The sequence below is a fragment of the Leclercia sp. GLN_9 genome (assembly GCF_043105735.1).
GTDB classification, from domain to species: Bacteria; Pseudomonadota; Gammaproteobacteria; order Enterobacterales; family Enterobacteriaceae; genus Enterobacter; species Enterobacter adecarboxylatus.
In genome coordinates this window covers 1-57,014 of record NZ_JBICLV010000010.1, presented here as the reverse complement: position 1 = coordinate 57,014, position 57,014 = coordinate 1, and the positions used below count along the sequence as shown (strand labels likewise).

Below are 57,014 nucleotides of genomic sequence, written 5' to 3'. Positions count from 1 at the left end.
TGCGACGCACCATATTCCTGAGATCATTGAGATCACCGAACAGCTGATCGCCAAAGGTCACGCCTATGTGGCAGATAACGGCGACGTGATGTTCGATGTACCGACCGATCCGCATTATGGTCAGCTCTCCCGTCAGGACCTGGATCAGCTGCAAGCCGGTGCTCGCGTGGATGTGGTTGACGTGAAGCGTAACCCAATGGACTTCGTACTGTGGAAGATGTCCAAAGAGGGTGAGCCAAGCTGGCCGTCGCCGTGGGGCGCGGGCCGTCCGGGCTGGCACATCGAATGTTCGGCCATGAACTGCAAACAGCTGGGTAATCATTTCGATATTCACGGCGGCGGTTCAGACCTGATGTTCCCACACCATGAGAACGAAATTGCCCAGTCCACCTGCGCGCACGACGGCGAGTATGTGAACTACTGGATGCACTCCGGGATGGTGATGATTGACCGCGAGAAGATGTCCAAATCGCTGGGCAACTTCTTCACCGTGCGCGACGTGCTGAAGTATTACGATGCCGAAACCATTCGCTACTTCCTGATGTCCGGCCACTATCGTAGCCAGCTGAACTACAGCGAAGAGAACCTCAAGCAGGCGCGTTCCGCCCTGGAGCGTCTGTATACCGCGCTTCGCGGGACCGACACCTCCGTACCTGCAGCCGGTGGCGAGGCGTTCGAAGCCCGTTTTGTCGAGGCGATGAACGACGACTTCAACACCCCGGAAGCATACTCGGCGCTGTTTGATATGGCCCGTGAAGTCAACCGCCTGAAAGGGGAAGATGCGCATGCCGCTAACGCCCTGGCCTCCCATATGCGTAAGCTGGCTGGCGTGCTGGGTCTGCTGGAGCAGGCACCGGAAGTGTTCCTGCAGAGCGGTGCCCAGGCCGATGACGGCGAAGTCGCGGAGATCGAAGCGCTGATTAAAGCCCGACTGGAAGCACGTCAGGCGAAAGACTGGGCCGCAGCCGATGCCGCGCGTAACCGTCTTACCGAGATGGGTATCATTCTGGAAGATGGCCCGCAAGGGACCACCTGGCGCCGTAAGTAAGTCTGTAACGCCCGGCGGCGCTTCGCTTGCCGGGCCGACAAATGCAAGAAGACAGGCCGGGTCAGGCGTAGCCGCCACCCGGCTTTTTTAACGCCGTTTCCACCACAACATCCCCATTACGATCGCCCCCGGTAACCACACCCACAGCAGCTCCGAGAGAATCACCTGATGCCCGTACGGCGTGGTGTAGCGCGACAGCGCAAAGGGCGCGACCTTGATCACCTGCCAGGGGGCGAAGAAACGTTCATCCGACCAGGGCCACAGCCAGCCAACCCCTTTCCCGCCCGTCGTCACCGAGTCCAGCAGGCTGTGTGACAGCAGCGATACCGTTAAAAACAGCCAACAGCGCATCAGGCTGGCCCTGAACCAGCGTCGGCCGATTAACACGCAGAGCAGGGGCACCACAAAGGCGAACAGAAGGGAGTGGGTAAAGCCGCGATGACCAAAAATATTGCCGTAGGCGACGCCAAACTTAAACGACAGCACGTCGGCATCCGGCAGCATGGCGAGGACAACCCCGGCGAACAGCAGGCGAGGGGGAATAACCCGGGTGCCCAGCCCCAGTCCGAGGCAAATCGGCACAGCGGCGTGGGTAATGATCGTTGGCATAAAAATTATCCATGGCAAAGCATGGAAATATAGCAGAGCGCGGCGGAAGTCAGGCCCGGGCGTAAATCTGAATCAGGCCGATTCCCTTGCGATTAATTGCCCCGACAGGGTAATGCGCTGGGTTTGCAGTTCAGGCTCTTTCAGCTTGCGGATCATCAGCCCCGCCGCCTGGCGGCCCGTCTCTTCGCTGGCGGAGGAGACATAGGTAAAGGACGGGGAGGTGAGATTGACGTGCAGCATATCCTCAAACCCCACCAGCGCCACCTGCTGGGTGAGAAACACATCTTTTCCTACCGTGCGGCCTACATGATGAATACCGGAGATAGAGCCGATCATCGCATCCGGCGAGTGGCAGAGCAGGGCGGTGATGGTGTTGTTTTTCTCCAGCAACTGACGGGTGGCGAAACTCACCGCCTGGGTGTCGTCGCTGCAGGCCGGGGCAGATTCGTCGCGGAACACCAGCCCGTTTTGCGTCATCGCGCTGCGAAAACCCAGCAGGCGCTGCTCGCGGATAAGATCCCCTTCCCGGCCGCCGATATAGGCGATATTGCGATGGCCGCGCTCAATCAGGTAGCGGGTCGCCAGATGCGCTGCCTGGCGATTATCGCGCATCACCAGATTGCAGGTTTCATCCAGTAGCGACTGCGACACCGCAACCAGCGGCAGCGGACACTGACGGATCAACGTCGGCAGGGTGGCATGTCGCGTGTTGGACGCCAGGTAGATCACCCCGGCGACACCCTGCTGCTTAAAGGAGAGCAGGCAGCGCTCGAGATGTTCGCCATCATTCAGCGGCTGGCCGAGAAAAACCATAAAACCCTGCTTCTCCAGCTCCTGAACGATGCTCGCCATCACTTTGATGGAAAAACTGTCGCTGAAATCGCGCAGGATCAGACCGATAAGATTCGAGGTGTTGGCGCGGAGGTTGGCGGCGGCCACGTTATGGACGTAGCCCAGGGCGGTGATGGCGGCGTGAACTTTTTCAATCGTCGCCTCGGAGATCTTTCCTTTCTGACGCAGAACCAGCGAGACGGTGGAGACCGAAACGCCTGCCTCTCTGGCGACATCAATGATGCTGACCTTCTTCACATCTTCTCCCTGAAATGCCTGATAAGACAACGTCTCCCGTAAGAGTACAGGAGACGTGTCGGTCAGGCAGCTTATTATTTACCGATCATGGTGGACATCGTCTGGGCGATAAACTGCGCCCGGGCGCCAAAGATAACCTGGATGCCAGAGTCACCGACGAAGACCACGCCGCGTGCGCCGAGGCCATTCAGACCGTCTTTATCCACCATCTCGCTCTTCGCCACTTCCAGACGCAGACGGGTGATGCAGGAGCCGACAGAGTCGATGTTCTGCGCACCGCCCAGCAGGCCGATAATTTCGGTGGCGATTTCGTTGTCGGTCTTATCATCCGCGTTAGCCGTCACTTCGGTGCGGCCCGGCGTTTTCACGTCGAAACGACGGATCACAAAGCGGAAGGTGAAGTAGTAAATCAGCGCCATCGGAATACCGATGATAATGGCGTTGAGGAAGTTGGTCTGGTAGCCGTTAAACGACGGCAGGATCCCGAACGACAGGTAGTCGATAAAGCCGGCAGAGAAGGATTTAGCGATATGCGCATGCATCAGGTACATGGTCATGTAGGCCAGGCCCGCCATGATGGCGTTAAAGACATAAAGGATCGGTGCCACGAAGATAAAGGTGAACTCTACCGGCTCGGTGATCCCGGTCAGGAAGCAGGTCAGTGCCGCAGAGAACAGGATACCGGCAGCGATCTTTTTATTTTTGGTGTGCGCTTCGTGGTACATCGCCAGACAGGCGGCAGGCAGCGCGAACAGCATCAGCGGGAATTCACCCTGCATGAACTTACCGGCGTTCTGGTAGGTATCGCTGCTGAAGGATTTGGTGCCTTCTTCCAGCATTTTGAACCAGATAGTCTGGTCGCCGTGGATCACCTGGCCTGCCTGTGTGGTGTAATCCCCGAACGAATACCAGAAAGAGGGGTACCAGATGTGGTGCAGACCCAGCGGGATCAGCGCGCGTTCCACCAGACCAAAGATAAAGGTCGATGCCGCCTGGTTATCCCCGTTCACCACCACCGACAGGGCGTCGATACCGGCCTGGATATGTTGCCAGATATAAGGCAGCAGCAGGCCCATCACAAAGGACAGGAACGCCGTGGCAATGGCGACAAAACGCTTACCGGAGAAGAAGCCGAGGAACTCTGGCAACTGCATGGTGTGGAAGCGGTTGTAACACCAGGCGGCGAGAATACCGCACAGCAGGCCGCCAAAGACGCCCATCTGCAGTGTCGGGATGCCCACCACCATGGCGTATTTACCGCCCTGGGAGGCCATCTCCGGCGTAATGCCGAGCACGGTGCCGATGGTGATATTGGTGACAAATACCGCCACCGCCGCTGACAGCGCCGCGATACCGGATTCAGATGCCAGCCCCACGGCCGAGCCGATGGCAAACAGCATCGGCAGGTTATCAAAGATAACGCCGCCCGCATTCATCATCAGCGGCAGGTGGAACTTATCCCCGAAGGCCAACAGCAGGCCCGCAGCAGGAAGCAGTGAGATTGGCAGCATTAAGGCGCGACCAATCATCGATAATTTCGACAGCGATTTAACAAACCCTGATATCAGACTCATGCTGATTTCCCCCGAGTGCGCTCTGTGAGCGCTTGTTATAGTGAGTAGAACGTTTTAGTAGAACGTTCTACTTATCGTGAGGAAAGCCTGAATTTCGCGCAACTGAATTTTCACATTTCAACAGATGAAATAGTGATTATTTGAAGTCGATCGATAATTAACCGTGATGGTCGTGGGGGATTGTTGAGGGAAGCTGCCGGGTGGCGGCTGGCGCCTTGCCCGGCATGGCGTTTGACTCCTCTCCGTTTGGGGGAGAGGAGGGGTAAGCGCACTCAGGCAGTAATGGTGACGCTCTGGCCTTCAAAACTCACGGTCTGCCCGGCAACAATCTTGCAACGTTTGCGGGTTTCAACCTTACCGTCAACCTTCACCAGACCATCAGCAATGACGATTTTGGCCTGGGCACCGCTTTCGCTCCAGCCTTCGAGCTTCAGCAGATCGCACAGCTCAACGTGCGGATGTTTTCCTAATGAAAAAGTGGCCATCTTACGCTTCCTCTACGTCGTGATACTCTTCGCATGCCTGCAAAGTATTCTGAATCAGTGTTGCTACGGTCATCGGGCCTACGCCACCCGGTACCGGCGTGATGTAAGAGGCGCGGGCGGCAGCATCTTCGTAAACCACATCCCCCACCACTTTGCCGCTTTCCAGACGGTTAATCCCTACGTCGACGACAATAGCGCCTTCTTTGATCCACTCGCCCGGAATAAAGCCCGGCTTACCCACGGCGACGATCAGCAGGTCGGCATTTTCGACGTGCTGACGCAGATTTTTGGTAAAGCGATGGGTGACGGTGGTGGTGCAGCCAGCCAGCAGCAGCTCCATGCTCATCGGACGGCCCACGATATTGGACGCGCCAATCACCACGGCGTTCAGGCCGTAGGTGTCGATGTTATAACGCTCCAGCAGCGTGACGATGCCGCGCGGGGTACACGGACGCAGGCGCGGCGCACGCTGGCACAGACGGCCAACGTTGTACGGGTGGAAGCCGTCCACATCTTTGTCAGGCGCGATACGTTCGAGCACCTTCACGTTGTCGATGCCCGCAGGCAGCGGCAGCTGTACCAGAATGCCGTCGATCTCGTTATCGGCGTTCAGGGTATCAATCAGCTCAAGCAGCTCTGCTTCGGATGTGGTTTCTGGCAGATCGTAGGAGCGGGAGAGAAAGCCCACCTCTTCGCACGCTTTGCGTTTGCTGCCGACATAAATTTGCGATGCCGGGTTGCTGCCGACCAGCACAACGGCCAGCCCGGGGGCGCGTTTTCCAGCGGCCCGACGAGCTGCCACTTTTTCCGCAACCTCAGAGCGCACCTGCTGCGCAATCGTTTTACCGTCAATAATCTTTGCTGCCATCAGAGAGAAGATTCCATCTGTAAGGAGTGAAAGGGGGGATGAGCATATTTTGTCAGAAGCGCGCGCTGCTGTCAGTCACACTTTGCGGATTTTCCTGTTAAGCGGCGTTGTTGTCGGGCATAGGTATGAACTGCAAGGGGATTGTACTAAAATCCATTGACTCATCGGTCATTGACCGTATAATTCCACGCGCTTCACCACTGCGAAGACATTCTTCTCTGTGCGCCCTTAGCTCAGTTGGATAGAGCAACGGCCTTCTAAGCCGTAGGTCAAAGGTTCGAATCCTTTAGGGCGTGCCATTCGCATCATAACGTCGCATTTCTCCGTCTCTTCGTGTTTCTTATTAGAACCAGATTGAAATCATGTCCGGTATTGCGCATTACCATTTACACGAGCAGAGCGTTCACACGCAGCAACTGGCCACGCTATCGGCTCAGGCGCCCGCTGCCGGAATGACGCAGACCAGCGTACCCGCCTCCTTTCAGCAGGTAACACTCTCTTCCCAGCCGATCATCGCCCAGCCTGCGGCAAGCACATCGCAACCCGCTGACCACCGTCAGACATCGGTTACCGCCACACCCGCCTCGTTTGAGCAACTGGGGCAGTACGCCAGCCTGCAGGGCTGGAGTGAAAATCAACTGGCGCTCATGAACCGCTTGCCCCAGTACCGAAACAGCCACACCGGGCCTGCATGGTCGCCCGTCGGGGGCGTTCGCGGCATCCGCAATAACAACCCCGGCAATCTGGAAGCCAGTTGGGCCTTTACCTGGCAGGGGCAGAACGGCACCGACGGGCGCTTCGCTACCTTCGCCTCTCCTGAGCATGGGATCCGCGCTCTGGGCGTAAACCTGCTCGCCTACCAGCGGCGTGGACTGGATACCATCAGCAAAATTATCTCCCGCTGGGCACCGCCGCAGGATAATAACAATACCACCGCCTATATACAGAACGTCAGCCAGGCGCTCGGCGTAACACCGACGACCCGGCTGGATGTCGCCTCGCCTGACGTCTTAACCGCCCTGAGCAAGGCCATTATTCATCAGGAAAATGGGAACGTGCCGTTTTCCGATGAGACGATCGCAAGCGGCATCGCCTCGGCGCTGGGAATGGCGGCGCTGTCGGAAAGCCCGACGCCGGTTTTGAAAGCGACAGATGGAGAACTTGCGAGTAAGGGCAATAACCCGATGGATAAGCTTACTGGCCGGTAACGGCTAGCAAAACCCCCGGCATAAATCGCTGTGCTAAAGGCATACATGATCGGCCTGGGCTATTGACTCCCCCTTCAGACAGACATTCAGGGGCAAGCTTTCCCGAAGACGATCACGCTATCGACCCGCCACAAATCTCTATTCCCGCCACACCTCACAGCGGCGTGTTAACCAACCGCACCTCTCCGAACCTCTCTTCCACGACAGGATAACCCCGAGCCATTACCGGGATGTTTTTGAACCGCTTTTTTACTTTGTGACCCTGTTTACACTTGATTACAGAAGGATAATGAGTATAGTTCTCATTCTCTTTAGTGTTTGTGGGCGCGTAGGGACTTTCCCGCATCAACAGTGAGTGCAGATCTCACACGGAACACTGAGTGTTAACGGTGGACGCTGCACAGGCCTGATGGCCCGAAATCACACTTCTAATCGCAATGTATATGCGACGCAGACGTCCACCTCAAATTCGATTTGCACGGTAAAGGATGTTCCTGATGTCAAAAAAATTGTCCGCCCTGGCGCTGCTGGTTGCTGTCTCACTCAGCGGCTGCGCCGCTCAACACACCGCGACCACCGCTCCCGCCGCTGATGCCCCGAAACCTGCCGCCCCGGCGCAGACCAACGTCGTAAAACGCGATCTGGCTGACGGCCTGTACGAAATGGTGATGAGCCCGAAAGGCGATGCGCTGTACGTTGCCAGTTCAGAAGGTTTCAAGGATGTGCAGGGCGGGGTGGTGTACAAGCTCGATCCGGCGACCCTGAAAACCATCGGCCGCAGCCATACCGATCTGAAAAACTTCGCCCTCGCGATCTCTGACGACGGCCAGACCCTTTATACCACCAACTCACTGGACGGCGGGATCAGCGCCATCAACACCGCCGATGGCAAAGTGAAACAGCGCCTGCTGTTCACCGAGCGCAACAAAGAGGGCTTCCCGTACGGTGCGCGCCAGGTGCTGCTGCATAACGACGTGCTCTACATCGGCGGCGTGGCCGATCCGGCGGTGATCTGGGTGGTAGATGCAAAAACACTGAAGCTGAAAAAGACCATCCAGAACGCGGGCCAGTGGGTCACCGGTCTGATGTGGTCTGAACAGACCCAACGCATCTACGTGGCGAATGGCGGGGGAGATATTCTGATCCTGGATCCTAAGCGCAACCGCATTGAAAAACGCTGGAAGCCGCTCGGGGATAAACCGGCGCTGCTGCTGAACCTCGCGGAAGACAGCGCCACGGGCCGCCTGTTCGTTACCGACAACTCGAAAGCCAAAACCACCCTGGTGCTGGACATCCATACCGGTGAAATCATTAAACAGCTCGATGTCGGCGACTCGCTGGCGGTGAAGTTCAACGCCAAACGCAACGAGCTGTACATCACCCAGCGTGAAAGCGGCAAGCTGCTGAGCCTCGATGCCACCACCTATGCCGTCAAGCAGACGTGGGATCTGCCGCCGAACCCGAACAGCCTGCTGCTGTCGGCTGACGGCCAGACGCTGTACGTCACCGTTAAGCAGGCGTTCAACAAAGACCACTCGACTAACGGGCCGGACAGCGTTGTGCGTATTGCCCTGAAATAAGCTTTCTCATAACAACTCAGGCCCGGCAACGGGCCATTTTGCGCGAAATTTGAACGAGTTAATCATGAACCACACCAGAAAAATGAACAAAACGCTGCTGGCTCTCGCTATAGGCGTTATCGCCCATTCCGCGGTGGCAGCGGAGAGCAAAAAAGAAGAGACCATCGTGGTGCAGTCTGCCGCCAGCGATTTTAAAGCCGGCGGCGACCAGCTGGTACCGGCCTTCCTGGACGGGCAGGTGGCGAACGGCGGCCGCATGGGGATGCTCGGTCAGCAAAATGCGATGGACGTTCCCTTTAACATCATCAGCTACACCTCCAAACTGGTGGAGGATCAGCAGGCGCACACCATTGCTGACGTGGTGGCTAACGATGCGGGCGTCCAGTCCGTACAGGGCTACGGCAACAGCGCAGAAAGCTACCGCATTCGTGGCCTGAAGTTCGACGGAGATGACATGACCTTCGGCGGCCTCTCCGGCGTGCTGCCGCGTCAGGTGGTGGACGCACAGATGGTGGATCGCATTGAGATCTTCAAAGGTGCCAACTCCCTGATGAACGGCGCGGCCAGCTCTGGCGTGGGCGGCATGATTAACCTCGAACCGAAACACGCGGGGGCAACGCCGCAGGCGAAAGTGGGCGTGGACTACACCTCGGATTCGCAGATTGGCACCACCCTTGATGCCGGTCGTCGCTTCGGCGACAACGACCAGTTTGGTGCCCGCGTCAACGTGGTGCACCGTGAAGGCGAAGCGCCGGTTGCTAACGACCGCCGCCGCACCACGCTGCTGTCCACCGGTCTGGACTATGCGGGAGATGACTTCCGTACCTCCGTGGACTTTGGGTATCAGAAGAAAACCTTCCACGGCTCGGAAACCGGGGTCAACATCTCTGGCGTAGATTTCGTGCCAGAGCCGCCGAAAAACGATCGCAACTACTCGCAGAAATGGGCCTACAGCAATATCGAAAACGAATTTGGCATGTGGCGCAGCGAGTACGACATCAACGACAACTGGACCGCCTATACCGGTCTGGGGGCGCAACACGCCCATGAAGAAGGGCTGTACAGCGGTGCGAAGCTGGTGGATAAGAGCGGCAAAGCCACCGCGAGCCGCCTGGATACCAACCGTATCAGCGACAGCGTAAGCGGCATGGCGGGGATCCGCGGTAACTTTGCGACCGGCTTTGTGACCCATAAGGTTAACGTCGGCTACTCGGCGATGACCAAAAACGAGAAAATTGCCTGGAAGATGTCGGCGGCGAAGGATAACCCGGTCACCAACATCTACCACAACACCGGTGTGGATGCGCCACCGAGCACCAACTCCAATGGGGCGGGCGGTAACTACAGCGATCCGCTGACCAGCGGCCGCACCCGCACTCAGGGCTGGCTGCTGAGCGACACCCTCGGCGTGCTTGACGACAAACTGCTGTTCACCGTCGGGGCGCGCCATCAGAAAGTGGTCATTCGTGGGTATAACAAAGTCACCGGTCTGGAAAACGCTGGCGATAGCTTCGACGGCGACCGCTGGATGCCAACCTATGGCGTGGTGTACAAACCCTGGGATGAAATCTCGCTGTACGCTAACCACACCGAAGCGTTGCAGCCGGGTAAAACCGCGCCTAACACCGCCATCAACTACGGCCAGAGCACCGGTATCGTCCACTCTAAGCAGAACGAAGTGGGCGTGAAGGCTGACTTTGGTCGCGTTGGCGGCTCGCTGGCCCTGTTTGAAATTAAAATGCCGTCTGCCATTCTCGACAGCCAGACCAAATATTACGGGCTGGATGCAGAGCAGCGTAACCGCGGCATCGAGCTGAACGTCTTTGGCGAGCCGACGCTGGGCCTGCGTCTGAATGCCAGCGCCACCTGGCTGCAGGCGGAGCTGACCAAAACCAACAACGGTGTTAATCAGGGCAACGACGCCATTGGCGTTCCGTCGTTCTACGGCGTGCTGGGTGCGGAGTATGACATCAAGCCTGTCGACGGCCTGACCGCCACCGCCCGTGTGAACCACTCCGGTTCGCAGTATGCCAATCTGGCCAACAGCAAAAAGCTGGACAGCTACACCACCCTGGATCTGGGCATGCGTTACCGCTTCGCGGTCAACAATGACCAGAACCAGATGACCGTTCGCGCTGGCATTGAAAACGTCACCGACGAAAACTACTGGTCAAGCGTTGACGACAGCGGCACTTACCTGTTCCAGGGTGAGCCGCGTACCTTTAAGGTCTCTGTCGGCTACGAGTTCTGAGTTCGACCCTCGTTATCGGGGCAGGGATGCCCCACCGTCCGTCTGTTATAAAAATGTAACAAATTGTTCTTATAGTGTTCCCACTTTGTCATTTCTTAGCCTAAAGAAAGGAAGCCATCGTGGGTAAACCTCTTAAGTCCGTATTCAAAAAAGAACATCGCGATGATGTCAGCAATCCCAGCGCTAACCCGGTATTTTCCACCGTGGCGGAGATGTTCCTCTCCCGCCGCCGTTTCCTGCAGATGGGTGCCGTTGCCGGTGCCGCCGCCTCTTTCCCCTTTTTACTCAAGCCTGAAAACGCCCTGGCCGCGGTGTCACATCCTTCAGCCCTGAGCAAAGCGGTCTCGCTCGGTTTTACCAGCATTCCGGTCTCAACCGACGATACGGTCAGAGTGCCCGAGGGCTACATTGCACGTCCTTTCTATCGCTGGGGCGACGCTACTGGCATCAAGGGCAATCTGCCAGCCTTCAAATTTGACGCCAGCAACACGACAGACGAGCAGGCGGCACAGGCGGGCATGCACCATGACGGCATGGCGTGGTTTAGCCTGCCGCAAGGGGAGCAGGATCCCGCCCATGGCCTGCTGGCGATGAACCACGAGTATATCGACAACGGCATGCTCTTTACCGACGGCACCGCCAACTGGAGCCTGGAGAAGGCGCGTAAAGGCCAGAACGCGATGGGCGTGTCGATTATCGAAGTGAAAAAGAGCGGCAGCGACTGGGAAGTGGTGCGCCCCTCCGGCTTTGCCCGCCGCATCACGGTAAATACCCCGATGCAGCTCACCGGCCCGGCGCGTCAGCAGGCGTTAATGAAAACCGCCGCCGATCCGCAGGGCGAGCAGGTGCTCGGCACCATGCAAAACTGCGCTAACGGTTATTCCCCCTGGGGAACCTATCTCACCTGCGAAGAGAACTGGTCGGATATTTTCGTCAAAAAAAGCGAGCGTAACGCGCTGGAGAAGCGCTACGGCATCAGCGACAGCGATGAGTCCTACCGCTGGAGCGAGGTGGACGACAGGTTCAACGTGGATAAAACCCCTAACGAGCCGAATCGCTTTGGCTGGGTGGTCGAAATCGATCCGTACAACCCGAACTCCACGCCGCGCAAGCACACCGCGCTGGGTCGCTTCAAACACGAAGGGGCCGCCGTCACCCTGGCCGCCGATAAGCGCGTGGTCACCTATATGGGGGATGACCAGAAGTTTGAGTACATCTACAAATTTGTTTCCGACAACCATTACAATCCGGCGGATCGCGAAGCCAACATGCAGTTGCTCTCCGCTGGCACGCTCTATGTCGCCAGATTCAACGATGACGGCTCCGGCGAGTGGCTGCCGCTGGTGTTTGGCCAGAACGGCCTGGATAAGAGCAAAGGGTTCGACAATCAGGGCGACCTGCTGATTAAAACCCGTCTGGCGGCCGATGCCGTAGGGGCGACTAAGATGGACCGTCCTGAGTGGATTGCGGTCGATCCCCATAACAGCGGCAGCGTTTACTGCACGCTGACCAACAACAGCGATCGCGGCAAAGAGGGCAAAGCGCCGGTGGATGCGGCCAACCCGCGAGCAAACAACACGTTCGGCCACATCATGCACTGGCACGAAGAGGGCGGCGATCCGGCAGCGTTACGCTTTAAATGGGACATCCTGGTGCTGGCCGGGCGAACGGACACTGCGGATGAAAAGGCGAAAGGCAGCATGAAGGGGGCCGAATTTGGCAGCCCGGACGGCCTGTCGTTTGACCATCAGGGCGTGCTCTGGATCCAGACCGACGTCTCCTCCAGCACCATTAACAAGAAAGCCTATGAGGGGATGGGCAATAACCAGATGGTGGCGACCATTCCGGGCACCAACGAGTACCGCCGCTTCCTGACTGGCCCACGCGGCTGCGAAATCACCGGCATTGCGTTCACCCCGGACAACCGCACGCTGTTTATTAATATTCAGCATCCGGGGGAGGGCGGGGACGATATTACCGACCCGGCAAACCCGCGCGCCGTTTCTAACTGGCCGGATAACAATCCGCAAGGGCGTCCTCGCGCCTCAACGGTGGTCATCACCAGAGCGGACGGCGGTATTATCGGTTCTTGATAGCCTCCCGCCGGGCAGCAACCGTTGCCCGGCGTTTAACTTGCTCCCGTCTGCCTGAAGTGTTAAAAGGTGCCCCTTCCATAAAAAGAGACAGGGGTAAGACGTGAAAAACGCGTCATCCGCTTCAGGTACTGGTGTTACTGAAGCCTCGTCGGAACAGACACCGACGCTGCATCGTGGTTTACAGAACCGACATATTCAACTTATCGCACTCGGTGGCGCTATCGGCACCGGGCTGTTTCTCGGCATCGGTCCTGCCATTCAGATGGCCGGTCCTGCCGTGCTACTGGGTTATGCCATCGCGGGCATTATCGCTTTTCTGATCATGCGCCAGCTCGGCGAGATGGTGGTAGAAGAGCCGGTATCCGGTTCCTTTGCCCATTTTGCCTATAAATACTGGGGGCCGTTCGCCGGTTTCCTCTCTGGCTGGAACTACTGGGTGATGTTCGTGCTGGTGGGCATGGCAGAGCTGACCGCTGCGGGCATCTATATGCAGTACTGGCTGCCAGAGGTACCCACCTGGATCTGGGCGGCGGTATTCTTCATCATCATTAACGCCGTTAACCTGGTGAACGTGCGCCTGTACGGAGAGACCGAGTTCTGGTTCGCCTTAATTAAGGTGCTGGCCATCATCGGCATGATCGGTTTTGGCCTGTGGCTGCTGTTCTCCGGTCACGGCGGCGAGCGGGCGACCCTCGACAACCTGTGGCAGCACGGCGGCTTCCTCGCGACCGGCTGGAAAGGGTTGGTGCTGTCGCTGGCGGTGATCATGTTCTCGTTTGGCGGGCTGGAGCTGATTGGCATTACCGCCGCTGAAGCGCAGGACCCACATAAAAGTATCCCGAAAGCGGTCAACCAGGTGGTGTACCGTATTCTACTGTTTTATATCGGTTCGCTGGTGGTGTTGCTGGCGCTCTACCCGTGGGTGGAAGTGAAGTCTGACAGCAGCCCGTTTGTGATGATTTTCCACGATCTGAACAGCAACGTGGTGGCGTCGGCGCTGAACTTTGTGATTCTGGTGGCCTCGCTGTCGGTCTATAACAGCGGCGTCTACTCCAACAGCCGCATGCTGTTTGGCCTCTCCGTACAGGGTAACGCGCCGAAGTTTTTAACCCGCGTCAGCCGTCGCGGCGTCCCGGTGAACTCGCTGCTGCTCTCCGGGGGCATTACCTCGCTGGTGGTGCTGGTCAACTACCTGCTGCCGCACGAAGCCTTTGGCCTGCTGATGGCGCTGGTGGTCGCGACCCTGCTGCTGAACTGGATCATGATCTGTCTGGCGCACCTGCGGTTCCGCGCGGCGATGCGCCGCAAAGGACGCGAGACGCAGTTCAAAGCGCTGCTCTATCCGGCGGGTAACTATCTCTGTATCGCCTTCCTGGCGATGATCCTGGTGCTGATGTGTACCATGGACGGCATGCGCACCTCGGCCATCCTGTTGCCGGTGTGGATTGTGTTCCTGTTTGCGGCCTTTAAACTTTCCAGAAAGTAAAGCGTTGGCCCTCTCCCGGTGGGAGAGGGCTTCAGGCCGCACCATTCCCGTTTTCGCATTGCGGCGCGGCGCTTGTAACAGCCTACAAAAACCGTAAACCAGGTAAGCACAGCACTAACCGCAAAAATGCCGCAGGGTAATCAAAAATGAAACGCCACCCGCTTCCCGGTGGGCAGAATGACATCAATACTCACTTCACCCCCTAATGCCGTAACATAGCGTTTAAGCGTAGAAAGACGCGGATCATTATCCGGTTGCTCAATTTTCGCAACGGTAGGCTGTTTAACCCCCATCGCGGCAGCAAGTTCAGTTTGCGATATGTTGAGTTCTTCCCGGAGCTGGTTGAGCGCGACAATAATGCGCAGATCCTCAACTTTAGCGGCAATTCGCTCCTGACTTTCCTGGCTCTGCTGGGCCATGAGTTCTTTTAACGTAGCCATTCGGCCTCCTTACTCGCCAGATAATCGCTGAATTCAGCGTCAGCCATGGTGATCATATCTTTATAGAATCGCTTTTCATTTTTTCCCGTCTTATTTCCAGCACATAAAATTATGGCTTTACGAACAGAATCGAAGGCAAAAAAAGCACGAACCGGATCCCCTGCATGCTGAATGCGTAGCTCTTTCAAATTCGCGTAATGTGAGTTTTTAACTGTATCGACCCAGGGACGGCCCAGCTGTGGACCGTACTCTGAGAGGATATGCATTATAGCCAGGACATCTTCTTTCAAGGCTTGTGTCTGGTGGTTAAACCACTTGTCAAACGTATCCGTTGTTTCGACTTCCCACATAACTATTTCCTTATAGCCTTTTGGCTATAAAAGATTATAGCCAAAAGGCTATAACTGCAACTGCAACTATATTGCGGCGCGGCGCTCTCACAAGCCTGACAACCCCTATTCCGGGCAAGGCGCACCTCTCACCCGGCACCTGCTCGCCCCAATCCAAACCTTTATCGTGACCCTCCTCGCACTTCTGAATCGATCCACAGGATCTTTATTTTGTAATCGATTACTTTTCATTTGATACGGTTTGTAATCGATTACTTTTTAAGGGTGGGGATGATCATGGTGTCAACAACTGAAAGTAGTGGAAAGGTGATAGGGCAGCACCGGATGCTGGTGCCGCGCCTGTCGCTGATGATGTTCCTGCAATTTTTTATCTGGGGTAGCTGGTCAGTTACCCTCGGTCTGGTCATGACCCAGCACAACATGTCATTGCTGATCGGCGATGCTTTTTCTGCCGGGCCGATTGCCTCTATTCTGTCGCCGTTTGTCCTCGGCATGCTGGTGGACCGCTTCTTCGCCTCGCAAAAGGTGATGGCGGTAATGCACCTCGCTGGCGCGGCAATCCTGTGGTTCGTGCCGGGGGCATTAATTGCGGAAAACGGTGCGCTGCTGATCGGCCTGCTGTTTGGCTACATGCTCTGCTACATGCCGACCCTGGCATTGACCAACAACATTGCCTTCCACAGCCTGGCGAACGTCGATAAGACCTTCCCGGTGGTTCGCGTATTCGGCACTATTGGCTGGATTGTGGCCGGGATCTTTATCGGCGTGACCGGCGTGGCGTCCAGCGTCACCATCTTCCACGTAGCGGCGGCCAGCTCCGTCCTGCTGGCGCTCTATAGCCTGACGTTGCCGCACACGCCGGCGCCGGCCAAAGGGATGCCAGTGCAGATGCGCGATCTCTTCTGCGCCGACGCCTTCGCGCTGCTGAAAACCCGTCACTTCTTTATCTTCTGCCTGTGCGCGATGCTGATCTCCGTTCCGCTGGGCACCTACTACGCTTACACCGCGTCCTATCTGGCCGATGCCGGTATCGCTGATGTCAGTACCGCCATGTCCTTTGGCCAGATGTCTGAAATCTTCTTCATGCTGGTGATCCCGCTGCTGTTCCGCCGTCTGGGCGTGAAATATATGCTGCTGATCGGCATGCTGGCGTGGTTCGTCCGTTACGCCATGTTTGCCCTGGGCGTGAGCGAAGAGGGACGTATCCTGCTGTATCTCGGCATCCTGCTGCACGGCGTCTGCTATGACTTCTTCTTTGTGGTGGGCTTTATCTACACCGACCGCGTGGCGGGCGAAAAGGTAAAAGGCCAGGCGCAGAGCATGATCGTGATGTTCACTTACGGTATCGGCATGCTGCTCGGCTCACAGATTTCCGGCGCGCTGTACAACCGCCTGGTGGCGGGGCAGACCGTTCCACAAGCCTGGGTCACCTTCTGGTGGATCCCGGCGGTGGCGGCTGCGGTCATCGCGCTGATTTTCCTCTTCTCGTTCAAATATGACGAAGAAAAGGCGCACTAACTGGAGGTGGTATGAGGACAATTAAAGGTCCAGGCATTTTTCTGTCGCAGTTTATCGGCGGGCAACACCCGTTTAACACGCTCGACGGGCTGGCAGGCTGGGCAGCGGAAAAAGGCTACAAAGCGTTGCAAATTCCCTGCAATCACAAGGCGATATTTGACGTGGAGCTGGCGGCAGAAAGCCAGACCTACTGCGATGAGATAAGCGGCAAGCTGGCGCAGCACGGGCTGGTGGTAAGCGAGCTGTCCACCCATCTGGAAGGTCAGCTTATCGCCGTGAATCCGGCCTATGACGAGGCGTTTGATAACTTTGCCCCGCAGGCGGTGCGCGGCAATGCCGCTGCCCGCCAGGCATGGGCCACCGATATCGTGAAAAAGGCGGCGGTTGCATCGGCACGGCTTGGGTTGACCGCCCATGCCACCTTCTCGGGATCGCTGGCCTGGCCGTGGATGTATCCCTGGCCGCCCCATAACGAGGCGCGTTTCCAGGAGGCGTTCAGCGAGCTGGCCCACCGCTGGCGTCCGATTCTGGACGCCTTCGACGAGCAGGGGGTAAATGTCTGCTATGAGATCCACCCCGGAGAAGATCTGCACGACGGCGTGACCTTCGAGCGTTTTCTGGCGCTGGTGGACAACCATCCGCGCTGCAACATTCTCTACGATCCGAGCCACCTGCTGCTACAGCAGATGGATTATCTGGCCTTTATCGACCACTACCACACCCGCATCAAGGCGTTCCACGTTAAAGATGCCGAGTACCGCCCCAACGGGCGCAGCGGCGTGTATGGCGGCTATCAGAGCTGGATCAACCGCGCAGGGCGCTTCCGCTCGCCGGGCGACGGGCAGATCGATTTCAAGGGCATCTTCAGCAAGCTGACGCAGTACGACTATGACGGCTGGGCGGTTCTGGAGTGGGAGTGTTGCCTGAAAGAGGGCGATACCGGCGCGCGGGAAGGACGTGAGTTTATCTCCCGCCACATTATTCCGGTCTCCGACCGGGCGTTTGACGATTTCGCCGCAGGAGAACTTCATGATTAACGTCGGCATTATCGGCAGCGGCTTTATCGGCCCGGCGCACATCGAAGCCCTGCGCCGTCTCGGCTTTGTGCAGGTCGTCGCCCTGTGCGACGGCACCCAGGCACAGGCCGAGGAGAAGGCCCGGGCGCTGAACATCCCGCATGCCTACGGCAGCGTGGAGGCATTGCTGGCGCACCCGGATCTCCACGTGGTCCACAACTGCACGCCAAACCATCTGCATGCAGAGATCAACCGCCAGATCCTGCGTGCCGGGAAGCATGTCTTTTCCGAAAAACCGCTGTGCATGACCCCGGACGAGGCGCAGGAGTTGGTTGCGCTGGCGGAGCAGGCGGGCGTGGTGCATGGGGTGAGCTTTGTCTATCGCCAGTTTGCCATGGTACGCCAGGCGGCGAGCATGGTGGAGGCGGGCACGCTCGGACGGCTGTTTGCCGCCCATGGCAGCTACTTGCAGGACTGGATGTTGCTGGAAACAGATTACAGCTGGCGTGTCGACGCCGCGCTCGGGGGGGCATCGCGTGCGGTGGCCGATATCGGTTCCCACTGGTGCGACACGATCCAGTTTATTACCGGGCGGCGCATCACTGAGGTGATGGCTGACCTCTCTATCGTCTGGCCGACCCGCAAGGCGAACGTGGCCGGTCATCAGACCTTCAGCCAGGCAGCCGACGCCGTCTATGAAGACAAACCCGTCACCACCGAGGATTTTGGCTCGGTGCTGTTCCGCTTCGACGATGGCAGCAAGGGCAGCTTTAACGTCTCGCAGGTGAGCGCCGGACGGAAAAACCGCCTGAGCCTGGAGGTGAACGGCAGCGACGGCTCCGTGGCCTGGGATCAGGAGGTGCCCCAGCAGCTGTGGGTCGGCCATCGCGCGCAGGCTAACCAGACGCTGACGGACGATCCGGGGCTGATGAACCGTGACGTGGCCGACAGCGCCCACTTCCCGGGCGGCCACATCGAAGGCTGGCCGGATGCGTTTAAGAACATGATGGCGCAGTTTTATCGGGCGGTACAGGCGGGCAGGATGCCCGAAAAGCCGCTGTTTGCCACCTTCCATGACGGGGCGAACGTGATGTATATCATTGATGCCATAGTGAAAAGCCACCAGCAGCAGCGCTGGGTCAGCGTCGTGCAGTAACACCTTGCCCGGTACGCCGGGCAATGAATTTATGGTAGCCTGCTGCTAACGCTAACTGCAGGATCACTCGTCGCTATGTCAATTCAGAAAATCGCCCAACTGGCGGGCGTCTCGGTGGCGACGGTATCGCGTGTGCTGAATAACAGCGATACCGTCAAAGCCAAAAATCGCGATCGCGTCTTGCAGGCGATTAAAGAGGCTAACTATCAGCCCAATCTTCTTGCCCGTCAGCTGCGCACCTCGCGCAGCTTTATGATCCTGGTGATGGTTTCCAACATTGCTAACCCGTTCTGTGCTGAGGTGGTGAAGGGCATTGAGGAGCAGGCTGAGAAAAACGGCTATCGCATTCTGCTGTGCAACTCCGGCTCCGATATTGAACGTTCCCGTTCAGGGCTAAGCCTGCTGACCGGTAAAATGGTCGATGGCATTATCACCATGGATGCGTTTACCCGGCTCACCGAGCTGGCGGCGCTGATTGGCGATGCGCCCTGGGTGCAGTGCGCTGAATACGCCGATGCGGGTGCGGTCTCCTGCGTGGGAATTAACGACGTCGATGCCTCCCAGCACGTGGTCAGCCGCCTGGCCGACGGCGGGCGTCAGCGTATAGCCCTGATCAACCACGACCTGAGCTACAAATATGCCCGCCTGCGCGAGCGGGGCTACAAAAGCGTGCTGCACCTGCGCGATCTGTCGTATCAGGCCATTGAATACGCCAGCGATCTCAGCGCGGCGGCCGGCATGGCGGCCATGACCCGACTACTGGCGGCGGAACCGCGCCCGGATGCGGTTTTTGCGGTGTCCGATACCCTGGCCGCTGGTGCGTTGCGCGCCATCGAAAAGGCCGGTCTGCGTATCCCGCAGGATATCGCCGTGGTGGGGTTCGACGGCACTGAACTCTCTGAAATGGTCTCGCCGCCGCTCAGCACCATCAAGCAGCCGTCGCGGGATATCGGGCGTAAGGCGGTCGATCTGCTGCTGAATAAAATCGACAACCCCGACGCCCCCACCGAACGGGTGATGATGAACTGGCGCTTTATTTCCCGCGCCAGTAGCTGAGTTATTTCGCCAGGACGCCTGCCAGTGAGCGAATATCGTTTCCGGTCGGCGTCTGGTGAATGCGCAGACCAAATTCATCAATCACCGCGAAAATATGGTCGAAAATATCGGCCTGAATGGCTTCATATTCCGCCCAGATCACGGTGTTGGTAAACGCATATATTTCAATCGGTAGCCCGTTGGCGTCCGGTGCTAATTGCCGCACCATCAGGGTCATATCCTGGCGAATACGCGGATGGTTGCGCAGATATTCATTCAGGTAGGCACGGAAGGTGCCAATATTGGTCATCCGGCGCATGTTCAGAACCGAATCACCTTCGCCATTCTCCTGATTCCACAGCGTAATTTCTTCGTGGCGCGTGGCCATATAGGGCTTCAGCAGCTTCGCCTGTATTAACTGCTGTTGTTCCTGCTCGTCGAGAAAATGGATGCTGGTGGTATCGATGTTCAGGCTGCGCTTAATGCGCCGTCCGCCGGAGGCCGACATGCCGCTCCAGTTGATGAAGGCATCGGAGACCAGCGCCCACGTCGGGATAGTAGTGATGGTGTTATCGAAGTTACGCACCTTGACGGTGGTCAGGCCGATGTCGGTCACCGTACCGTTGGCACCGTATTTCGGCATCTCCAGCCAGTCGCCGAGCTTGAGCATATCGTTGGCGGAGAGCTGAATGCCCGCCACCAGCCCTAAAATGGGGTCTTTGAATACCAGCATCAGCACCGCCGCCATCGCCCCCAGGCCGCTAATCAGAATGGCGGGGGACTGGCCGATCAGCAGGGAGATAATCAGGATCCCCACCAGAATGGCGCTCACCAGCTTAATGCCCTGGAAAATCCCCTTCAGCGGTAGCTGCGAGGCGGTGGCCATTTTTTGCGACAGATTGAAGATCACGTCCAACAGCGAGAAAAACGCCAGCAGGGCATACACCATCACCCACAGCTTTGCGCAGGTGGTAAGTATTTCCGCCGCATCGCTGCCTTTTTGTAGCCACAATACCGCCTGGACATTGACGATTATCCCCTGCAGGGTAAAGGCCAGACGGTGAAATAACTTATTCTCGGTAATGATTTGCAGCCATAAATGGCTGCTGGCCCGGGCGCGTTTTTCAAAAGCCCGCAACACGATTTTGTGCAGAATAAAGTGAATAATGACGGCGGTAAGAAAAATAATGCCAAAGATGATCGCGATTGAAGTGGTGTGATTAATTTCAATGCCTGACTCTTCGATCAGGGAAATGAACTCCTGCATAACGTCTCCTGTATTAATGCAGCCGCCATAATGGCGGCTGCGGATCTATTATGCAAATTCGCAGGCTTATTTTACCGCCTGACAGGTCTTCACCACCGGCAGGCAGAGGCGGTGGCGCAGCCGCAGGGTGGCGAGTGCCAGCACGAGCATCATGACGGTTTCGACAACCAGGAAGACGTTAATCGCCTGGGCGTAATCCCCGTGATGGTTGTGCAGGGCATGAAGTAAGATCGCGCCAAACAGGGCCGGGCCGAGGCCAAGCGCCGCCTGTTGCAGGGTGCTGAGAATGGCGCTGGCGGCCCCGGCGTCGTCGGGCTGAATATCGCGCATCCCGATACGGTAGAAGCTGTTCACAATCAACGCCTGGCCGTAGCCCACCAGCCCTGTCGCCGGGGCGAGGGTCAGGGCAGTGTTCGCCATTCCCCAGTAGCGGAAGGTGGCGATCAACGCCAGCAGACCGGTTATCTGGATTGCCAGACCGGTCAGCAAAATCGTGCTGGTGCTGTAGCGGGCAATCAGGCGCGGGGCAAACCACGCCGAGACAAAGTACGTCACGCCGAGGGCGATAAAGCTGTTACCGGACTGCCAAGGTGCCATTCCCAGACCGGTTTGCATGGTCAGCGCCATGCAGAACATAAACCCGGACCAGACGCTGAAAAAGAGTACCGCAATCAGCACCCCGAAACGGATGCTGCCGAGTTGTAGCAGACGCGGCGGGATCAGCGGGTGGGCACCTTCGCGCTCTTTTTTACGCGCATTCAGCGCCATTAACCCGGCCAGCGGAACAATGGCGATAAGCATGGCCTTCAGCGGCCATGACCAGTGCCACTGCGGACCGAGCGCCATCGGGAACAGCAGGCAGCAGAGGATGACGGCCAGCAGCGCGGTGCCCGGCCAGTCGATGCGCGACGGCGTATCGCGGCGGGTTTCCGGCACGTAGCGACGGCTCAGGGCCAGCACCAGCAGACAGATCGGCACGTTGATAAAGAAGGCGTTACGCCAGCCCAGCCCGGCGATATCCGCCGACACCAGCCAGCCACCGCCCATCTGCCCGACGATAAACGCAATCCCGCCGATGCCGCCAAACAGGCTAATCGCCTTCGCGTGGGCGCTGCCTTTGAGCGTCACGTGCAGGGTGGCGAGAATTTGCGGCATGATCAGCGCCGCCCCGGCACCCTGGACGACGCGCGCGGCCAGCAGTTGCTCGATATTCCCCGCCATGCCGCACAGCAGCGAGGCCAGGCCAAAGCTCGCCACGCCCCACATAAACAGACGACGACGGCCAAGGTTATCCCCCAGCTTGCTGCCGAGCGCCAGGCAGACGGCAAAGGCCACGCCGTAGAGGGCAACAATCAGCTCCAGTTCGGTGGCGGTGGCGTGCAGGGAGTGGGTAATAGAATCCAGCGCCACGTTGGTGATTGAGGTATCAATCAGCGGCAGCATCTGGCCAGTTAACAGCAATATCAGGCCTGCCCGGCCCGGTGAAACAACTGACGTATTCATGGTGACTCCATTGCGTCAAACAGCGTAGCGTCGTAGCATCAACCATCTGATAAACGGGTACCAGTTCTTGCTTATACTGGTACTGGCACTACCATGCAGGGGGCAATATGGCGCTGATGTCTGAACCCGTCACCTCACTCCAGGATGACACCCGTAAACAGCTGGGCGCATTTTTACGCGCCCGACGAGAAAGTCTCGATCCGCAGCGCCTCGGCTTACCGCGCAGCGGCCGCCGTCGCACGCCGGGCCTGCGCAGGGAAGAGGTGGCCCTGCTGGCCGACGTGGGCGTAACCTGGTACACCTGGCTTGAGCAGGGCAGGGATGTGAACCCCTCCAGCGCGGTGATGGCGGCGGTGGCGAAAGCCTTGCAGTGTACCCCGACCGAAGCCCGGCACCTGTTCCTGCTGGCCGGATTGCCACCGGGCGAAGCGCCCCAGGCGGTCTGCTGCGAGGGGATCAGCGAGGGCACCCGTCGTCTGCTGGACACCCTGATGCCAAAACCTGCCAGCATTCAGAAACCAAATTTCGATATCGTGGCGTGGAACGACAGCTTCGGTCATCTGATGGGCGTGGATTTCAACGCCATTCCCCCGGAAGACCGTAACTGTATTTATCTGTTCCTTACCCACCCGGCGTGGCGCGCCCGCCTCGGTAAGCGCGATGACGTGCTGCCGATCTTTGTCTCTTACTTCCGCGCGGCGATGGCCGAGCACCGGGGCGATCCGCAGTGGGAGGCTAAACTGGCGCGCTTCTTTGCGGTCTCTGAGGAGTTCAAAACCCTGTGGCACCAGCGCAACGACGTGCGCGGCGTGGAAAACCAGCTCAAGCTCTTTACCCATCCTGAGCTGGGCGATTTTCATCTCCAGCAGATGTACTGGTACTCCGCCCCGCGCAACGGCTCGCGGCTGCTGGTTTATCTGCCAGTGGATGACGCAGGCGAGCGCGCGCTGGCGTGGCTGACGGAGCAGGCACAATGAACGTCACCCGCAAGCAGGAACGCCTCCTGCGCCGCGCCCTCACCGAGTGGCAACAGGAAGGGGCACTCACCCCCGACGAGCATCAACGTCTGGCCAGTAGCTTAAAACGCGTCACCCTGGACTGGCAGCGCCTCAGTCGCTACGCCTTCTGGACGGCTATCGCCTGCGTCATCATCGCTATCGGTAGCCTGTTTGCTGACAGCGAACTGATGGCGCGCATTATTGAATTTTTTGCCTTCTCAACCCTCGCCCGCATCGGGCTGCCTGCGCTGGTTGCCGTGCTGTTCTATCTGTGGGGATTCAGCCGCCAGCGGCGGGAAACGCAGTGGCACTACAGCACCGAGGCGATTTTATTCCTCGGCGTATTTTTTACCGCCATCGCCCTCTGGCAACTGGGGGAGCGGCTTGATACCGGCAGCGGCCATATCGCGCCGCTGTTCCTGCTGGGTTGCGTCATTTATGGGCTGGTCGGGTTCTTAGGCCGCTCTGGCCTGGTGTGGCTGTTCTTTTTGCTCTCGCTTGGCAACTGGTTCGGCGCAGAGACTGGCTATATGTCCGGCTGGGGAGCCTACTGGCTGGGGATGAGCTACCCGATGCGCTTTATCTTATTTGGCGGCGCGCTGCTGGCTCTGTGCTGGTGGCTGCGTGGGATGCTGCGCAAACGCCATCTGTACACCACCAGTAAAGCGATGGGGCTAACCTATCTGTTTGTCGCTCTGTGGATCATGTCGATTTTTGGTCATTACGATATCGATAATGGCGGGTACGGTGCTACCCGTGCGGCGCTGCTGCCGTGGGTGCTGCTGTTTGCCGTGGCGGCGGGGATTTGTATCTGGATCAGCCTGAAAACCGACGACGGCATGCTGCGCGGGTTTGGCCTGACCTTTCTGGCCATTAACCTCTACACCCGCTATTTCGAATACTTCTGGGATGGAATGAACAAGGTGCTGTTTTTCCTGCTCCTGGCGGCATCGCTGGCGGTGATTGGACGTTATGCGGAGCGGATCTGGCACGCGGGAAAAGCGGCGAAGTAAATCTTTTGCGAGGGGGCTTCCGGGATCGGCAGCCCGTTCTGTAAAAGGCTCTCAAAACGCGTAAGGTGGGTTTTAATTTAAACCAACCTACTGAATCTACGTCATTTAGATGAAGAGTAATGTGGACTATACTTACGCGATGAGAAACCACCCGTGTCGCCACTGATGATTGATTCCGCAGATTTCAGCCAAAAACTCGGCCTTATCTCCCGAAACGTCGAACATACCGAAGCGTTTCTGGCACGGGGCACAATGGATTTTCACCTGCCGGGTTTTTTGCTTCCTGTGGGATACCAACTTTTGAAATCGCGTTATGGCGATGAATACCGTCTCGTGACCACCGATAGCGGTAAGCCTTACACGGCCTATGCCGTTAAGCTGGCGTTTCATAAAGAAATTACCTTTCCCCACGGTGCCGCTACGCAAGTTATGGTCTGGCGTACGCCACGCGCTGTCCATCAACGCGTGATAAGCGGATTACCACAATTATTCTTTCAGTGGGTACTCAGCGAATACGACATTGTTGTGTCAGACAGCGAACAAACCGGAGACGGGCAGCGCTTTTGGCTACGGATGATCGACTGGGCGTTTAACATGAATTATCAGATCGGTGTGGCGGACGGCACTGTCGGGGAAGAGTGGCATTTAACGCCGATTCATTCTTACGCTGAACTGGAAGAGCGCTGGATTACGTTCGCATGGGGAGACGATCGTGACGTGCATCCGCATCGCAGACTGGTTATCAGTAAAAAGTAACGGGCCGCTATCTGCGGCCCGTTTGTCTTAGCACTCAGTCACAACCGTGCTCAGCGGCAGGCGCGATTTTGGCAGCGTGGCGTTGAAATCTTCCACGCTGTGATGGCCAACCGGCACCACCACAAGGCTGGTGAAGCCTTTCTCTTTCAGGCCAAACTCTTCGTCGAGGATCGCGGCGTCAAAGCCTTCAATTGGCACGGCGTCCAGACCCATCGCGGCCACGCCCAGCAGGAAGTTGCCGACGTTCAGGTAAACCTGTTTCGCCATCCACTGGTGGTCATCTTTCAGATCGACACGGTGCAGATCGGCAAAGAAGGTGCGGCCTTTGTGGTTGGCGGCTTTCGCTTCCGGGGTGGCGAAACGGCCATCGGCCTCTTCCTGATCCACGACGCGTGTAAGCCATGCATCGTCCATCGCGGTTTTGGCGCAGAAGACCACCACGTGAGAGGCGTCCAGCATTTTGCGTTCGTTGAAGACAAAGCCACCGGCTGCGGATTTCGCCACGCGGGCTTTACCTTCTTCGGTGCTGGCCACAATAAAGTGCCATGGCTGCGAGTTGGTGCTGGACGGGCTGTACTGCAGCAGGGTTTTAATCTGTTCCGCCTGGTCGGCAGTCAATTTTTTGTTCGGATCAAAGGCCTTGGTAGAGTGACGCTTCAAGGCAACAGAGATGATATCCATTACGACTCCTGGGATTAAGTGCAAAAGGGAAAATGATACAAAGGGAGGTGAACAAAGGTAAGGGCATTCCGAGCGCTTAACCGCCGGGGCGTAACCGTTTTTGCTCTTTCTTCGGCAACTTATCCACCACCAGATGCCACGAATCGTTGACCAGATCGGCTATCAGCTCAGGGGTGATATCCTCCGCCGCGTAAACCGAGATCCAGTGCTTTTTATTCAGATGGTAGCCCGGCTCGATCCCGCGGTAGATCTGCTGGTTAAGCAGCGATTTTTGCGGATCGGACTTCAGGCTGACGTGCTGACGCCCGTGCGCCACGCCCATCAGCATAAAAATCTTGCCGCCCACTTTGAACACATCGTATTCCGGTCCAAACGGCCAGCAGTGCTCGGTAAAGGGCAGTTCCAGTGCCGCTTGCTGTGCGCAGGCGGCGAGCGTTTTACTGTCCATGGCTATCCTCTTCGGCCAGCGCGCGCCACATGGCTTCAAAACCCAGCGCCTTGAATTCGGTGGCGCGCGCCGGTTCGCGGGTGGCGAAGGACATGGTTGTCTCCGCCAGCGATAAAAACAGCGCATCGCCAAACAGACGAAAATCTTCAGACATAAACACCGGGCGGATATGACGGCGGCAAAGCTCATGCAGTTCCGGGAACATCTCGTGCACCGCCTGTTCGGTCTCGGCGTTGATCTTCTCGCTCACCCCGAGCTGGCGGATCGCACCGTGGGCCATCGGGTTACGGATCCCCCAGTCAACGTAGCTGTTCCAGATATTGCGGGTATGCTCTTTCGGCTGGGTGAGGGCACGATCCATATTCGCCAGCATGGTCTGGCACAGATCCTGTTTCAGGTGCAGGTAGAGGGCATTGAGCAGATCGTCTTTGGTGGCGAAATAGCGAAACAGGGTGCCTTCAGCCACCCCTGCGCTGCGGGCGATTAACGCGGTTGAAGCCGCAATGCCCGACTGGGCAAAAGCGGAGGTTGCCGCGTCCAGCAACGCCAGTTTTTTATCTTCACTTTTCGGACGAGCCACTGCATTTCCTCCAGTTTATGTGCAAAAACCTTGATTGAATCATGCTCTTTGCGGGGCTGCAACGCGGAATGTCAAAGTTCTTAAAACGTCTTGACGACTTTCGCATCACTCCTATAATGAGTGCTTACTCACTCATAATCAAGTTTTGCCCGCGCAGGCCATCGGATGGGGCGCGAATTCGGGTCGGGATATGAAAAAGCGTTTTATTATTAGCCTGGTGGTAGTGATGATTATTGCATCAGCGGCGAGTTTGCCGTTCGTACTGAATGCCGGATTCGGCCAGCCGCCACAGGGCGCGCAGCTAAGTGAGTTTGCCGCTTCGCCGCAGTATCGCGACGGGCAGTTCCATAACACCTTGCCCACGCCGGGCTTTACCGGCAACAAGAATATGCTGGCGGCCTGGTGGGATTTTCTGGTGACGAAGCGTGAAAACGCGCGTCCGGCCCAGCCCCTGCCGCTGGTCAAAACCGATCTGGCGCAGCTGCCGCTGGACCAGGACACCCTGGTCTGGCTCGGTCACTCCTCGTGGTATCTGCAGCTGGCGGGCAAACGTATCCTGATCGATCCGGTCTTCAGCAATTACGCGGCGCCGTTCTCCTTCCTCAACAAAGCCTTTGCCGGGGAATATCCGTGGCACGCGGAAGAGATGCCCGACATCGATCTGCTGATTATCTCCCACGATCACTACGACCATCTCGACTACGCCACCATCAAGGCGCTGCTGCCAAAGGTGAAGCGCGTGGTCACGCCGCTCGGCGTGGGTTCCCATCTGCGTTACTGGGGCATGGAGCCGTCCATCATTGAGGAGCGGGACTGGGATCAATCGGTGCGCATCAGCGATGACCTGACCGTACACGTCCTGCCCGCGCGCCATTTCTCCGGGCGCGGGCTGAAGCGCAACCAGACGCTGTGGGGCAGCTTTATGTTTGTCACCCCGCAGCAAAAGGTGTTCTACAGCGGGGATTCCGGCTACGGCCCGCACTTTAGCGCCATCGGGGAGCGGTTTGGCAGCGTCGATCTGGCGATCATGGAGAACGGGCAGTACGACCAGGACTGGAAGTACATCCACATGCAGCCCTCTGAAACGGCGCAGGCCGCCACGGATTTAAATGCCAGGGCGGTAGTGCCGGGTCACTCCGGGCGCTTTGTACTGGCAAAACACACCTGGAACGACCCGCTGATCAAGCTTTCGCAGGCCAGTAAGGATAAACCCTATCGCCTGTTGACGCCGGAACTCGGGGAGCCACTCAGAGTGAATGATGCCACGCAACAATTTCGCGCGTGGTGGGAATAATGTTTAATCGAAGAGCAGAGGGGGAGAGCAGCATGACTATTTCCGCTCAGGTTATCGACACCATAGTCGAGTGGATCGACGACAACCTTCATCAGCCGTTGCGTATCGAGGATATCGCCCGCCATGCGGGTTATTCCAAATGGCACCTCCAGCGGCTGTTTATGCAGTATAAGGGCGAGAGTCTGGGGCGTTACATTCGGGAACGTAAGCTGCGGCTGGCGGCGCGGGATCTGCGTGAATCGGACGAAAAAGTTTACGATATTTGCCTGCGTTACGGCTTTGACTCCCAGCAGACCTTTACCCGCGTCTTCACCCGCACCTTTAACCAGCCGCCCGGGGCTTACCGCAGGGATAACCCCAGCCGGGCACACTGACGGCATCGAACGTTGGCCGGGTAGGGCGTAGCCACTACCCGGCGTTTTTGTTGGCACAATGCCGTATTGTCCGGTGGCGCAGCGCTTACCGGGTCAACAAAAAGCACCTTACCAGCTGTAGTTCACCGTCGCTGTTATCGTCCGGCCAATGCCGTAGAAGCATGCCGTATCGCTGGCGCAGGAGGCCACGTATTTGGTGTCGGCGATGTTATTGACGTTAAACTGCAGATTCGCCCCCTTCAGGCTGCTGTTCAACTCGCCCAGCTCATAGCTCACCATCGCGTCATACAGATCCACCGAAGGCACCTTAAAGGTGTTTTTCGCGTCGCCGTAGCTGGTGCCGATATAGCGCATGCCCACGCCAGCGGTCAGGCTCTTTAGCGGCCCGCCAGGCAGGGTGTAGCTGGCGAACGCCGAGGCCATGTGCGCCGGAATGCGCGCTGGCGTTTTGCCTTCGGTGCCGGCCACCGTCGTGCTCTCGGTTTTCGCGTCGGTGTAAGTGTAAGAGCCAATCAGATTGATGGTGTCCATCAGCGTGGAGTGAACTTCTGCCTCAACGCCTTTCGAACGCACTTTGCCCGCATTCTCGAACCAGCCTTCGGTGCTGTTGTAGGTCGCCACGTTATCCTGGGTTAAATCGTACAGTGCCAGGGTCATTAGCGTGGTATCAACCGGCTGATATTTGAGGCCGATCTCCGTCTGCTCACCGGTGGTCGGTTTAAACGGCCCTACGCCCGGTGCCCGGTTGGTTTGCAGGTTCGGTTCAAACGAGGTGCTGTAGCTGATGTACGGCGACAGGCCAAAGTCGAAGGCGTACAGCAGGCCGGTACGCCAGGTGAATTTACTGTCATTCTGCTGAGTAAAGCTGCTATCGGTGAAGTCGTTAGTGCGTACTTCGCTCCAGTCATAGCGCCCGGATACCAGCCACTCCCAGTTATGCCAGCTCATCTGATCCTGCAAATACAGGCCCATCTGATCGAGGTTTTGCTGTTCGTTACTGGCGGTAGTAAAGCTGCTTTCATCCACATTCACGCCGTAGACCGGGTTCATCCAGTCGAGGTTGTACTGCGAACCGCTCCCACGTTCCAGCAGCTGTTTATCTTTACTGGTTTTATAGTCGAATCCGCCGAGCAGCGTATGGCTCACTTGCCCGGTATCCATCAGGTATTCCAGCTGGTTATCCAGGCCAAACTCGTTGGTGGTGCGCTCTTCATGCTGGGCGCGGCGGGTCAATACCGAACTGTTGGCGGCGCTGGTGGCGTAAACAAGATAACGATACTTCTGCTTGATAGTGGCGTAACGCGCGTTCTGGCGGAAGATGAGGTTATCGGCGAACTGATGTTCCAGCTCGTAGCCGATCATCGTCTGCTCGCGCCAGGATTGATCGTAATCCGGGTCGCTGACGTTAAAGTCGCGCGGGATGTATTTGCCGTCGACGCTTTTCACCGTCCCGTACGCGGGCAGAAAGTTGCGGTATCCCGCGTCGGGATCTTTCTGGTAGCTGGTGAGCAGCGTAAAGCGGGTCTGATCGTTAGGATACCAGGTGATCGCTGGCGCAATCGCCATGCGCGTCTCTTTATAATCCTCTACCTGATTATGCTGGGTGCGGGCAATCCCGTTAACACGATACAGCACGCGGCCATCGTCGCTGAGCTTGCCGCCGAAATCAAACGCGCCCTCCGCGAGGTGGTTATTGCCGGTGCGGAACTGAATGTTGTGAATAGATTCAGAGGTCGGGCGCTTGCTGGTCATGCTGATTAATCCACCCGGATTGACCTGGCCAAACAGCACTGATGCCGGGCCACGAACCAGCTCCACGCGCTCCAGTAACCAGGGGTCAATCGTTCCGGTCTGTGACGAGGCGGTGGCACCGAAGCTCAGGCCGTCGAGGAATTTCGGCACATAGCTAAAGCCACGAACAAACACCTCATCGTTGCGGTTAGACGATCCGCGGTACTCGGTAAACACCCCCGCCGAATAGCGCAGCGCCTGCGAAACGGAGGTCACATCCTGCATGTCCATCTGATCGCGGGTGATCACCGATACCGACTGCGGCGTCCTCACGATCTCTGCACTGGTCTTGGTGGCAGAGAGCGTCTTCGTTGCCACAATCCCCTTCACAGGGGCGGTAGGATCTTCACTCGTCCCCTGCGTCACCGTCATGGTTTCTTCTCTATTTTCTGCCTGGGCCGCCACGCTGACCGTGGCCAGACTCAGGAGCCATGCCTGCATTATCTTATTATTTTTAAACATGTTTTTTTAACGTCCTTGGTTGCTATCGCCATAAAACACCGGTTAATTCTGCTAGATGATATTGCAAACTATTACCATTTGCATTAGCGTTATTAACAAATTTCGTCGGGGAACACGCGGTAATGAAGAGGGCATGGAGTGGATTGTTATTAGGGATAGTGACGCTGCCCGCGGTGGCGGTGACGTGCGAACATTCGTCCCTTCAGGGAGACATTCAGGGAAAGTTTGATGCCAGCGGTGAAGTCTGTTTTATCCTGCCTGAGCTGAGTGAAAACTATGTTTCTGCCACGCTGAACGGCGTGACGGATGCTCGCCTGCTGGACGCGCAAAACCGCCGCATTCGCACGCTGGTTGAAAATGGCCCCGCCGACGGTGAACACACCCTGTTGTTTGCTCTGCCCGTGAAGCAAAACGCGTCTCTGGTGCTGCACGGCGAAGCTGGCAAACCCTGGCGTTTTCAATGGCGGATGAAAGAGACCTCTGCCTTACCACGCGTACAGATGCTGGAGCCTGAAAGCCCCACGTTGCAGGCGCTGGCAAAAACGGTTGCTGCCGGTGGGAGTACTGATGCGTTCTGGCAGACGCAGATTCGGCAGGGAACGCCGATGGTGGAGCCGGTAGACGCCAGCCATAAGCGCGTCACCTTCCTGTGGCGCGGCGCGCGCGGCAACGTATTTATTCTCGGCTCGCCGGCGGGAGATCACGACCCGCTGTTCCGTCTGGGCAAAAGCGACGTCTGGTTTCGCAGTTACGTCGTGCCCGCCGATACGGTGATGCAGTACAAGCTCGCGCCTGATGTCCCCGTGTTTGACGGCTCGGCGCGGGATCAACGACGGGCGATCCTGGTGAGCGCCCAGGCCGATCCGCTCAACCCGAACACCTTTGGTGAACAGAAGGCCGATCGCTGGAACCGCTATTCTCTGCTCGATCTCAGCCCGGCACGTTACTGCTCGGTGCAGGCCGCCGCGCAGCCGCTGGTGAGCGGCACCCTGACCCGCCAGATGCTGAGCAGCAAAATCCTCGGCAATTCCCGCGAAGTGATGCTTTACAAGCCGCGCGGCGCTCAACCCGCCCGCTGGACGTTAATCCTGTTCGATGGACAGATCTATCAGGATGACTACCATTTCGCTAACGTGCTGGATGGCCTGATAGCCCGTCATCATCTGCCCCCGGTCAATGTCGTGTTTATCGACAGCCTCGATCACGCCCGACGCAGTAAAGAGCTGCCGCCGAACCCGGCTTTTGCCGATTTTATGGCGCATGAACTGTTGCCGTGGTTGCGCGGGCAGGGCGTGGCGATGCAGCGGCAGAAAACGGTGCTGGCGGGTTCAAGCTACGGGGGGATCGCCTCCTCATGGGTGGCGCTGCGCTACCCGCGACTGTTTGGCAATGTGTTGAGTCTTTCTGGCTCTTACTGGTGGGCGCCGAAAGGTGAAGCACCAGGCTGGCTGACGCGGCAGTATCAACAGTCGCCGCAGTATCCGGTGCACTTCTGGCTGCAGGCCGGGAAGTTTGAAACCACGGGGCCGGGTGGGGGGATCTATCGCACCACGCAGGATTTCGAACAGGTGCTACGGGAGAAAGGCTATCGCGTCAGTTTCCACCCGTGGTCGAGCGGCCACGACTACGCGGCCTGGTGTGAAGCGTTGATCCACGGGATGCGTGATTTCATGGGCTTACGACGCCAGTGAAAACCAGCGGCGCCAGATAAAGCGCAGGATAAAGAACTCAACGGCACCGAGGACTAAAAACCACAGGCAGAATAAAATGGTGTAAAGCTGGTTCAGATCGACCATGTGAAAGGTCTGAACCAGCTTTTGCGCCAGCACCAGCCCAAGGGACGGCGCAGGTAACAACAGGCAGGACAGCAGGGCCATCAATAAAATGCCCCCCGCAGTAAGCAGCGATTCTAACGGGTGTTTCATGATTATGTTAATCGTCAGTTAAAAATAACATTGTCACGGATAGGGCTTCGTAAAGCAATATCAACCGTAAAGCAGGCGGGCGATAAATAATCGCCCGTTTATTCGCTATTATTTACTCTCATCATGTGCATTAATTCAATTAACCTGCGTTAATGTAAATTATTGTCACCCTCCGGCTAATAATCTTACAAAGGTATAAGTGCTATATCCAATTAACGTTGCAATAACAATGGCAGCGATAATATATAACGCCAGACGCCGACCGCGATAAATACCAAACATGCTTATCCCTCGTTTAGTTTAGGTTTAAAAATAATTTGTAAAAATCACTGTAACGAAATGAAACGTTCTCTGTTTAATGCCATCGACAGAAATAATAGTGCGTTAAATTAATTGCCGTGACAACCCATTAAATTAACGCTCACGATTTTTAAAAGCAGACATGGAATTCAGGCTTTTGCTCACCGCAAACTGAAGGAGCTGAAATATGACCAAAATGCATCACCCCCATACGCCCCCGTCCAGCCAGGACCGCGCCCCGACGCACGCTTATCAGCAGACCGTCGAGCAGACCCTTGCCGCACAGCGCAGCACCATGGCCGGACTGAGCCGCGCAGAGGTGCAGGCGCGCCTGCAGCAGCATGGCCCGAATGCCCTGCCAGCAAAAAAAGCCAGACCCGCATGGCTGCGTTTTCTGGCCCATTTTAACGATGTCTTAATTTACGTATTGCTGGCCGCCGCGGTTTTAACCGCAATAATGGGCCACTGGGTGGATACGCTGGTTATTCTGGGCGTGGCGGTGATTAATGCCTTAATTGGTCATATTCAGGAGAGCAACGCCGAAAAATCCCTGAGCAGCATTCGAAATATGCTCGCCAGCGATGCGCGCGTTATTCGTGAAGGCGTTCACGAAACAATACCTACAACTGAAATAGTTCCCGGGGATATTATTGTATTACGCGCTGGCGATCGTATTCCCGCGGATATGCGAGTGATTGAAGCGCATAATTTACGTGTGGAAGAGGCGATCCTCACCGGCGAATCCACGGTGGTTGATAAACATATTCAGCCGTTAACCGGAGAATTAACCCTCGGCGACCGGACCAATCTGCTGTTTTCCGGCACCACCGTCAGCGCGGGCGGTGGCATGGGCGTGGTGATTGCTACCGGCCAGGAAACGGAACTGGGCCACATCAATCAGATGATGGACGGGATTGAAAAACACCGCACCCCGCTGCTGGTGCAGATGGACAAGCTCGGCAAAGCCATCTTCGGGCTGATCATGGCGATGATGGCCGCGCTCTTTGTCTTCAGCCTGCTGCTGCGGGACATGCCGCTCGGCGAACTGCTGCTGTCGTTGATTAGCCTGGCGGTGGCGGCGGTGCCTGAAGGTCTGCCTGCCATCATCTCGATTATCCTGTCGCTGGGCGTACAGGCGATGGCGCGTCAGCGGGCAATCATCCGCAAGCTGCCTACCGTGGAAACCTTAGGGGCGATGACCGTAGTGTGCTCGGATAAAACCGGCACCCTGACCATGAACGAGATGACCGTTAAGGCGATCATCACCGCCGACAGCTGCTATCGCGTTGAGGGCGACAGCTATGCCCCGGAAGGCAAGATCTGCCTTGAGGGCAGCGACGAGCCGGTGCAGATCCAGCCGGGCACCGTACTGGAGCAGTATCTGCGCACCGTCGATTTGTGTAACGACAGCCAGATGATTCAGGACGAGCGCGGCCTGTGGGGGATCACCGGCGGGCCGACCGAAGGCGCGCTGAAGGTGCTGGCGGCGAAAGCCCACCTTGCACCGGTGATGACCACGCTTATCAACAAAATCCCGTTTGACTCGCAGTACAAGTACATGAGTACCCACTACCAGATCGGTAGCGAGGAGCAGATCCTGATCACCGGCGCGCCGGACGTGATTTTTGCCCTCTGTGCAGAGCAGCAGACCCGTAACGGCCCAGAAGCCTTTAACCGCGCCTACTGGGAAGCTGAGATGGAGCGCTATGCCCGTCAGGGGCTGCGCATGGTGGCCGCGGCGTTCAAACAGGCTCAGGAGGGGCAGGCGCTGACCCATGATGCGCTGAACCACGGCCTGATCTTCCTCGGCATCGCCGGGATGATGGATCCGCCGCGCCCGGAGGCGATCGACGCTATTCACGCCTGCCAGCAGGCCGGGATCCGCGTGAAGATGATCACCGGGGATCACCCGCAGACGGCGATGAGCATCGGGCAGATGCTGGGGATCACCAACAGCGCCCAGGCGGTAACCGGCTATCAGTTGGAGCACATGGACGATGGCGAACTGGCGAAAGCGGCGGTGGAGTATGACATCTTCGCCCGCACCAGCCCGGAGCATAAGCTGCGTCTGGTGAAGGCCTTGCAGGAGCAGGGCGAGATCGTCGGCATGACCGGCGACGGCGTAAACGACGCACCGGCTCTGCGCCAGGCAGACGTGGGCATCGCCATGGGCATCAAGGGGACCGAAGTCACCAAAGAGGCGGCGGATATGGTCCTGACGGACGATAACTTCGCCACCATCGCCAGCGCGGTAAAAGAGGGGCGTCGCGTCTACGACAACCTGAAGAAGACCATTCTGTTCATCATGCCGACTAACCTCGCGCAGGGTCTGCTGATTGTGATTGCTCTGCTGGCCGGGAACATCATTCCGCTGACGCCGGTGCTGATCCTGTGGATGAACATGGCCACGTCCGCCACGCTCTCCTTCGGCCTGGCCTTTGAAGCCGCCGAGCGCAACATCATGCGCCGTCCGCCGCGTCAGACCGGCCAGCACGTGATGGATGCTTACGCCGTATGGCGTGTGGCCTTCGTCGGCACCCTGATTGCCGTTGCCGCCTTTGCGCTGGAAGCCTGGCTGGCCCCGCGCGGCCACAGCGCCGAGTTCATCCGCACCGTGCTGCTGCAGATGCTGGTCTGTGCGCAGTGGGTCTACATGATTAACTGCCGCAACACCGAAGGCTTCTCCCTTAATCGCGGCCTGCTGGCGAACAAGGGGATCTGGCTGGTCACGGGCGTGCTGCTCCTGCTGCAGCTGGCGATTATCTACCTGCCGTTTATGCAGATGCTGTTCGGCACCGAAGCCCTGCCGCTGCGCTACTGGGATGTCACCCTGGGTATGGCGAGCGCGATGTTCTTCATCGTCGAGATCGAGAAGCGACTGACCCGCAGGTTCCGTAAGGCTGCATAACTGAAAACGTAAAACCTTACCCCTCACCCTAACCCTCTCCCCATAGGGGAGAGGGAACAGTCCGGCACTCTCCTTCCACCTTTTTGGAGTGGGAACCGCTCGGCACTCTCCCTCCACCTGTGGGAAGAGGGAGCTGCTCGGTTTTCTCCCTCCACCTGTAGGGAGAGGGAACCGCCCGGTTTTCTCCCTCCACCTGTGGGGTGATGGAACCGCCCGGTTTTCTCCCTCCGCCTGTGGGGTGATGGAACCGCCCGGTTTTCTCCCTCCGCCAGTGGGGTGATGGAACCGCTCGGTTTTCTCCTCCCACCTGAGGGAAGAGAGGACGGCTCGGTTTTCTCCCCCCACCTGCGGGGAGAGAGGACGGCTCGGTTTTCTCCCTCGCCCCTTTGGGGAGAGGGCCGGGGTGAGGGGAAAATTACACTGAGGTACACCCATGAAACTCCCGCTCCTGTTCGTGCTTCTCGCCAGCACCCTGCAACCCGCATTTGCCGCCGCCATTCCCGTGCGCGTCGCTACCGTGGAGCAGACCGCCCATGCCGCCGAGCGCCAGATCCCAGGGCGCATTGAAGCCATTCACACCGTTGAGCTGCGCGCCCGCGCGGAAGGCGCCATTACCAAAATCAATTTTCGCGACGGACAGTATGTGAAAAAAGGCGACCTGCTGTTCGAGCTGGACGACGCCGAGCCGCGTGCCGCCGTGCGGCTGGCACAGGCCGAAGTGCAAAGCGCCGAAGCCACCCTGCGCCAGGCGCAGCAGCAGCTTTCCCGCTTCGAAAGTCTGGGCAGCAATAACGCCATCAGCCGCCACGACGTGGATAACGCCCGCATGCAGCGCGACGTTGCCCGCGCCGCGCTGGAGCAGGCGAAAGCCCGGCTGGAAACCCGCCATGTCACGCTGGGGTACACGCGCATCACATCACCCATCGATGGCCGCGTGGGCCACAGCCGCTTTCACGTGGGCAGCCTCGTGAATCCCTCAAGCGGCGTGCTGGTGGACGTGGTGCAGCTTGACCCGATCCGCATCGCCTTTGCGCTGGAAGAGGGGGCGTTTGCCACCAAAGCCGGACAGCATGCGGATATCAGTGCCCTGAAAAAGGCCTGGCAGGCGCTGATAGACAGCAACGGCCAGCGCATCAGCGGTGAACTGACGTCAGTGGACAACCGGATCGATCCGCGCACCGCCAGCGTGATGCTGCGCGCCGAGTTTGCGAATCCGCGCCATCAGCTGCTGCCCGGCGGGAATGTGAATGTCTTTCTGCGCCCGGCAAGCGTTGAGCCGGTGCTGACTCTGCCCGCCGCGGCGGTGCAGCAAAACGGCGACGGATTCTATGCCTGGGTGGTTAACGCCGACGGCAAAGCAGAAATGCGTCCGCTGGCCGTCGCCGGGCAAATTGGCCAGCAGTTCCGGATCGCGTCCGGCGTCACTTCCGGCGAGCGAGCGATCACCGACGGCGCGCAGCGCGTGCAGCCGGGCGCGGCCGTTCAGATTCTCAATTAAGGAGCCATCATGCTGACGTTTTTCATCAAACGCCCGCGCTTCGCGATGGTGATTGCGCTGGTGATAACCCTGTTGGGGGCCATCGCGCTGAGAATTATTCCGGTAGAGCAGTATCCGCAGATCACGCCCCCGGTGGTGAATGTCAGTGCGTCCTGGCCGGGGGCCAGCTCGGCTGACGTGGCGGAGGCCATCGCCACACCGCTGGAGACCCAGCTTAACGGCGTGGATCACATGCTCTATATGGAGTCCACCAGTTCCGACGAGGGCACCTACAGCCTGAATATCACCTTTGCGGCGGGCACCGACCCGGATCTGGCTGCCATCGATGTGCAAAACCGCGTGGCGCAGGCCGTGGCGCAACTCCCCGCCGAGGCACAGCAAAACGGCGTACAGGTGCGCAAGCGCGCCACCAACCTGATGATGGGGGTAAGTCTTTACTCCCCGGATAACACCCACACGCCGCTGCTGGTCAGCAACTACGCCAGCACCCATGTGCGTGAGGCGCTGTCGCGTTTGCCGGGCGTGGGGCAGGTGCAGTTGTTTGGCGCACGGGACTATAGCATGCGCATCTGGCTGCGACCGGATCGCATGAACGCCCTCAACGTGACCACCGACGACGTGGCGCAGGCGCTGCGCGAGCAGAACGTGCAGGGGGCGGCCGGCCAGGTGGGCACGCCGCCGGTGTTTAACGGCCAGCAGCAGACCCTGACCATCAACGGGCTGGGGCGTTTAAATCAGGCTGAAGACTTTGCCGATATCATTATCCGCGTCGGTGAGATGGGCCAGCTGGTGCGCCTGAAAGATGTCGCCCGCATCGAACTCGGCTCGCGTAGCTACAGCGCGGGCGCACAGCTGAACGGGCATGACTCCGCCTATCTCGCCATCTACCCCACGCCGTCCGCCAACGCCCTGCGGGTGGCCGATGCGGTGCGTACGGAGCTGGAGCATCTCTCGACGCGCTTCCCGGACGACCTGGTCTACGAAGTCAAATTCGATACCACGCAGTTTGTTGCCGCGACCATCAAAGAGATTGGCGTTTCGCTGGCGTTAACCCTGCTGGCCGTGGTGGTGGTGGTCTCTCTTTTCCTGCAGAGCTGGCGCGCCACGCTGATTGTTGCGCTGGCGATCCCGGTGTCGCTGGTGGGCACGTTTGCCGTGCTCTATACGCTCGGCTACTCCGCCAACACGCTGAGCCTGTTCGCCCTTATTCTGGCGCTGACCATGGTGGTGGATGACGCCATCGTGGTGGTAGAAAGTGTTGAAACGCTGATGGCGGAAGGGCAGAGCCGCACGGCGGCGACCGCGCAGGCGCTGCGCCAGATTGCCGGGCCGGTGATTGCCACCACCTTGGTGCTGCTGGCGGTGTTTATCCCGGTGGCGCTGCTGCCGGGGATTGTCGGGGAGCTGTACCGCCAGTTTGCGGTGACGCTCTCGACCGCCGTCACGCTCTCAAGCCTTGTGGCGCTGACTCTGACGCCTGCCCTGTGCGCGATGCTGCTGCGCCCGCGCCCTGCGGCAGTCTACCGTGCCTTCAACCGCGGGCTGGATGTTACGCGCAACTTTTACATTCGAATCTTGAGCCTGTTTACCCTGCGCCCGTGGCTGGCGCTGCTGGCAACCGCAGGCGCTGCCGTCGTGGTGGCATTCAGCTTTATGTCGATGCCAAAAGGCTTCCTGCCGCAGGAGGATCAGGGCTACTTCTTTGCCAGCGTTCAGTTACCGGAGTCGGCCTCGCTGGAACGCACCGAAGCGGTGATGGCGACGGCCCGGGCGCTGATTGCACAACATCCGGCGGTGGAAGATGTGATTCAGGTCTCCGGGTTTAACATTCTCAACGGCACCAGCGCCTCCAACGGCGGGTTTATCTCCGTGATGCTAAAAGACTGGAGCGAGCGTCCAACCCTGGACGAGGTGATGGGCACGCTTCAGCGCCAGCTGCTGGCGTTGCCGGAAGCGACCATCATGACCTTCGCGCCGCCGACGCTACCGGGGCTGGGGAACGCCTCAGGTTTCGACCTGCGCATTCAGGCCCAGGCAGGACAAAGCCCGGTGGAGCTGGAGCGCGTCACCCGCCAGGTGCTGGCAAAAGCCAACCAGCATCCGCAACTGAGCCGGGTATTCACCACCTGGAGCAGCAACGTGCCACAGTTGACGCTGACCGTCGATCGCGAGCGTGCCGCCCGTCTTGATGTGCCCGTCTCTCGCATCTTCAGCAGCCTGCAGACCGCCTTTGGCGGCACGCGTGCCGGGGATTTCAGCGTCAACAACCGCGTCTACCACGTGGTCATGCAAAACGAGATGCAGTGGCGCGAGCGGGCGGAGCAAATCAGCGAGCTGTTCGTGCGCAGCAATAACGGCGAGCGGGTACGCCTGAGTAACCTCGTGACCATCACCCCCACCGTTGGCGCACCTTTCCTGCAGCAGTACAACCAGTTCCCGTCCGTGTCGGTAAGCGGTTCGGCAGCTGAAGGCGTAAGCAGCAGCACGGCGATGGCAGTGATGGGTGAGATTCTGGCGCAGAACCTGCCAACTGGATATGACTACGCCTGGAGCGGTATGTCGTATCAGGAGCAGCAGACCGGGAACCAGGCGATCTGGATTGTGCTGGCAGCGGTGGTCATGGCGTGGCTGTTTCTTGTCGCCCAGTACGAGAGCTGGACATTACCGGCAAGCGTAATGCTTTCGGTGCTGTTCGCTATCGGCGGGGCGCTGGTATGGCTGTGGGCGGCCGGTTACGCCAACGACGTGTACGTGCAGATCGGCCTGGTGTTGTTAATCGCCCTTGCCGCGAAGAACGCGATTCTGATCGTTGAGTTTGCCCGCGCGCAGCGCATGGCGGGCAGGGCGATAGTGGATGCCGCGAGGGAAGGGGCCTCCCGTCGCTTCCGGGCGGTGATGATGACCGCAGTATCGTTCATTATCGGGGTATTACCGATGATGCTGGCGACCGGGGCGGGCGCCCAGAGCCGTCGCATCATCGGCACCACGGTGTTCAGCGGCATGCTGGTCGCCACCGTGGTGGGGATAGTCTTTATCCCGGCGCTGTTTGTGCTGTTCCAGCGCCTGCGCGAGTGGGGGCACCGGCTTACGGGCTAGTGGCCCACAACTCGGCATGTTTTTGCACCAGGGAGATGAGCGAGCCACCGTCTGCGATAAAGTCCCGCATGCGCTGCGCCTCGCTCTTGCCCTGTTTGAGCATCAGGGTAATTTCCTGAATCGCACTCGATGCCCCCAGCTTCTCCGCAGACGGCGCGACTTGCTCCAGCAGCCAGGTGAGATCTTCGGCGATGGTTTTCTGCTCTCCGGTATGCACGTCCGTCAGGATCCCGTCCAGTCCGTAACGACAGGCCTGAAAACGGTTAAAACGGTACAGCAGAAAATCTTTTTCCTGATGCTTATAGGGGCGTGTGGTCAGCAGCCAGTGCGACGTGGCCTGGATCAGCCCGGCGATATTAATGGCATGGGCGAGGGTGAGCGGCGTATCCATCACCCGCACCTCCACCGTGCCAAAATGGGGGCTGGGGCGAATGTCCCAGTGCAGATCTTTAATGCTGTCGATCATGCTGGTGTGGCTCAGGCGACGGAACAGCCCTTCGAACTCCTGCCAGCTGTTGACCCACGGCATCAGGCCGTTGTCCGGGAATCCGGAGAAGATATTGAGCCGCGATGAGGCAAACTTCGTGTCGGTGCCCTGCATATAGGGTGAGCTGGCCGCCAGGGCGATAAAGTGCGGCACAAAGCGCGACAGGCCGTGCAGCAGGTAGATGGCCTCATCGCCGGTGCGACACCCCACATGGACGTGCTGGCCGAACACCGTCGCCTGCAAAATCAGATAGCCAAAGCGCTCCAGCGTCACGTTATAGCGCTCATCTTCGCACACCTGCTGACGCTGCCATTTCTGAAACGGATGGGTGCCGCCGCCGCAAATCTGAATATGGTGCTTCGCCGCTGCGCGCAAAATGCTCTGCTGCATGGCGGAGAACTGCGCTGCCACCTGGTCGATGTTGTGGCACACGCCGGTCGCGATCTCGAGCATGCTTTCGGTGATATCGTGCTTCACCTCACCAGCTTTAATGTCATTTTTCACGGCGTCGATCAGGGCAGAGGAGTCCTGGCTTAAATCGTAGCCCGGCGGGTTAACCACCTGCAGTTCGAGTTCAACGCCAAGGGTGAAAGGTTCAGAGGAATGAAAGTCGGGTAAAGGCATAGCGCACTCCGTTGTCTGTTATCAGTTGAGTATAGACAACGGGTGATATTCACCTTTTCCCCATAGCAACGAAACCCGACCGGGTTCAAAAGCTAATCATATTGACGTTTCAGCGGCCTTATCGTTATTAATATCGCCCTGATTATGAACACTACGGAGTAAGCGATGGTCTCATTTCGTCCGCTGACAGAAGATGAGTATCCTGCTTATCTTGACTATTTTATTCACGATTATGCCGATGAGATCGGGTCAAACTATGGGCTCTCTCAACCTGATTCGCTTGCCAGAGCAAAGCAGGAAATCGCCGAAATGCTTCCTGAGGGCGTGAATACGCATGGACACGTTTTATGCTCTCTTGTTGCGCCGATAGATCAGACCAACAGGCAGGTCGGTTATCTCTGGTACAAACCCGATACGATGATGCGTTCAGTGTTTATCTATGATTTTCATATTTTCACAGCCTGTCAGGGGCAGGGGCTGGGTAAACAGACTCTTCGCGATTTGGAAGCGCATCTGCGCGAGCAGGGTTTCAAGGAGATCAGACTGCGTGTGGCAGGTGATAATGCTCGTGCCCGGCACCTCTACGAGACCAGCGGTTTTGGGGTTACGGGCGTCAACATGAGCAAGTCTATTGTGGGTCTCGCGGAAAAAAGGACCTGAGGATGCTATTATCCAGGCAGCAACCGACATCCTGAGGATAACGCATGAGCAACGACGTACCGATTAAATATTATGACATCGTGGATGAGTACACGACGGAAGCCGCAACGCCGGTGAGCGAAGCAGAACGCGATCCCCTGGCGCTCTATTTCCAGCTGTTGATCACCCGTCTGATGAATAACGAAGAGATCAGCGAAGAGGCGCAGACCGAGATGGCAGTCGAAGCGGGTATCGACACGAAGCGCATCGATGATATCGCCAATTTCCTCAATCAGTGGGGTAATGAGTAGTTCCTGCATGAAAGGCATAGTCTGTGCAGGCGTTGTGCTTTACACTGCGCGCGGCAAAAATTGAGTTGGTAAACGATTAATCAGGTGGTAAAGGCGATGAACGGAACAATCACGACGTGGTTTGCAGATAAGGGTTTTGGATTTATCAAAGATGAAAACGGCGATAACCGCTATTTTCACGTGATTAAGGTCGCCAACCCTGATCTGATTAAGAAAGATGCCGCAGTGACGTTTGAACCTACCACCAACAACAAGGGTTTGTCAGCGTTTGCGGTAAAAGTCATACCGGAAAGCAAATACATCTTCCTTGATGGCGAGCGTCATAAAATTACCGCCATCAAGTCGTACCTGGTGTACCGCGAAGAAGAGCCTGCCGAAGCCCGGATTGATAAAGAAAACGGGGTGCTGACGGTGAAGAGCCTGATGGGCAATATCGCCCCGAAATCAACCGCGAAAGCCGGGGAGATGCGTTCGGTGAAAAAGCTGGCGATCACCACTTTCTCGGGCAGAACGTTCATCTTCTCAGAAGATGAGATCGACATCGATGCCACGGTGAAACAGCTGCAGAGCCTGAAGTAATCTGCCGGCTGGCGTTACCCGGCCTGAGAAAGTGCGGCCTGATGCTCTCACCCCGTGGCACTCACCGGGTGCGCGAACCCTAAAAACGGCGACCTGGTCGCCGTTTTGCTTTTACCTTCCAGCCCGCGTAAGCGCCGCAAGGCTTTGCCGCTATTTCATCCGATGTTCACCCGCGTTTAAGGCTTCGCGGTCAAAGAAACGCGCGATCGCGCCACCCGCCATTAACGCGGCCCGGTCTGACATATGGGCAATCACATCCGCGTCATGGCTAACCAACAGATAGGTCATTCCGTGCTGCTTTTTCAGGCGATTCAGCAGGTTAAGGATCTCCGCCTGCACCGACATATCCAGCGCCGAGGTGGGTTCATCCAGCAGCAGAAGCTGAGGGCGTAACAGCAGCGCCCGGGCAATCGCCACGCGCTGACGTTGTCCGCCGGAGAGCTGGTGGGGATAGCGCTTGCCCGCGTCGGCGGTCAGCCCCACCTGCTGCAGCGCCTCCGCCACCTTTTCTGCGATCTGCGTTTCACCGTGGATCTGTAACGGCTCCCCCAGGGTGCGTGACAGGGTGTGGTTCGGATGCAGCGAGGCCCAGGGGTCCTGAAAGACCATCTGCACGTTGCGCCGCAGCGCGCCGGTAAAGCGCATCCCGGGCTGGAGCCGGTCGCCCAGCACCTGAATGTTGCCGTGCCACTGGCGCTGCAGCCCGGCCAGCACCCGCAGAATGGTCGATTTTCCGCAGCCCGATTCACCAATCAGGCTGAAGGTTTCGCCTGGCTCAATCGCAAAGCTGGCCGCAGAGACCGCCGTTTTCTCACCGAAAGTCACCTGAAGCTGTTCTACATTAACGAGTGCCATGAGGTGTCTCCTTCCACGGCTGAGTGCGGTCGAGCGTCGGCAGCATCTGCCCGAAAGTGCTGGCATCAGGGCGGCAGGTCCACAGCGTCTGCGTATAGGGATGGGTGGCCTGGGAAAGCTGACTCGCCGCCATCTCATCCACCTTCTCCCCCTGATACATCACCAGCACGCGGTCGCAATGTTCCGCTACCAGCGGCAGATCGTGGCTAATCAGCAGCATCGCCATCTGGCGTTGCGCGCACTGCTCTACCAGCAGCTCAAGGATTTGATTCCGCAAGCGTGCATCAAGCGCAGAGGTCGGTTCATCGGCAATCAGCACCCGTGGGTTGTTGATAAGCGCGATGGCGATCATCACCCGCTGGCCCATACCGCCAGAGAGCTCCCCCGGATAGCGGCTCAGCACCGCGTCGGTCAGACCCACAGCGTGAATCATCTCGCGGATGCGTGCCACACGCTCCCGGCGCGGCAGCGACTGGTGCAGGGTTAATGCTTCATCCAGCTGCGCCTGCACGTTTTTCACCGGGTTGAGGGCGTAGCGCGGATCCTGAAGCACCATCGCAATCTCATTGCCGCGCAACTGTCGCCAGCCGCGTGGCGACAGGGTGGTAAGGTCGTGCCCCAGCACAGTGAGCTGTTGTGCGCTGACCCGGCCTGGCGTTCGCACCAGCCCCATCAGCGCCCGGGCGGTCATCGACTTGCCCGAGCCGGACTCCCCGACCACCGCCAGGCGTTCATTGCCCAGGGTAAAGCTGACGTTGTTGACGACCCGTGCGGCGGGATAATCAATCGTCAGGGAATCGACAATAATGCGTGGTTCAGTCATGTTGTGGCTCCAGCACGTCGCGCAGGCCGTCGCCCAGCAGATTAAAGGCCAGGCTGGCAATCAGGATCGCCCCGCCCGGAATGGCGGCAATCCACCACTGATCGAAAATGACCTGCATCCCGTCCGCGATCATCGCCCCCCATTCAGCCATCGGTGGACGCGCGCCCAGACCGAGGAAGCCCAGCCCGGCCGCTGCGAGGATAATTCCCGCCAGATCGAGCGCCAGCCGCACAATGGCCGAGGGCAGGCACAGCGGCAGAATGTGCCCCAGCAGCAGGCGAAAACCACGAATGCCCATCATCTCGGCGGCGGCCAGATAGTCGCTGTGACGCAGGCGCTGGATCTCGCTGCGCGCCTGACGAGCGTAAGCGGGCCAGGTGGTTAACGCCAGCGCCAGCGCGCCGTTAACCAGCCCCGGGCCGAGCATGGCGACAAAAGCAAAGGCGAGGATCAGCCGCGGCATCGACATCACCACGTCGGTGAAGCGCATCAGCACCCGCTCCAGCCAGCCGCCGTAGTAGCCGGACAAAATCCCCACCAGCAGGCCCGCGGGCAAGGTAATGACCGTCACTAAGGCCACCAGCCCCAGCGCCGGTCGGCTACCGTAGATCAGCCTTGAAAGCAGGTCACGCCCGTAGCTGTCGGTGCCAAGCCAGTGTTGGGCATTCGGGGATTGCAGACGGGCGGCGGCGTCCTGCCAGTTCGGATCCAGCGGAGCCAGCCACGGGGCGAACAGCGCCACCAGCAGCAGCAGGGTAATAATGATTAGCCCACAAAATGCCGCTGGCGAGCGGCGCAGACGACGCAAAAACAGATAAAACGGCATCAGCGCACCCTCGGGTCAGTGAACCGCACCAGCAGGTCGGTCAGGTTATTAATCAGCACGAAACAGACGCCGATCAGCAGCGTCCCGCCCATGATGGCGGTGGTATCCCCGGCGAACAGGGCGGTCGTGAGGTAACGACCAATCCCCGGCCACGAGAACACGGTCTCTGTTAACACCGCCCCTTCCAGCATGCTGGTGTAGGCCAGCGCAATCACGGTGAACAGGGTGCTGCGAATATTGGGCAGCACGTGGCGCAGCAGGATGGTCATTTCGCCCGCCCCTTTGGCGCGTGCCAGCAGGATGTACTCTTTATTCATCTCACTCAGGCACGCCGAGCGGGTCAGGCGGGTGATGCTCGCCAGTGAATAGTAGGCCAGGAGCAGCACCGGCAGCACCAGATGGCTGGCGGCATTTTTGAAGGCCGCCATGTCGCCGGAAAGCCAGGTGTCGATCAGCGCAAATCCGCTGCGCGGTTCGACGGTGTATTGCCAGATATCATCCAGCCGACCTGGCCCGGCGCTCCACTGCAGCTTCGCGTAGAACAGCGCCAGCATCAGCAGCCCGAGCCAGAAAATGGGCACCGAGTTACCGAGCAGGGTAAGCGTGCGGATAACCATATCGAGCGGCGAACCGGCGTACCGGGCGCACAGCACCCCCGCCATGACTCCCAGCAGTGAACCGAGAATTAACGCCAGAGTAGCCAGCTCAAGGGTCGCCGGGAAGGCGTGCAGTAGATCCTGGAGTACCGGTTGCCCGGTGGCGCTGGCGGTGCCGAGATCGCCGTGCACAAGATCAACCAGATAATGCCAGAACTGCACCGGCAGCGGCTGATCCAGCCCAAGCTGGTGGCGAACCTGATCGTAGGTGGACTGGCTGGCGTGATCGCCAACGATCTGCAAAACGCGATCGACCGGCGAGAGCGCGGAGAGCGCAAAGGTCACGAGCAAAAGCCCGAGCAGCGTGAGGAACAGGGTCAGCAGGCCCTGTAAAACGCGTGCCACGTGGGTAGAAAGAGGAGGCATGGGAAAATCGTTATTCCTGAATGAGAGCACGGACTTCCCCTCTCCCCAGGGGGAGAGGGGGAAAACTTACTTCGTTACGCGGTCGTACCAGACCATATCCGCATTCAGCCCCTGCTGATAACCCTTCACGTTATCGCGCACCACGATCTGGGTTTTGCCCTGATCGACAAACACGTACGGCGATGTGTGCTGCAGTTGCTCCTGCATCTGCTTATACAGGTCGAGGCGTTTGGCTGGATCCGGCTCGGCTACCGCCGCCAGCGTGGCTTTGTTCAGCTCCGGGATCTGCCAGCCGTTAAGCCCGGCCACGGTGCTGGATTTGCCGTCGTTCCAGGCGAAGGCGCTGGCGTTAGAGTGCGCATCAAAATAATCCGGGATCCACAGACGGATGGCGGCCTGGTGCTGTTTAGCGCGCACGCGGGCATACACCTGGCTGCCCGCAGCTGGCAGCAGATCAACCTTCACGCCGCCCTGGGCAAAGCTCGCCTGCATTGACTGGGCGATGGTGATAAACGGCGGTTTGTTCTCTACGTCCAGCGTGAAGTGGGCGTCTTTGATACCCGCTTTAGCCAGAATCTCTTTCGCTTTTGCGGGATCAAACCTGAACGGATTGTTCTCCAGCGCGCCCGGCAGGCCTACCGGCAGGAAGCTCTGGTGGACAAAATACTGGCCTTTCAGCAGATCTTTGGTAATGCCTTCATAATCCACCAGCCAGCGTGACGCTTCCCAGAAGGCCGGATTATTCAGCAGCGGGTTGGCGCTGTTCCCGGCGTTAAACACCAGGTAGTTTTGTTCCGCAGAGGGGATGCTCAAGACGCTGACGCCCGGCTTGCCGGTGAGGGCACCCACCTGGTCGGCACCGAGATCGCGGGCGACATCGGCATCACCCTGCTCAATCAGCAGGCGACGGGAGGCGGGATCCGGCACATTTTTGATAATGATGTTTTTCAGCTTCGGCGCGCCGCCCGGTGCGCTGGCGTTGGCTTCTAACACGATGGCCTGATGCGGCTGATAGACGCGCATTTTATACGCGCCGCTGCCCGCAGAGTGCATCTTCAGCCATGCGTTGCCAAGGTCATCACCCTTTACGTTCGCCGTGACTAACTTCTCGTCCACGATGGAAGCGATTGGCGTAGAGAGGATGTTCAGCGCAACGGACGGGCTGACGTCTGCCGTCCAGTGCAGCTGCAGGGTGTGGTCATCCACCTTCTTCAACTGGCTGGCGATGTTGCCCGGCTCCCAGCCCAGCACGTTAAGAATAAAGGCCGGAGACTTGTTCAGGGTGATGGCGCGGGTATACGAGAAGATGACATCTTCCGGGCGCAGCGGGTTGCCGGAGGCAAATTTCGCGTCCGGTTTTAGCTTAATGGTCAGGGTTTTTGCGGCCGCATCCGCTTCCCAGCTCTCGGCCAGAATCGGAGTTATTTTTTCCGGGTTGTCGCGGTCCGGCTGCACCAGACGTTGATACAGGCTCGGCACGGTCTGGATGCTGGAAAGCTCATTGGCTTCTGCCGGATCGAGGCTGACGATGTCATCAAGACCCTGAGCAACCACCAGCGTATCCGGTGGCGTAGCGGCATGGACGGTTGCTGACAGCGCAGCCAGCACCAATAACGGCAGTACTTTTTTTGTCATAGTGATCCCTGAACGTCTTGTTTTTGATTGTTTTATAGACCGTTACGTTAGGGGGGCGAGCTGAATTTAGGAAAGTCTTAATTCTGCTTAGCTTATTACCATAGCGCATAACGAATTATTTATGGTTATTAGTAAAGGCAGCGTTACTGTTAAGCAGGCAATCCTGTATTGTAAAAATAACAATCTATTAACAATCAAAAAGGGGTAGAGCGTGCCGGAAATTAATAGCTGGGGTCAAACCGTTAACGATCCTGTTCCCGACTGGCAAGGGGCCAGCGTATTAGAGCGTGGCGTGCTGGAAGGGCGGTTTTGTCGTCTTGAGCCGCTGGATGCGGCACAGCATGGAGTGGATCTGTTCGATGCCTATGCCCTGGGCGATGACAGCGACTGGACCTGGCTTGCCAGTAATCAGCCTGCCAGCATAGAAGCCACCGTCGACTGGTTGCAGGGCAAAGTGCAGGATGAAGCGCTGGTGCCCTTTGCGGTGATCGATCGCCACAGCGAGCGCGCCGTCGGGCTGGTCTGCTATATGGCGATTGAACAGCAGCTCGGCTCGGTGGAGATTGGTCATGTCACCTGGTCGCGGAAAATGAAAAACAGCCCGCTCGGCACCGAAGCAATATGGCTGCTGCTGAAGTATGGCTTTGAACGGGGCTACCGTCGGCTGGAGTGGAAGTGCGATTCGATGAATATTGCCTCGCGTCGTGCCGCCGAGCGGCTGGGCTTTGTCTGGGAAGGGCGGCTGCGGCAGAAACTGGTGCGCAAAGGCCGCAACCGCGACAGCGATATGCTGTCGATAATCGACAGCGAATGGCCGGAACGGGACGCAGCCATTCGCGGCTGGCTGGCAGAGGATAATTTTGATGAGAATGGGCGGCAAATCAGGCGGCTGGAGACATTTCATATTCGCCCGGAAACGGCCTGATTTTTCCGGCAATCTGAACGTATTCTGAAAAGTCTCTTTAGCTGTATTGCTCCGTCTGATTAATCGTCAGACGGGGCATTTTTATTTCTGCCTTTCTCGGGCGGCCACCCAAAGGTCAATTTTTCCTGCGATCTAAACGTTTTCTGAAAGATGATTTTGACTGGATAAATGCACAGGTAAGTGGCGGTTTTTCAGCCCGGGAGGGAGTAGTATTGCGGCGGGTGCCTGATGCTTTCTGAGCGCAGGCAGGTGTGGTGGGCCAGAAAGCAAATGCCCCGGAGATGTTTCCATCAACCGGGGCTACCACAACCAAACCTGAACAATTTGGATGGTAGCCCCTTCTTAGCAAGGAGGCAATGACATGCTTAACAAGTACGCCTTTGCGGCGATCCTGGTAATGGGTTTAACCGTGCTGGGGGTCACGTTTCTGGTTCGCGAGACATTGTGCGAGCTGAGCTTTAAGGAGCGTGACTGGGAAGTGAAAGCTGTTCTCGCTTACGAAACGAAGAAGTAGCGGTATGCGGGGAGCAATCCCCGCCTATCCGGTTGTCGGTTTGGTTCGGGCACCCGTTTTTTTGCCCCGTCTGGTGTATCGCCAGGCGGGGCATTTTTATTTCTGCCTTTCTCGGGCGGCCACCCAAAGGTCAATTTTTCCTGCGATCTAAACGTTTTCTGAAAGATGATTTTGGCTGGATAAATGCACAGGTAAGTGGCGCTTTTTCAGTCCGGGAGGGAGTAGTATTGCGGCGGGTGCCTGATGCTTTCTGAGCGCAGGCAGGTGTGGTGGGCCAGAAAGCAAATGCCCCGGAGATGTTTCCATCAACCGGGGCTACCACAACCAAACCTAAGCAATTTGGATGGTAGCCCCTTCTTAGCAAGGAGGCAATGACATGCTTAACAAGTACGCCTTTGCGGCGATCCTGGTAATGGGGTTAACCGTGCTGGGGGTCACGTTTCTGGTTCGCGAGACATTGTGCGAGCTGAGCTTTAAGGAGCGTGACTGGGAAGTGAAAGCTGTTCTCGCTTACGAAACGAAGAAGTAGCGGTATGCGGGGAGTAATCCCCGCCTATCCGGTTGCTGGTTTGGTACAGGCACCCGTTTTTTTGCCCCGTCTGACTTACAGCCAGGCGGGGCATTTTTACGTCCGTACCCGCTCAACCGTCTCCTGCCAGGCTTGCCAGCGGGTCTGTAGTCGGGCGTGGCGCGCCATATCCGGGGTAAAAGTGACATGCTCCGGCAGATACTGTCGCAGCTGCGCGGTAGTCAGGTTAAACAGCGCCTTACGGGCCAGCAGGGCGGCCCCCATGGCTGAGAGTTCCGGCACGTCGCTGCGCATCACCGGGCAGCCAAGCAGATCCGCCTGGTACTGCATCAGCCAGTCGTTTTTCGTTGGCCCGCCGTCAACCATCAGCGCGTTCAGCGTAAAGCCCGGATGGACGCGCATCGCCTGCACCACGTCAGCAATCTGATAGGCAATTGCCTCCAGCGCCGCACGGATCAGGTGCGCCCGCTTCACGCCCCGGCTCAGGCCGTGGATCATGCCGCGTGCGTTTTCATCCCACCAGGGTGCCCCAAGGCCAGTAAGCGCTGGCACAAAATAGACGCCAAGCGTGGAATCCACCGAGCGGGGCAGGGTGTTCAGCTCATGGATCAGCTCTGCCTGCGACAGCTCACTTAAGCCGGTGCTGTCTGCCATCCATGCCACCGCATCGCCGGTGTGCGGGATATTGCCCTCCAGCCCGTAGACCAGGGTCTCGCCGTCATGCCACGCCACGGTGGTGGCCAGCGCGCTGACATCGCAGAGCGCGGAGGAGACCGGTGCCATCACCGACGACCCGGTGCCGTAGGTTGCTTTCACGCAGCCTTCAGCGCCCAGCCCGTGGGCAAACAGCGCGGCGTGGGAATCACCGATCATCGCCATCACCGGCAGTCCGTCAGGGATCGACGGGCAACCGCGGGTATAACCAAACAGTCCGCTGGAAGGTTTGATATCAGGCAGCGCCGCACGCGGGATGCCAAACAGCGCCAGCATCTCCGGGTCCCAGTCGGCGGTATGCAGGTTCATCAGCTGAGTGCGGGCGGCGTTAGCGTGGTCGCAGCTGAAGGACTGACCCTGCGTCAACTGCCACAGCAGCCAGCTGTCTACGGTGCCCAGGCAGATTTCACCCCGGGCGGCGCGCTGTGCGCCGTCGGGCGTGTTATCCAGCAGCCAGCGCATTTTGGAGCCTGAAAACAGCGGCGCGATAGGCAGGCCCGTTGCCGCCTTGATGCGCGGCCCGTGACCCTGTTCCCGCAGCTCATGACAAAAGGCCGCGGTGCGGGAACACTGCCAGCTGAGCGCAGGCGCAATGGGCTGGCCGGTTGCCCGATCCCAGCCCACCACGGTTTCGCGCTGGTTGCTGATTGCCAGCGCGGCAACGCGATCTGCCCCAACGGAGGCAATCGTCCGGGCGACTACCTCGAAAGAGGCCGCTACCAGCAGTTCGGCGGATTGTTCTACCCAGCCTTCGTGCGGGGTCTGAATCGCCAGCGCCTGGGAGAAGCTCGCCACGACGTGCCCCTTTGCGTCCAGCGCCACCGCTTTCGCATTGGTGGTGCCCTCATCGAGGGCAATAATAATGTCCTTGTTCACCGACATAGCGGCCTCCTGCCTTAACGATGAAGATAGGTTGAGACGCCAAGGTAGCGGGTGAAGGCTTCATGCAGGATCTCCGCGCTGGCGGAGTGGTTCATCGCCACGTGATGTTCAAAGCCGTTGCGGCAGATCCAGTTCAGCAGGTTTTCCAGATGTGGAACCTGAATCACCGCCCGGCAGCCCACCGTATCCAGCGGATCGTCTACCGACTGGCCCTGGCCTACATAGGCTTTGATTTCCCCGGTGAGATCGTCGGTGCTCAGGCGGAAGTAGGTGAGCGGGCCGCTTTTCAGACGACCGTGGACCGCGCCGCAGGTGTTCTCTTTCCCCACCGTGGTGCCGATGATGTCGGCGGTGCCCATGTGTGGCGATTCCAGGCTGGAGGCGGCGAAGTTACCGCAGTGGAACAGGACACATTTGTCGCGATCGTCGCCGAAGTTGTTGTTCCAGTCGGCAATCGAGGCGGGATTCATATTGCTGCTCGCCAGAGCGTACATGGAGAGCGCGCCCATCACGTCCACTTCGCAGGCGCTCGGCATCAGCTGGCCGGACATTACGCTCATGATCGAGCAGACGTTAATGCCGAGGTTCTCCTGCAGGGAGGTCCAGCACTGGATAGCGGTAGTGTCGATGTCGTTAGCGACCACCCACTCGCTGATCACCACAAACAGCTTCGCCATGGTCACCAGCTTGTCAGCCGGAATGCGGCTGGCGTCGGCGTTGTCGATCAGGATCCGGCGTTTTTCATCCACGCGGATATCGTCATCGCGCAGGGTTTTAATGCGGGTGAACACTTCAGACAGGTCGAGGGTTTCCACGGCAATGCCGAGGCGTTCCAGCAGCTTCTCGCTGTAGCGCACGGTGTTAAAGCCTGCCGGACGGGCACCGATGGCCCCCACGCGCACCCCTCGCATGCTGCTTACCACACGGCACACCTGCTCGAAACGCTTCAGATCCTGCTCAAACACCTCCCCGGTCAGGGCGCAAACATGCTGGGAGGTGAGGGTAAAGGGAATGCCGTACTGGCGCAGGTTGTTGCACAGGGAGATCTTGCCGCAGAAGCTGTCGCGGCGGGTCGCCAGCCCCATCTTGTCGAGATTGTCTTCCTCGGCCTGTACCAGCACCGGCACGTTCAGGCCGGAGAGACGCAGGGTTTCCGCCACCGCTTTTTCATCACCAAAGTTAGGCAGCAGCACCACCACACCGTGAATACGATCGCGATGGGCACGAAACAGCTCGGCGCAGACTTTCGCATCCTGACGGGTTTCGACGCCGCCCAGTTCGGTCTGGCTGGGATCGAGCATCACGATGTTGATCCCCAGGCGGCCAAACAGGGCGATTGCCTGCTCGCGCGCTTCTGCCACCAGATAGCTCGGGAAAAACCCGCGGTTGCCGATGATCACGCCCATTGTGAGTTGTTGAGGAATTCGGGACATTGCTTTTTTCTCCAGTAAGATGTTGTTGTTATTTTCAGCAAAGTTGTCGCGTCAGCATTTCCCGGGCGTGTTTCACCACCCCCGCGACATCAATCTCGTGGCGTGCCCGCGTTGACGCTCTGTCGGCGGCAATCGCGTATTGTCCATCCGGGATCCCCAGCCGTTTCAGCGGCACGGCGCATCCGGCTTCGGCCAGCACTTCCGCCACCAGGCTGCCGACGCCGCCGTTGACGTTATGCTCCTCGACGCTCACCACCGCCTTGCAGGATCGCATGGCTGCCAGTAACTGTTGGGTATCACAGGGACGAATAGATGGAACGCTGATAACAGTGGCGTCAATACCTTCTTCCGCGAGTTGTGCGGCGGCTTCCACTATTTCATGTACGGTGGAACCCATTGCCACCAGCGCCACATCCTGACCCACACGCAGAACGTCAATCTTGCCCGGGGCAAACTGGTAGTTTTCGTCATGCAGCTCCGGCAGGTTTTTCCCGTCCAGACGGATATAGACCGGCCCCACGTGGTCGAGGGCGTAGTCAATGATCTGGCGGCATTCGTTCGGGCTGGAGGGGGCGTAAATTTCGATATTGCCGAAGCCGCGCATAATGGCGATATCGTCGATGCTGTGGTGGGTGCTGGCGAGCGGGCCGTAGCTGGCACCCGCGTTCAGACCGAACAGCTTCACGTTGGTGTTGTTGTAGCAGATATCGACTTTGATCTGCTCGTTAGCGCGGGAGATCAAAAACGGCGCGGCGTTACAGGTGACGGCGATCTTGCCGCCAATCGCCAGCCCGGCTGCGGCACCGACCAGCGTCTGCTCGGCGATGCCGACGTTCACCAGGCGGCCCGGAAAACGCTGCATAAACGGGGCGATTTTTGCCGTGGAGGTGGAGTCTGCCACCACCGGGACCAGGTCCACGCCGCGATCGACGGCATCAATAAAGGCATTAACCATCACCGTGGCGAGGTGTTCGCTATTACTCATCTTTCAGTTCCTCCAGCGCCAGTTCAATTTCTTCCCCTTTCGGCACGCGGTGGTGCCATTCAGGCCGTCCCTGAATAAACGAGATCCCCGCGCCTTTGGTGGTATGGGCGATCACGACATGCGGTTTGCCGTTGGGCGTCAGGCCTTCAAGCGTGGCGACCACATCCGCCATGTCATTACCGTTACAGCCGGTGACCTCCAGGCCAAAGGCTTTCCACTTCGCATCCAGCGGATCGGTATTGAGGATCTCTTTGGTGGAGCCAGCCAGTTGCAGGTTGTTTTTGTCGTTGATAATAAACAGGTTATCCAGCTGGTAATGGGCAGCCACCAGCGCGGCTTCCCAGTTGCTGCCTTCCGCCAGTTCACCGTCGCCGGTCACCACAAACACCCGGCGTTTGCTGTTGTTGCGTTTCGCGGCCAGCGCGATCCCCACCGCCACCGGCAGGCCATGCCCCAGTGCGCCGGTGTTCAGCTCAATACCGGGGGTTTTGTGTTTGACCGGGTGGCCAGGCAGGTGAGAGTCGGCATGCTGATAGGTGGACAGCCACTCGACCGGGATAAACCCGGCCTCGGCCAGCACGCAGTAATAGCCGCCCACCGCGTGGCCTTTCGACTGGATGTAGATATCGCGTTCATCGCTGTCCTTCAGCTGCGGGGAGCAGTTCAGAATGCGGAAGTAGAGGGCGGTGAGCAGTTCAACCTGCGAAAGATCGGCGCCAGTATGGCCGCCCGCCGGGCTTTCGGCATTCAGCACGATGATCCGGCGACGTATCGAGCGCGCCCGGGATTCAAGCTCCGCGATGGAGAGCGAAAACGGATTCATAACATACCTCCTGAATTTATAATCTATTGTGAATAATTATTCCAGCCGGGTGCGTTATTTCCCTGTTCTCTTTGTCACAGCAGGGAGTTATGACCGCTTTGAATATATATTCAATGCTGATTTATTATTCATGTTATGTAAGATATGCCTTGCCCCGGGGTTTGTCTACGCTTTGAGCGGGCAAATTTCGAAGAAAGGAGAAAAGGATCACATTTGCCCGTGAGATCGTACCGGCGCTTGCTTGTTAAATATTCAGTGATGAATAAAAATAACGGCAGCCGATTAAGGGGAACGTTATGTCGAAGCAGGATGAACAGCGATTACTGGTCAAGATCGCCACACTGTATTACAGCGAGAATAAAAAGCAGTCCGAGATTGCCTCGCTGCTGCATCTCTCGCAATCTTTTGTGTCGCGGGCGCTGACGCGCTGCCAGAAAGAGGGGCTGGTAAAAATTACCGTCGTCCAGCCCACCAACATTTTTGTCTCGCTGGAAAAGGCGCTGGAAGAGCAGTACGGCATCCGGCAGGCCATCGTGGTGGACGTGGGGGAGAACCCCTCCAACGCTCAGATTAAACACGCCATCGGCAGCGCGGCGGCGCACTATGTTGAAACCCGCCTGCGCCCGGAAGACCTGGTGGGGATCTCCTCCTGGAGCAGCACTATCCGCTGCATGGTGGATGAGATGCACCCGCAGAATATCCGTGCCGCCGGGGTGATCCAGCTGCTCGGTGGAGTAGGGCCGAATGGCAACGTGCAGGCGACCATCCTCACCCAGCAGCTGGCGGCGCACCTCGGTTGCCCGGCGTGGCTGCTGCCGTCGCAAAGTATTGAGCATTCGGTTGAAGAGCGTGCGCGCCTGGTGAGCAGCCCGGACGTGGCGGGCGTCGTGAGCAAATTCGCGGAAGTGGATGTGGCGATTGTCGGCATCGGCGAGCTGGAGCCTTCGCAGTTGCTGAAAAACTCCGGTAACTACTACAACGAGGACATGCTCAAACTGCTGGCCGAACGCGGGGCGGTAGGGGATATCTGCCTGCATTATTACGACGCCAACGGCGAGCCGGTCCTGAGCCCGGAAGAGGATCCGGTCATCGGGATGGAGCTGGCGCAGATCCGCGCCTGCCCGCAGGTGATTGCTCTGGCTGGTGGCGCCGAAAAAGGCAATGCCATCCGCGGGGCGCTGGAGGGGAACTACATCAATGTGTTAATCACCGACTACCCGACGGCGCGCAGTTTATTGAAAGAGGCGTAAGTCACCTGAGAGCGGTACGGCCTGATGCCTTTGTCCAGGCTCTCACACACAGGGCGGTGGGATCCACAGTAATTTTATTGCCCTTAAAGCAATGAAATAATCACAATATTTTAAAAGACTTACAGCGACTTCCCTGTCCGGCTGAAAATCGCCGAAGCGTTTCCGGAAGGCCGGGGCGAGGCGCAGGGACGCGCCGAGAGGGCATAGCCTGCATGGATGCAGGCTGGTGCCCGACCCGAAAGCCTGAAGGAATAAGCTGAGGGTACCGCGAAGCGGCGATTTTCTTTGCCGGGAGCCGGGGTAGCCAGGGGGGAGGCGGCGAGCCCCCCTGGCACGTTCACGGGTGATGCGGCTGAAAGAGAAGTGCAGAACGTAAAGTGAACGGAACCACCACCTGAGTCGCATGTTCCCCTCACCCCAGCCCTCTCCCCAAAGAGGAGAGGGGGCCGACCGTG

General features: G+C 58.3%; 50 protein-coding genes and 1 tRNA gene (1 of these 51 running past the window's edge). 27 read left to right on the top strand and 24 right to left on the bottom strand.

The annotated features are described in order from the left end of the window. Positions 1-1,048: the 3' portion of a cysteine--tRNA ligase gene (cysS, locus tag ACF8PE_RS05320; protein ID WP_032616909.1), read on the top strand. The gene continues 338 nt to the left of window position 1, outside the view; 1,048 of the gene's 1,386 nt are visible here — the last part of the coding sequence; its start codon lies beyond the left edge, outside the window; the stop codon is at positions 1,046-1,048. Positions 1,049-1,135: 87 nt separating this feature from the next. Here the strand turns inward: cysS and ACF8PE_RS05315 are convergent, their stop codons facing one another. From ACF8PE_RS05315 to folD, 5 genes are all read right to left on the bottom strand, one after another. Beyond that, a complete protein-coding gene (locus tag ACF8PE_RS05315) occupies positions 1,136-1,657 on the bottom strand; it encodes a metal-dependent hydrolase (protein WP_163603712.1) in 522 nt (173 codons plus the stop codon). 72 nt (positions 1,658-1,729) lie between these two features. Then, positions 1,730-2,746 (bottom strand): Mal regulon transcriptional regulator MalI, encoded by a 1,017-nt coding sequence (gene malI / locus ACF8PE_RS05310; protein WP_032616911.1) that lies wholly within the window; start codon positions 2,744-2,746, stop codon positions 1,730-1,732. Between the two features lie 74 nt (positions 2,747-2,820). Beyond that, the gene (locus ACF8PE_RS05305) at positions 2,821-4,320 is read right to left on the bottom strand and encodes a PTS transporter subunit EIIC (RefSeq protein ID WP_032616912.1); all 1,500 of its coding nucleotides are present in this window, start codon (positions 4,318-4,320) and stop codon (positions 2,821-2,823) included. A gap of 272 nt (positions 4,321-4,592) precedes the next feature. After that, positions 4,593-4,805 (bottom strand): ribosome-associated protein YbcJ, encoded by a 213-nt coding sequence (ybcJ, locus tag ACF8PE_RS05300; protein WP_032616913.1) that lies wholly within the window; start codon positions 4,803-4,805, stop codon positions 4,593-4,595. 1 nt (position 4,806) lies between these two features. After that, the gene (folD, locus tag ACF8PE_RS05295) at positions 4,807-5,673 is read right to left on the bottom strand and encodes a bifunctional methylenetetrahydrofolate dehydrogenase/methenyltetrahydrofolate cyclohydrolase FolD (RefSeq protein ID WP_032616914.1); all 867 of its coding nucleotides are present in this window, start codon (positions 5,671-5,673) and stop codon (positions 4,807-4,809) included. Between the two features lie 222 nt (positions 5,674-5,895). Between folD and ACF8PE_RS05290 the strand changes: the two genes are divergently transcribed. The 6 genes from ACF8PE_RS05290 (at position 5,896) to pheP (ending at position 14,294) form a co-directional block, all read left to right on the top strand. Beyond that, positions 5,896-5,972 (top strand) — tRNA-Arg (locus ACF8PE_RS05290). Positions 5,973-6,035: 63 nt separating this feature from the next. Further along, on the top strand, positions 6,036-6,881 hold the full coding sequence (locus tag ACF8PE_RS05285; protein WP_117385907.1) for a hypothetical protein: 846 nt from the start codon (positions 6,036-6,038) through the stop codon (positions 6,879-6,881). A gap of 497 nt (positions 6,882-7,378) precedes the next feature. Next, positions 7,379-8,461, top strand: a complete 1,083-nt coding sequence (locus ACF8PE_RS05280; RefSeq protein ID WP_117385905.1) for a YncE family protein — start codon at positions 7,379-7,381, stop codon at positions 8,459-8,461. Between the two features lie 64 nt (positions 8,462-8,525). Beyond that, positions 8,526-10,712, top strand: coding sequence for a TonB-dependent siderophore receptor (locus ACF8PE_RS05275; RefSeq protein WP_032616917.1), 2,187 nt, complete (start codon positions 8,526-8,528; stop codon positions 10,710-10,712). Positions 10,713-10,831: 119 nt separating this feature from the next. Then, on the top strand, positions 10,832-12,805 hold the full coding sequence (locus tag ACF8PE_RS05270; protein WP_392494664.1) for a PhoX family protein: 1,974 nt from the start codon (positions 10,832-10,834) through the stop codon (positions 12,803-12,805). A gap of 103 nt (positions 12,806-12,908) precedes the next feature. Continuing rightward, positions 12,909-14,294 carry a phenylalanine transporter gene (pheP, locus tag ACF8PE_RS05265; protein WP_077226217.1) on the top strand — a complete coding sequence of 462 codons (1,386 nt, stop codon included), beginning with the start codon at positions 12,909-12,911 and terminating at the stop codon, positions 14,292-14,294. Positions 14,295-14,434: 140 nt separating this feature from the next. Here the strand turns inward: pheP and ACF8PE_RS05260 are convergent, their stop codons facing one another. Together ACF8PE_RS05260 and ACF8PE_RS05255 are read right to left on the bottom strand one after the other, a co-directional pair. After that, positions 14,435-14,734 carry a helix-turn-helix domain-containing protein gene (locus ACF8PE_RS05260; RefSeq protein ID WP_059308573.1) on the bottom strand — a complete coding sequence of 100 codons (300 nt, stop codon included), beginning with the start codon at positions 14,732-14,734 and terminating at the stop codon, positions 14,435-14,437. Next, positions 14,722-15,084, bottom strand: coding sequence for a type II toxin-antitoxin system RelE/ParE family toxin (locus ACF8PE_RS05255; RefSeq protein ID WP_317518908.1), 363 nt, complete (start codon positions 15,082-15,084; stop codon positions 14,722-14,724). The genes ACF8PE_RS05260 and ACF8PE_RS05255 overlap by 13 nt, the downstream gene beginning before the upstream one ends. 276 nt (positions 15,085-15,360) lie before the next feature. On the opposite strand from ACF8PE_RS05255, the gene ACF8PE_RS05250 reads away from it, so the two are divergent. The 4 genes from ACF8PE_RS05250 to ACF8PE_RS05235 all read left to right on the top strand — a co-directional run bounded on the left by ACF8PE_RS05250 (position 15,361) and on the right by ACF8PE_RS05235 (position 19,830). Next, complete coding sequence (locus ACF8PE_RS05250) at positions 15,361-16,602, top strand: MFS transporter (RefSeq protein WP_392494663.1); 1,242 nt, start codon at positions 15,361-15,363, stop codon at positions 16,600-16,602. 11 nt (positions 16,603-16,613) lie between these two features. Then, positions 16,614-17,639, top strand: coding sequence for a sugar phosphate isomerase/epimerase (locus ACF8PE_RS05245; RefSeq protein ID WP_117385899.1), 1,026 nt, complete (start codon positions 16,614-16,616; stop codon positions 17,637-17,639). Beyond that, on the top strand, positions 17,632-18,774 hold the full coding sequence (locus tag ACF8PE_RS05240; protein WP_392494662.1) for a Gfo/Idh/MocA family protein: 1,143 nt from the start codon (positions 17,632-17,634) through the stop codon (positions 18,772-18,774). Before ACF8PE_RS05245 ends, ACF8PE_RS05240 begins: the two co-directional genes overlap by 8 nt. Positions 18,775-18,849: 75 nt before the next feature. Next, positions 18,850-19,830, top strand: a complete 981-nt coding sequence (locus ACF8PE_RS05235; protein ID WP_032616924.1) for a LacI family DNA-binding transcriptional regulator — start codon at positions 18,850-18,852, stop codon at positions 19,828-19,830. A 1-nt stretch (position 19,831) separates the two neighbouring features. On the opposite strand, the gene ACF8PE_RS05230 is transcribed toward ACF8PE_RS05235, so the two are convergent. Together ACF8PE_RS05230 and ACF8PE_RS05225 are read right to left on the bottom strand one after the other, a co-directional pair. After that, positions 19,832-21,076, bottom strand: coding sequence for a mechanosensitive ion channel family protein (locus tag ACF8PE_RS05230; protein WP_077226214.1), 1,245 nt, complete (start codon positions 21,074-21,076; stop codon positions 19,832-19,834). A gap of 66 nt (positions 21,077-21,142) precedes the next feature. Further along, positions 21,143-22,579 carry an MFS transporter gene (locus ACF8PE_RS05225; RefSeq protein ID WP_103791865.1) on the bottom strand — a complete coding sequence of 479 codons (1,437 nt, stop codon included), beginning with the start codon at positions 22,577-22,579 and terminating at the stop codon, positions 21,143-21,145. 107 nt (positions 22,580-22,686) lie between these two features. Between ACF8PE_RS05225 and ACF8PE_RS05220 the strand changes: the two genes are divergently transcribed. The 3 genes from ACF8PE_RS05220 (at position 22,687) to ACF8PE_RS05210 (ending at position 25,346) form a co-directional block, all read left to right on the top strand. Then, a complete protein-coding gene (locus ACF8PE_RS05220) occupies positions 22,687-23,556 on the top strand; it encodes a helix-turn-helix transcriptional regulator (protein ID WP_059308568.1) in 870 nt (289 codons plus the stop codon). Then, positions 23,553-24,590 carry a DUF2157 domain-containing protein gene (locus ACF8PE_RS05215; protein ID WP_392494661.1) on the top strand — a complete coding sequence of 346 codons (1,038 nt, stop codon included), beginning with the start codon at positions 23,553-23,555 and terminating at the stop codon, positions 24,588-24,590. Before ACF8PE_RS05220 ends, ACF8PE_RS05215 begins: the two co-directional genes overlap by 4 nt. A 153-nt stretch (positions 24,591-24,743) precedes the next feature. After that, complete coding sequence (locus tag ACF8PE_RS05210) at positions 24,744-25,346, top strand: hypothetical protein (protein WP_032616930.1); 603 nt, start codon at positions 24,744-24,746, stop codon at positions 25,344-25,346. 27 nt (positions 25,347-25,373) lie between these two features. On the opposite strand, the gene nfsB is transcribed toward ACF8PE_RS05210, so the two are convergent. The 3 genes from nfsB to ACF8PE_RS05195 all read right to left on the bottom strand — a co-directional run bounded on the left by nfsB (position 25,374) and on the right by ACF8PE_RS05195 (position 27,055). Continuing rightward, complete coding sequence (gene nfsB, locus ACF8PE_RS05205) at positions 25,374-26,027, bottom strand: oxygen-insensitive NAD(P)H nitroreductase (RefSeq protein WP_032616931.1); 654 nt, start codon at positions 26,025-26,027, stop codon at positions 25,374-25,376. A 76-nt stretch (positions 26,028-26,103) separates the two neighbouring features. Then, the gene (locus ACF8PE_RS05200) at positions 26,104-26,475 is read right to left on the bottom strand and encodes an MmcQ/YjbR family DNA-binding protein (RefSeq protein WP_144838313.1); all 372 of its coding nucleotides are present in this window, start codon (positions 26,473-26,475) and stop codon (positions 26,104-26,106) included. Beyond that, positions 26,465-27,055, bottom strand: a complete 591-nt coding sequence (locus ACF8PE_RS05195) for a TetR/AcrR family transcriptional regulator (RefSeq protein WP_032616933.1) — start codon at positions 27,053-27,055, stop codon at positions 26,465-26,467. The genes ACF8PE_RS05200 and ACF8PE_RS05195 overlap by 11 nt, the downstream gene beginning before the upstream one ends. Positions 27,056-27,245: 190 nt before the next feature. Here ACF8PE_RS05195 and ACF8PE_RS05190 point away from each other — a divergent pair, with 190 nt between their 5' ends. Both ACF8PE_RS05190 and ACF8PE_RS05185 read left to right on the top strand, forming a co-directional pair. Then, positions 27,246-28,349 carry an MBL fold metallo-hydrolase gene (locus ACF8PE_RS05190; protein ID WP_032616934.1) on the top strand — a complete coding sequence of 368 codons (1,104 nt, stop codon included), beginning with the start codon at positions 27,246-27,248 and terminating at the stop codon, positions 28,347-28,349. A gap of 32 nt (positions 28,350-28,381) precedes the next feature. Beyond that, complete coding sequence (locus ACF8PE_RS05185; RefSeq protein ID WP_077226208.1) at positions 28,382-28,723, top strand: RamA family antibiotic efflux transcriptional regulator; 342 nt, start codon at positions 28,382-28,384, stop codon at positions 28,721-28,723. 108 nt (positions 28,724-28,831) lie between these two features. Here the strand turns inward: ACF8PE_RS05185 and ACF8PE_RS05180 are convergent, their stop codons facing one another. Next, positions 28,832-30,976 carry a TonB-dependent siderophore receptor gene (locus tag ACF8PE_RS05180; protein ID WP_130589203.1) on the bottom strand — a complete coding sequence of 715 codons (2,145 nt, stop codon included), beginning with the start codon at positions 30,974-30,976 and terminating at the stop codon, positions 28,832-28,834. A 122-nt stretch (positions 30,977-31,098) separates the two neighbouring features. Between ACF8PE_RS05180 and ACF8PE_RS05175 the strand changes: the two genes are divergently transcribed. Next, positions 31,099-32,667: an alpha/beta hydrolase-fold protein gene (locus ACF8PE_RS05175; RefSeq protein ID WP_230431262.1), complete on the top strand. Its 1,569-nt coding sequence runs from the start codon at positions 31,099-31,101 to the stop codon at positions 32,665-32,667. On the opposite strand, the gene ACF8PE_RS05170 is transcribed toward ACF8PE_RS05175, so the two are convergent. Then, positions 32,653-32,901: a DUF1158 domain-containing protein gene (locus ACF8PE_RS05170; RefSeq protein ID WP_032616939.1), complete on the bottom strand. Its 249-nt coding sequence runs from the start codon at positions 32,899-32,901 to the stop codon at positions 32,653-32,655. The genes ACF8PE_RS05175 and ACF8PE_RS05170 overlap by 15 nt on opposite strands. 487 nt (positions 32,902-33,388) lie before the next feature. On the opposite strand from ACF8PE_RS05170, the gene ACF8PE_RS05165 reads away from it, so the two are divergent. The 3 genes from ACF8PE_RS05165 to ACF8PE_RS05155 all read left to right on the top strand — a co-directional run bounded on the left by ACF8PE_RS05165 (position 33,389) and on the right by ACF8PE_RS05155 (position 40,703). After that, positions 33,389-36,109 carry a cation-transporting P-type ATPase gene (locus tag ACF8PE_RS05165; RefSeq protein WP_392494660.1) on the top strand — a complete coding sequence of 907 codons (2,721 nt, stop codon included), beginning with the start codon at positions 33,389-33,391 and terminating at the stop codon, positions 36,107-36,109. A 433-nt stretch (positions 36,110-36,542) separates the two neighbouring features. Continuing rightward, complete coding sequence (locus ACF8PE_RS05160; RefSeq protein WP_032616943.1) at positions 36,543-37,607, top strand: efflux RND transporter periplasmic adaptor subunit; 1,065 nt, start codon at positions 36,543-36,545, stop codon at positions 37,605-37,607. A gap of 9 nt (positions 37,608-37,616) precedes the next feature. Then, positions 37,617-40,703, top strand: a complete 3,087-nt coding sequence (locus tag ACF8PE_RS05155) for an efflux RND transporter permease subunit (RefSeq protein WP_032616945.1) — start codon at positions 37,617-37,619, stop codon at positions 40,701-40,703. On the opposite strand, the gene ACF8PE_RS05150 is transcribed toward ACF8PE_RS05155, so the two are convergent. Beyond that, entirely contained in the window at positions 40,693-41,814 is a 1,122-nt protein-coding gene (locus ACF8PE_RS05150; protein WP_032616946.1) for a YbdK family carboxylate-amine ligase, read from the bottom strand. The two genes, ACF8PE_RS05155 and ACF8PE_RS05150, sit on opposite strands and share 11 nt — an antisense overlap. A 165-nt stretch (positions 41,815-41,979) precedes the next feature. Here ACF8PE_RS05150 and ACF8PE_RS05145 point away from each other — a divergent pair, with 165 nt between their 5' ends. The 3 genes from ACF8PE_RS05145 (at position 41,980) to ACF8PE_RS05135 (ending at position 43,343) form a co-directional block, all read left to right on the top strand. After that, positions 41,980-42,474 carry a GNAT family N-acetyltransferase gene (locus tag ACF8PE_RS05145; RefSeq protein WP_032616947.1) on the top strand — a complete coding sequence of 165 codons (495 nt, stop codon included), beginning with the start codon at positions 41,980-41,982 and terminating at the stop codon, positions 42,472-42,474. Between the two features lie 44 nt (positions 42,475-42,518). Next, a complete protein-coding gene (locus tag ACF8PE_RS05140; RefSeq protein WP_032616948.1) occupies positions 42,519-42,764 on the top strand; it encodes a YmjA family protein in 246 nt (81 codons plus the stop codon). A gap of 96 nt (positions 42,765-42,860) precedes the next feature. Further along, positions 42,861-43,343, top strand: coding sequence for a cold-shock protein (locus ACF8PE_RS05135; RefSeq protein ID WP_032616949.1), 483 nt, complete (start codon positions 42,861-42,863; stop codon positions 43,341-43,343). Between the two features lie 150 nt (positions 43,344-43,493). Here the strand turns inward: ACF8PE_RS05135 and ACF8PE_RS05130 are convergent, their stop codons facing one another. The 5 genes from ACF8PE_RS05130 to ACF8PE_RS05110 all read right to left on the bottom strand — a co-directional run bounded on the left by ACF8PE_RS05130 (position 43,494) and on the right by ACF8PE_RS05110 (position 48,504). Continuing rightward, complete coding sequence (locus tag ACF8PE_RS05130; protein ID WP_392494659.1) at positions 43,494-44,198, bottom strand: ABC transporter ATP-binding protein; 705 nt, start codon at positions 44,196-44,198, stop codon at positions 43,494-43,496. Further along, the gene (locus ACF8PE_RS05125; RefSeq protein WP_130589196.1) at positions 44,185-45,021 is read right to left on the bottom strand and encodes an ABC transporter ATP-binding protein; all 837 of its coding nucleotides are present in this window, start codon (positions 45,019-45,021) and stop codon (positions 44,185-44,187) included. Before ACF8PE_RS05125 ends, ACF8PE_RS05130 begins: the two co-directional genes overlap by 14 nt. Beyond that, positions 45,014-45,847, bottom strand: a complete 834-nt coding sequence (locus ACF8PE_RS05120) for an ABC transporter permease (protein ID WP_032616952.1) — start codon at positions 45,845-45,847, stop codon at positions 45,014-45,016. Before ACF8PE_RS05120 ends, ACF8PE_RS05125 begins: the two co-directional genes overlap by 8 nt. After that, positions 45,847-46,869 (bottom strand): ABC transporter permease, encoded by a 1,023-nt coding sequence (locus ACF8PE_RS05115; protein ID WP_032616953.1) that lies wholly within the window; start codon positions 46,867-46,869, stop codon positions 45,847-45,849. Before ACF8PE_RS05115 ends, ACF8PE_RS05120 begins: the two co-directional genes overlap by 1 nt. 66 nt (positions 46,870-46,935) lie before the next feature. Then, entirely contained in the window at positions 46,936-48,504 is a 1,569-nt protein-coding gene (locus ACF8PE_RS05110; protein WP_155166417.1) for an ABC transporter substrate-binding protein, read from the bottom strand. Positions 48,505-48,715: 211 nt separating this feature from the next. Here ACF8PE_RS05110 and ACF8PE_RS05105 point away from each other — a divergent pair, with 211 nt between their 5' ends. The 3 genes from ACF8PE_RS05105 to ACF8PE_RS05095 all read left to right on the top strand — a co-directional run bounded on the left by ACF8PE_RS05105 (position 48,716) and on the right by ACF8PE_RS05095 (position 50,472). After that, positions 48,716-49,429 carry a GNAT family N-acetyltransferase gene (locus ACF8PE_RS05105; RefSeq protein ID WP_392494658.1) on the top strand — a complete coding sequence of 238 codons (714 nt, stop codon included), beginning with the start codon at positions 48,716-48,718 and terminating at the stop codon, positions 49,427-49,429. A gap of 361 nt (positions 49,430-49,790) precedes the next feature. Continuing rightward, on the top strand, positions 49,791-49,943 hold the full coding sequence (locus tag ACF8PE_RS05100; RefSeq protein WP_032616956.1) for a Hok/Gef family protein: 153 nt from the start codon (positions 49,791-49,793) through the stop codon (positions 49,941-49,943). A 376-nt stretch (positions 49,944-50,319) separates the two neighbouring features. Continuing rightward, positions 50,320-50,472, top strand: coding sequence for a Hok/Gef family protein (locus tag ACF8PE_RS05095; protein WP_032616956.1), 153 nt, complete (start codon positions 50,320-50,322; stop codon positions 50,470-50,472). Between the two features lie 96 nt (positions 50,473-50,568). Here ACF8PE_RS05095 and ACF8PE_RS05090 read toward each other — a convergent pair whose 3' ends face one another. The 4 genes from ACF8PE_RS05090 to ACF8PE_RS05075 are packed head-to-tail and all read right to left on the bottom strand — an operon-like array spanning position 50,569 to position 55,309. Then, the gene (locus ACF8PE_RS05090; RefSeq protein WP_234548746.1) at positions 50,569-52,068 is read right to left on the bottom strand and encodes an FGGY family carbohydrate kinase; all 1,500 of its coding nucleotides are present in this window, start codon (positions 52,066-52,068) and stop codon (positions 50,569-50,571) included. Between the two features lie 14 nt (positions 52,069-52,082). Continuing rightward, complete coding sequence (locus ACF8PE_RS05085) at positions 52,083-53,501, bottom strand: L-fucose/L-arabinose isomerase family protein (RefSeq protein WP_392494657.1); 1,419 nt, start codon at positions 53,499-53,501, stop codon at positions 52,083-52,085. 34 nt (positions 53,502-53,535) lie between these two features. Next, positions 53,536-54,486, bottom strand: a complete 951-nt coding sequence (locus ACF8PE_RS05080; RefSeq protein WP_032616965.1) for a transketolase family protein — start codon at positions 54,484-54,486, stop codon at positions 53,536-53,538. Beyond that, entirely contained in the window at positions 54,479-55,309 is an 831-nt protein-coding gene (locus ACF8PE_RS05075) for a transketolase (RefSeq protein WP_032616966.1), read from the bottom strand. Before ACF8PE_RS05075 ends, ACF8PE_RS05080 begins: the two co-directional genes overlap by 8 nt. Before the next feature lie 296 nt (positions 55,310-55,605). Here ACF8PE_RS05075 and ACF8PE_RS05070 point away from each other — a divergent pair, with 296 nt between their 5' ends. Next, positions 55,606-56,559 (top strand): sugar-binding transcriptional regulator, encoded by a 954-nt coding sequence (locus ACF8PE_RS05070; protein WP_032616967.1) that lies wholly within the window; start codon positions 55,606-55,608, stop codon positions 56,557-56,559. Positions 56,560-57,014: the final 455 nt, after the last annotated feature.

Bases quoted from the DNA above. Each gene is read 5' to 3' on its own strand.
- ACF8PE_RS05315 (WP_163603712.1), bottom strand. From the start codon at position 1,657: ATGCCAACGATCATTACCCACGCCGCTGTGCCGATTTGCCTCGGACTG.
- ACF8PE_RS05305 (WP_032616912.1), bottom strand. From the start codon at position 4,320: ATGAGTCTGATATCAGGGTTTGTTAAATCGCTGTCGAAATTATCGATG.
- ybcJ (WP_032616913.1), bottom strand. From the start codon at position 4,805: ATGGCCACTTTTTCATTAGGAAAACATCCGCACGTTGAGCTGTGCGAT.
- folD (WP_032616914.1), bottom strand. From the start codon at position 5,673: ATGGCAGCAAAGATTATTGACGGTAAAACGATTGCGCAGCAGGTGCGC.
- ACF8PE_RS05285 (WP_117385907.1), top strand. From the start codon at position 6,036: ATGTCCGGTATTGCGCATTACCATTTACACGAGCAGAGCGTTCACACG.
- ACF8PE_RS05280 (WP_117385905.1), top strand. From the start codon at position 7,379: ATGTCAAAAAAATTGTCCGCCCTGGCGCTGCTGGTTGCTGTCTCACTC.
- ACF8PE_RS05275 (WP_032616917.1), top strand. From the start codon at position 8,526: ATGAACCACACCAGAAAAATGAACAAAACGCTGCTGGCTCTCGCTATA.
- ACF8PE_RS05260 (WP_059308573.1), bottom strand. From the start codon at position 14,734: ATGGCTACGTTAAAAGAACTCATGGCCCAGCAGAGCCAGGAAAGTCAG.
- ACF8PE_RS05255 (WP_317518908.1), bottom strand. From the start codon at position 15,084: ATGTGGGAAGTCGAAACAACGGATACGTTTGACAAGTGGTTTAACCAC.
- ACF8PE_RS05250 (WP_392494663.1), top strand. From the start codon at position 15,361: ATGGTGTCAACAACTGAAAGTAGTGGAAAGGTGATAGGGCAGCACCGG.
- ACF8PE_RS05245 (WP_117385899.1), top strand. From the start codon at position 16,614: ATGAGGACAATTAAAGGTCCAGGCATTTTTCTGTCGCAGTTTATCGGC.
- ACF8PE_RS05240 (WP_392494662.1), top strand. From the start codon at position 17,632: ATGATTAACGTCGGCATTATCGGCAGCGGCTTTATCGGCCCGGCGCAC.
- ACF8PE_RS05235 (WP_032616924.1), top strand. From the start codon at position 18,850: ATGTCAATTCAGAAAATCGCCCAACTGGCGGGCGTCTCGGTGGCGACG.
- ACF8PE_RS05230 (WP_077226214.1), bottom strand. From the start codon at position 21,076: ATGCAGGAGTTCATTTCCCTGATCGAAGAGTCAGGCATTGAAATTAAT.
- ACF8PE_RS05225 (WP_103791865.1), bottom strand. From the start codon at position 22,579: ATGAATACGTCAGTTGTTTCACCGGGCCGGGCAGGCCTGATATTGCTG.
- ACF8PE_RS05220 (WP_059308568.1), top strand. From the start codon at position 22,687: ATGGCGCTGATGTCTGAACCCGTCACCTCACTCCAGGATGACACCCGT.
- ACF8PE_RS05215 (WP_392494661.1), top strand. From the start codon at position 23,553: ATGAACGTCACCCGCAAGCAGGAACGCCTCCTGCGCCGCGCCCTCACC.
- nfsB (WP_032616931.1), bottom strand. From the start codon at position 26,027: ATGGATATCATCTCTGTTGCCTTGAAGCGTCACTCTACCAAGGCCTTT.
- ACF8PE_RS05200 (WP_144838313.1), bottom strand. From the start codon at position 26,475: ATGGACAGTAAAACGCTCGCCGCCTGCGCACAGCAAGCGGCACTGGAA.
- ACF8PE_RS05190 (WP_032616934.1), top strand. From the start codon at position 27,246: ATGAAAAAGCGTTTTATTATTAGCCTGGTGGTAGTGATGATTATTGCA.
- ACF8PE_RS05185 (WP_077226208.1), top strand. From the start codon at position 28,382: ATGACTATTTCCGCTCAGGTTATCGACACCATAGTCGAGTGGATCGAC.
- ACF8PE_RS05180 (WP_130589203.1), bottom strand. From the start codon at position 30,976: ATGTTTAAAAATAATAAGATAATGCAGGCATGGCTCCTGAGTCTGGCC.
- ACF8PE_RS05175 (WP_230431262.1), top strand. From the start codon at position 31,099: ATGAAGAGGGCATGGAGTGGATTGTTATTAGGGATAGTGACGCTGCCC.
- ACF8PE_RS05170 (WP_032616939.1), bottom strand. From the start codon at position 32,901: ATGAAACACCCGTTAGAATCGCTGCTTACTGCGGGGGGCATTTTATTG.
- ACF8PE_RS05165 (WP_392494660.1), top strand. From the start codon at position 33,389: ATGACCAAAATGCATCACCCCCATACGCCCCCGTCCAGCCAGGACCGC.
- ACF8PE_RS05160 (WP_032616943.1), top strand. From the start codon at position 36,543: ATGAAACTCCCGCTCCTGTTCGTGCTTCTCGCCAGCACCCTGCAACCC.
- ACF8PE_RS05155 (WP_032616945.1), top strand. From the start codon at position 37,617: ATGCTGACGTTTTTCATCAAACGCCCGCGCTTCGCGATGGTGATTGCG.
- ACF8PE_RS05150 (WP_032616946.1), bottom strand. From the start codon at position 41,814: ATGCCTTTACCCGACTTTCATTCCTCTGAACCTTTCACCCTTGGCGTT.
- ACF8PE_RS05145 (WP_032616947.1), top strand. From the start codon at position 41,980: ATGGTCTCATTTCGTCCGCTGACAGAAGATGAGTATCCTGCTTATCTT.
- ACF8PE_RS05140 (WP_032616948.1), top strand. From the start codon at position 42,519: ATGAGCAACGACGTACCGATTAAATATTATGACATCGTGGATGAGTAC.
- ACF8PE_RS05135 (WP_032616949.1), top strand. From the start codon at position 42,861: ATGAACGGAACAATCACGACGTGGTTTGCAGATAAGGGTTTTGGATTT.
- ACF8PE_RS05130 (WP_392494659.1), bottom strand. From the start codon at position 44,198: ATGGCACTCGTTAATGTAGAACAGCTTCAGGTGACTTTCGGTGAGAAA.
- ACF8PE_RS05125 (WP_130589196.1), bottom strand. From the start codon at position 45,021: ATGACTGAACCACGCATTATTGTCGATTCCCTGACGATTGATTATCCC.
- ACF8PE_RS05120 (WP_032616952.1), bottom strand. From the start codon at position 45,847: ATGCCGTTTTATCTGTTTTTGCGTCGTCTGCGCCGCTCGCCAGCGGCA.
- ACF8PE_RS05115 (WP_032616953.1), bottom strand. From the start codon at position 46,869: ATGCCTCCTCTTTCTACCCACGTGGCACGCGTTTTACAGGGCCTGCTG.
- ACF8PE_RS05110 (WP_155166417.1), bottom strand. From the start codon at position 48,504: ATGACAAAAAAAGTACTGCCGTTATTGGTGCTGGCTGCGCTGTCAGCA.
- ACF8PE_RS05100 (WP_032616956.1), top strand. From the start codon at position 49,791: ATGCTTAACAAGTACGCCTTTGCGGCGATCCTGGTAATGGGTTTAACC.
- ACF8PE_RS05095 (WP_032616956.1), top strand. From the start codon at position 50,320: ATGCTTAACAAGTACGCCTTTGCGGCGATCCTGGTAATGGGGTTAACC.
- ACF8PE_RS05090 (WP_234548746.1), bottom strand. From the start codon at position 52,068: ATGTCGGTGAACAAGGACATTATTATTGCCCTCGATGAGGGCACCACC.
- ACF8PE_RS05085 (WP_392494657.1), bottom strand. From the start codon at position 53,501: ATGTCCCGAATTCCTCAACAACTCACAATGGGCGTGATCATCGGCAAC.
- ACF8PE_RS05080 (WP_032616965.1), bottom strand. From the start codon at position 54,486: ATGAGTAATAGCGAACACCTCGCCACGGTGATGGTTAATGCCTTTATT.
- ACF8PE_RS05075 (WP_032616966.1), bottom strand. From the start codon at position 55,309: ATGAATCCGTTTTCGCTCTCCATCGCGGAGCTTGAATCCCGGGCGCGC.
- ACF8PE_RS05070 (WP_032616967.1), top strand. From the start codon at position 55,606: ATGTCGAAGCAGGATGAACAGCGATTACTGGTCAAGATCGCCACACTG.